Genomic DNA, 57,671 nt, shown 5'->3' on the forward strand with positions numbered 1-57,671 from the left:
ATGGCCTGATCTGCTTCATCGGCACGGTTAACGCTGTGGTTGACGATACCGACCGCGGTTTCCATATGCTGCGTGGCATCCTGGGAGGATTGCCGCATGATCTCGATGGTAGAAGTAATTTCCTGGGTAGAATTGGAGGTACGCTCAGCCAGCTTGCGTACCTCGTCCGCCACCACCGAGAACCCCCTGCCGTGCTCGCCAGCCCGGGCGGCCTCAATCGCCGCATTCAGCGCCAGCAAATTGGTCTGGTCGGCTACTTCCTTGATCACCGCCACCACATTGCTGATTTGGGTGCTCTGATTTTCCAGTTCCCGGATTTTGTTGGCGGTTTGCGTCACGGAAGCGGCAATCTGGCGGATATCCGTGATGGTGGTGGCAATGGTCTGGGAGCCATCCAGCGCCAATTGTCCGGATGACTGGGCCAACTCCAGCGTTTCCCCGGTCTGGGCCGCCACATGGTGAATGCTCGTGGTCATCTGCTCGATGGTCGCCGCCACATTGGCCGATGCCTCACTCTGGGCATTGGACGCAGAAGAGACCTGCTGTGCATTGTCCGCCATCTGGCGCGCATTCTCGGCCACCTCGTTGGCACCATGCAAAATGTGCTGCATGTTCTTTTGCATGTGCCCGATCAAGGTATTGAAAGCCGCAATGGTATCGCCAACTTCGTCGTCATGGTCCGACTTCGCACGTTGGGTAAAGTCCAGTGTCTTCACCACCCGGTCTACCGTTTCGCGAAGCGAATTCAAACCGCGGGTAATCACCCGGTACAGCTTCCAGGCAAAATAACTGGACAATAACAAGGCCACAATAATCAGCGTAACGGTCGTTAGCGTCGCCTGCTGCTGAATGGCATTCGCGTGCGTGTGCCCCTGTTTTGCCAGCGCCATGTTGTAATCCAGATGTTTGGCCAGAGCGCCCAACGCGGCCTTGATCTTGAGCGGGCCTTCCGTGGATGCCAGTTTTTGGGCACCGGCATTGTCTCCCGTATTGGAAATGGCCAACACCCTGTGCCACAGCCCGGTATATGCCTGAATAGCGGCCAGATCTTGCGCCAACAAGGTCTTGTCTGTGGCATCTACCAGCAACGTAGCCTGATACGTTGCCAGCTTGCTGGCCAGGTCCTCATTGGCGGCGATGATATCCGTTTCGTACTTCTTTTTTATTGCTGCATCTGTATTGATGACATGGTTCAGAACATTGGTCCGTATCTTGTACAAATCCGTCTGGGCCGCATTGATCATGGTCAGGCTGGGAATCAGGTTTTCAAATGAATTGTCTAGCTCCAGACTTAGCAGCCGTATCTGGGTAATGCCCGTCATGCCAACGGCCACTAGCGCCCCCAAGGTGATGATGAACGATACCGCCGTCCTTTTTGCAATATTCATGTATCTCTCTCCGTTTTTACATCTTTCTAATAGGTCTTCTTTTTTACGACTGCAAAATGTCCCGGCAGGTCACCTTCATCTACACAGACGGCTTTATGGCCAAGGATATTCCAGAGCCCACTTCCTGACACCGGATCGTTTTAGTTATTCATCACCCTTGATATATTTAATCTGCTAAATTTATTTTCTGATGCTTATTCACAGTAAGAAATGGATCAAGTCATTCTCTCGTTTCGAAAAACGAATCAGAATGCCCCCATGGTTAACATAATTTAACCTATCGTCCATTCATTTGATCAAACTTTTTGTAAAACAGACTGGCCATTCCAAAAAATATCCCGAAAAATGCTGCTCATATTTGAATCAAGTTAGCAACGAGCAGAAATCAGGATAAGCATCATTTTTATTAGCACATGAAATATTAACAGGCAAATATATATAGAACATATTTTCTGATTTTGAGAAAACAGCATCAAACACAATCTAAAATGATTGGCTATGTTATTTATTGGGTTAGAAAGTCTTGCCGCATTCTGATGAAATAAACCAGAAGCAAGAATCGAGGTACTTGTGTTCACCATGCCAGACATGCAGTTAGGGAGTGATGGGGTTCTGAGGGTAGATTATGGCTATAACCCGGTCCTAACAACCGCAGGTTTTGTCCATATTCTCGATGAGCGGGAAAAAATCGTCTCGGCACCAGTTCCTGTATTGGTAAAAATGTCGGGCCGTCCAAAAGTACAGGTAAATCAAACAGGTATCATGCACACGAGCCGCTACCTGTCTCTCACCACTGCCGTCGCGTATGTGACCAAAGAGTGGTATATCAAACACCTGATCGACAAGCACATCACACTCAATAAACCACCGTTGCCGATTTTTGTCTTCGAAACTGACCAGGAAGCCATCAATTGGTTAAAACGATATCTCCCAACAACAGAATCCTTTAAATCAGGCTTTAGCTGTCTCTAAAACTCAATACACTATTAATGACATATATATAAAAATATCAGGGGAAATCGTTTATACATTCACTATGACAGGAGATGAAACGCTTTATGCTACCGAATTGTGTATACAGCAAAGCATGCAATGCTGGCGAGGCATATGCTTTGGGAAATACCAAACAGATACTTAACGTAAGCCTATTCTGGCCAAGACAAACAAGCCGCATACCACCTTGAAACGTCAACGGAGAATGGCTTTTCCATAGAATACAATATTCATATATCCGTATCAGCACCTGATGTGTGCGGAAGAAATTCATCAGCTAATTATTTATTTTGCGATGACCGAATATGCCGATAGTGTGGCACTCAGGATGAAGACGGAATTAAAGACGAAAATTTTTTCTGGGCAGCTAATGGTCAAAGAGACCCATTTCTGAGGATTGGTGCCGGATGTGCCTGATATTACGGGCTCCCCAAATAAATTTGTCATGCAATAAAACCACAGTTTCAATCAGGTATTGAGAATGGATCATCACCTGCCAGCAAACCGCACCTGGCCTGCCAAAAACATCCATCCGGCCTGATTAGTGCCGCTGCCCACTCAATAAACAGCCAGGATTGCCAACCCCCTCATGGTCAATTGGCCATTCATCACTCCCCCAATTCAAATAAATCGCCTATATTGAACCTACAACGATAGATTTACTTGTGATATGTTGTTGCAAGCCAAACCACCTTTGGGAAACTGGCGGGCAAAAGAAGCACCGGGTCAATATCTGCTAAGGCATCAGGCATACCGCCTGAAAGCACCATCGGATGCATGCCGGATCATTGCGACAAATGTTTACACAGCCGCCCGTTTCTCTGAATGCACTGCCCCCTACACAATGCAGTTGCTTTATGATGACAAACGGCTGGTGCAAGCTTATGCACTGATGCCGAATGCGTGATCGCAGGGAACGGCCACACAAATCGCTGGGTAAAGGATAAAAGCGATGCAAACGTATTATCAGGGTTCAGAACTTCAAAAAGCGCAGATGACCACCTTATGGATCTGTCTGCCGGCGCTGGTCATTCAAATCATCGTCATGAACCTGCCATCTTTTACCCTGTTCAACGATCGGCATAGCGACCTGTTATCCGTGCATCTGCTGCTGGAAATGTTTTCGGTATCCGTGTCTATTCTGGTAGCCACGATTGCCTGGCATGTTTTAACCAATTCAGAATCCACCCATATCGCCAATCCGATCATTTTCGGGTTTACCGTGCTGGCGATGTCCGACATGATGCATGCCATCACCTATGCGGGCATGCCCGGGCTGATGACAGACAGCTCCACCCCGGAAGCCATCTTTTTCTGGCTGGTGGGCAGAACCTTTGCCGCACTGGTATTGCTGGCCATTGCACTCAATCTCAGATTACCCGGCCACAAGAGCCTGTGGCTCATCGCAGCCATTCTGTGTGGCAGCTTTATCACCTGGCTAGGCACCTATCATTTATCAGCCTTTCCAACATTGTTTGTCGCTGGACAAGGTGTCACCAAGTTCAAGGCGCATTACGAAATCGGTTTGTGTACCATTTACCTCGTCATTGCCTTCTGGCTGTTTTATAAAGGCAAGAAGCAGCAAAGACCGTTATCGCTGTGGCTAGGGACAGCCTGTTTTGTCATGGGTGTCGGCGAACTGGATTTCACCACCTACCTGACACCGTCAGATTTCCTGAATACCTTTGGGCATATCTACAAGATTGTCTCTTACGGCCTCATTTACAAAGCACTGTTCATCAGTGCCGTCAGAGCCCCGTTCCAACTGCTGAAAATGTCCGAAGACCGGTTACAGCAACACCAGACCAACCTGTTATCCATTTTGAACAAAATCCCGCACGGGGTTATCCGGCTAGACCCGCAACTGAACTGCACCTATGTAAACCAGGTGCAGGCCAAGCGGTTTGGCCATGCCGAAGCGGAGATTCAGGGCAAACCCCTTAGCCAATTTGCAACGGCCGGGGACATGGCCAATGTCAAAACCTATCTTGCAGAAGCCTTTACGGGCAATGCCGGCCAGTTAACCGGGTGGTTCTGGACGGCTCAGAACATTCCTAAATATTCCATTGTGAACTTCGTGCCAGAATTCAACGAAGCAGGCTACGTCAGTAGCGTGCTGGTGTTCCTGACCGACCAGACCGAACAGGAACAAGCCAAACAGAATCTGTTAAGTTCGCTCAAAGAAACAGAAGACCTGAAAACCGCGCTGGATGCCCACGCCATTGTAGTCAAGACCGATGCCAACGGAGTGATCACCAGCGTCAACGACAAATTCTGCGACATCTCCAAATATACGCGTGAAGAACTCGTTGGGCAGACACACCGGCTGATCAACTCTGGCCGCCATCCCAAAACTTTCTTCAAGGAACTCTGGGACACCATTTCCAGCGGCACTATCTGGAACGGTGAAATTTGCAATCGCGCCAAGGATGGCTCTCTGTATTGGGTTCAAACCACCATCGTGCCTTACATGGGGCCGGATGGAAAACCGTTGCAATACATGGCTATCCGTGCGGATATTACCGCCCGGAAAAATGCAGAGGAAGAAATCGAGCACCTGGCCTTTTATGACTACCTGACGGGCCTGCCTAACCGGCGACTGATGATTGAACGTCTGGCGCAAGCGTTACTGGATTCGGAACACACCCTTTGCAATGGTGCCCTGCTGTTCATGGATCTGGACAACTTCAAGGAAGTCAACGATACGCTTGGGCATACCCAAGGGGACCAACTACTCAAAGAAACGGCCAACCGCCTGCTGGCAGCAGTGGCGGAGCACGATACGGCAGCCCGTATTGGGGGTGACGAATTTGTCGTGATTCTGAATCATCTGGATGCCGACATGTCCGTCGCGCAAGTTCAGGCACGCGAGATTGCAGAAAACATCCGTCTGGGCCTTGGGGTAGTGGTAGACCTGAATGGTTATCAGGCGGTGTCGCCACCAAGTATCGGGGTGGTGATGTTCCAGGGGGTAGAAAAAACCGCCAGCGAGCTTTTAAAACAGGCTGACATGGCGCTTTACCGCGCCAAATCAGCAGGCAAGAATCAAGTCTGTTTCTTCGACCCGCAACTGCAGGCAGCCATCAATGCCAGGGCCAGTCTGCTGGCCGATTTGCGTCAGGCGCTGCCCCATCAGGAATTTGTCCTGCATTACCAGCCCATTATGGATGCAGAAAAAACCGTTCTCGGCTATGAAGCCCTGATCCGCTGGCAACAACCTCAGCGCGGCATGGTACCGCCGTTCCACTTTATCGATCTGGCAGAACAGACCGGGCTGATTATTCCGATTGGGCAATGGGTACTGGAAACCGCCTGCCAGCAACTGGTGGAATGGCAAAAGGATGAACAGTCAGCGCACTGGTCAATCGCGGTAAACGTCAGCGCCAAACAGTTTGGTGAAGCCGATTACCCGCAGCAAGTACTGGCAACCCTGCAGCGCACGGGGGCAAAACCGGAAAACCTTCGGCTGGAACTCACCGAAAGCATGCTGCTGGAAGACGTCAACGAAGCCATTCGCAAAATGATCGAGTTGCGCCGTCATGGCATCCGCTTCTCGCTGGATGACTTTGGCACCGGCTATTCGTCATTAAGCTACCTCAAGCGCCTGCCGTTTGACTACCTGAAGATCGATCGTTCATTTGTCACCGATATCTTTAACGACAGTAATGCCGCCGCCGTTGTGCGTACCATTATCTTGCTGGCAGTCAGCCTGGAAATGAAAGTGATCGCCGAAGGGGTGGAAACCGTGGAGCAGTACAAAGTACTGGACGATTACGGCTGCCATGGCTTCCAGGGTTATTACTTCGGACGGCCAGGCCCGCTTGCTGTCATCCCGAGCCCGCTGGAAAAAGTCTAACCCCCGCTACCTACGCATCAACAAGGCACAGATCAGCAAATGATGGTCTGTGCCTTGTCATTCTCCCTCGCCCACCCCGCCACATCGCCGCGGGCCGCCCGGCCGACTTCCCTAGGTTTTACCCTAGGATCAATCTAGCCACCCTGCATGGATAATATGTCCCTGAAAGAATGAGGGTTAATTCCGGTTATCCGGGCAACCAAGCACACCGCTCAGCGGGTTGATTTGCCTTTAGCCCCTGTGAGAATGCTTGCAGGTACGCTTATCTGGCTCATACCGGCAGCTCATTTGCACCAGATGTCATACATGCAGCCTTGAAGGTACCTGATGCAGACAAGGGACGTCTCCAGAACATTTTAGATGTGAGTTTTACCTGTGCAAAAAAAGAAAATTCTGGTGGTCGATGATGAGCGGATTAATTTGCATCTGCTGGCCAGGGTATTATCCGAACAATATGAAGTCATTACCGTGCAATCCGGACTGGATGCACTGGTCGAGGCCGAGTATTTTCTGCCAGATCTGATTCTGCTGGATGTCATGATGCCGGAGCTGGATGGTTTCCAGACATTCAGGCTGCTCAAGGCACATCCGGTACTGTCACAGAAGCCCGTTATTTTTCTCACAGGTCATACCGATATCGAAAGCCAGTACAAAGGGCTGGATCTTGGTGCCGTCGACTACATGCTCAAACCGTTCAATATCTCCCTGATCAGGCTGCGGGTCAGGAATATTCTGGAAAGAGAATCCCTGCGTGAGGTCATCAAAGTTAAACAGGCAGAACTGGAAGCCATCCTCAACACTATCCCGGATCTGATGTTCAAGCTGGACAGGCAAGGCACCTATCTGGAAATTTTTGCCAGACAGCCCGAATTACTGGCCCAACAACGCATTGATCTCCTCGGCCGACGGATCTGTGACATGCTGCCACCAGAGGCAGCCGTCCAGGCCATGACAGCCATTGCAGAAGCCCATGAAACCGGTACATCGTATGGCATGCAAATGAAGCTGCCACTGGCAGGCAAGATGCACTGGTTTGAATTAAGCGTCGCAAAAAATGAGTCCAGCAATCCGGATAACCCGCATTTTGTCATGTTGTCCCGGAACATTACCGATCGTAAACAGGCGGAAGAACACTTGAATTACCTAGCCCAACACGACAACCTCACAGGCTTGGCCAACCGCGCCCTCTTTGGAGAAATCGTTGACCGCATACTGGGACTGGCCGAACGCACCAGACTCTTGTTTGCGCTCGTCTTCATTGATCTCGACAAATTCAAACACATCAACGATACCTTTGGTCATGCCATTGGTGACTTTGTCCTGCAACAAGCGGCCAATCGCATTAGCAATACCGTCCGGACTACCGACACGGTGGGCCGCATTGGCGGGGATGAATTTGTGGTCTTGTTACCGAATATTGCCAGCAGGCAAGAAGCCATCCAGATCATGGAAAGGGTTCGAATGGTGCTGGCAGAACCCATCATTGCGCAAGGCAAAGCGTTCTCGATTTCATCCAGCATCGGGATGGCCTTCTATCCGGACCACGGTCAGACGATGATCGAGCTGACCAAGCGTGCAGATGATGCCATGTATGAAGCAAAATCCAGCGGTCGAAATCGCGTGTGCGTATTTTCCGAATCCGCCATGGATTGTGTCGTCAATGGCTAACCCCCTGTTGCACGCAAGTCTGGCCAAGCAGACACTTCCCGTTAAACTCACCAAACATGGTCTATGATTCAGGCAAAGCACCGTAAATAACGGTTTCAGCAAGACAGTAAAAAGAGAATAACAAGGCCTGAACATATCATGCAGCCGGACCCACATGCCCAAATACCCGCAGATTCACGCCGGATATATACCGTCCTGATTGCAGACGACCATTTGCTGGTACGCATCGGCATCAAATCGCTCTTGCAGCACATGGGTAATTTTCATGTCGTCGCAGAAGCAGAGAATGGCCGAACCGCCCTTGCCTGTCAGCAGCAATTCAAACCCGACATCATTCTGGTCGACATTGCCATGCCAGAATTATCCGGTATCGAAGCTGCCCAGCAAATGCGGCAGGTCGATCCGGAGGTCAAAATCCTGATCTTGTCGGCATACGATACCGAAGACATTGTTCGGCAGGCGCTAGCGGCCGGCGTACAAGGTTATCTGCTTAAAGACTTTGCACTCAATGAATTGTCCGATGCCCTGCACCAGGTCTTGCAGGGAGAAACCTACATCAGCCCCCGTCTGGCCCCTTTGCTCAGCCAGGATGTCACAACCTTACGCCTGGCCGGCAAACCCAGACTAACCGCCCGCCAGCTGGAAATCTTGAGACTGGTGGCGACTGGCGCCTCTACCAAAGAAATTGCAAAGCAATTACAGGTAAGCCCCAAAACCATCGAATACCATAGGGCACAGGTCATGCAAAGGCTGGGCTTGCACGATATCGCCAGCCTGACACTGTATGCCTCAAGGCACGGCTTGCTGCCAACCTGAGCACACGCTGCTTACTTAAGGCTAATCCAACCATGACGTCCACTCCCCTCTGCCATCTCACAGAGACCCTGCAAAGCCTGCACGGTGACAAAGAAACCTTGCATTTGCTGATTCGCGAGTTTCTGAGAACTTATCCGGAGCAGGTACTTCACATGGCGCAGGCCTACCAGACAGACGACTTAAGCGCACTCGCCAATTGCCTGCATAGCGCCAGGAGCACGGTCAGCATTTTTTGCGCCGTCGCGGTCAGAGATCAGATCATCGCGCTGGAACATGGCCTGCGAATGCAAAGTGCCCTTGCCCGACCAGCATTTTACCGCTTTCTCAATGACTATATGCGAATAGGTCTGGAGCTGGCTGAGTACCAGGGTTGACCCGTTCAACTCCCGGCCTTCAAGCCCAAACGTCGTCAAAACGTATTTAATGGTTTATCCACCGGCAACTTCACATTGGCGGCAGCATCCATGTGGACTTCGCACTCCCCGCAAATGATGTCTGTCCCCGGGCTCACCCAGGCTTTTGCACCACATTCCGGACACATCAGCTTCTCGCGAGTGGGTGGCGCTTTTGGCGGCGGCATGTAAACGGTTGGCTTGTCTTCTTCTATCTTTGGCAGCACGGCAACCGGGGGAGGAGAGCTCTCATACTCAACCCCTGCGGCTTTGAGGGCCTCTTGCTTCTGTTCCTGCACCTCTGGCGTAGACGGCAAATGACGGTCAAACCACGGCAGCTCAAAACCGCCAGCCACAAACGACTGACACGCCTGCATGAACTTGCCTTCCGGCAAGATGTAATGGCTCATGGAGCGGCCGGTTTTCTTGCCCCCCGGTAATGAGGTGTGCGAAGGCATCAGGCCAATCGCCTCCATCTGGTCTGCCCACTCCTGATTATGTGCATTGGTCGGTGTCGGTGTTCCAAAATGGTGCTGCCAGTGGTGAACCATCTCATGCACCAGCGTAGACATTACCGCCTCAATCGGCCGTAGCGTAAAAAAACCAGGGTGAAGCCCCAACTCATCCAGTTGCTGCCCGTCTTTGGAGATAAACCGGTCTGCATGATGATACCCGTACACCCGGCTGGATGACCGAAGCGTGATCAGGCAAGGCGGCAGCCTGGCATCAAACAGCGCCGTATTAAAGTAATCAAAAGCTTGCTGAAGCGCAGCATAGAACGCAAGCGTTGGCGCTTGTTGGCTGGTCATGGAGGAATCCTGTTGCTTGAATGAGTCTTGAAGGCATCCCTGCCCGTCATGAATGACAAGCCGGTGCAGGCGCAATTTTACAGGCTAGCGGCCACCAAAGCTAACCTGTGCAAAGAATTTTTAACGTATCAACAAGCTTGGCCAAGTTTCCGCAGCGCACACGACAAGTGCTCTGGACGTTTGCACATTAGCTTCTATAATGACAATGTCAAAGAAAGGAAGCACATGAAAACAGCATTTGGCATGCTTGCATGCATGCTCTTGTCCAGTGTCCCAGCCGTCCACGCAGAAATGTATAAATGCATCAATGAACAGAAAAAAATCATTTATACCGATATGCCCTGCACCAAATTCAAGGCCACGACACAAAAGATCGTATCACCCACCTTGTCACAGGGCCTGGTAGACCAGGAGGCCATCTACAAATCACAAAAATATTACAAGGCCGCCAAGCCAGCCCCTGCCAGCGTCACCAGAACCACCGTCACCGAAACAACCATCGTCAATGGTATCCCTGTCATCAGCCAGACAGGCGCGCACAATGCCATGTGCAAGTCTTACAGACAGCAGTTGGAAGCCATCGAGAATAAACTAAGACACGGATACACCGCCGCAGAAGACCAGTACCTGCATGATCAGCAAAAATACTGGCAAAAAATGGTCTTTGATAACTGCGCCACCAACGAGGGATTTTGATTGCAGACTATATTCGCGCCACTCATCATAGAGTCAAGTCAGATGCAACAAAAATGCCAATTTCAGCAACACATTTGAAAGTGAAAAATGTGTATGTTAAATCGGGGTAAAACCAGTGCCTCCAAGCATCAACCCGCCAAGTTCTTCGCAAATCGAAGCACCGAAGACTTGATTAACGAACTTTAAGTTCTCCAAATTTGGATACCTTCACTCCGGTAGAGAGCATTGTTGTGAAGGGTAAAGTGCAAGGTAGCTACATCTGCCATGTGAATCAGCCCATCGTTCCACCCGAAGGTTATCCGTACGCTCGACCATCTGATCATTGAAGGCATTACAGTCGCAGACCACAGCATGAATTAACAGGGGTTGCGGAGACAGAGTGTGCAAAACCCCACAGGGTATGCATCTGGTAACTACATGTGGTAAATTGAAAAGGCCAGAATTTCGTAACCCATTGACTGAGAAAGAAATTCTGGCCTTTATTTGTCTGGCGGAGAAGGGGGGATTCGAACCCCCGTTAGGCTATGAACCTAAACACGCTTTCCAGGCGTGCGACTTAAACCACTCATCCACCTCTCCGTGAGCCGTGCATAATACGGGTTTCCGTCTATGCTGACAAGCATTTTTTGAGTGATTTATTACTTTGGCAGCGCCATCACAGCCTGTTTGGTACGCTCGGTCAAACCTTCGCCACCATTGGCAACATATTCCAGCAATTGCTTGCGCATCTGCGGCGCCCAGAACTTGATCAGGTGCTGGCGGATTTCCTCCACCGCCAGCTCATGGTCCGGGTCTGCATCAAAGAACTGGCCAATCTGGTTGGCCATTTTTAGCAGGTTTTCAATATGCATTGTTCACTCTCTATCTACTGAACATCGCGGGTGACTACCGTCACCCGCGACTGTTAAATATGGATATCCGGGCCGTTAAACACCGCTAACGCATGTTTAGCGGGTTGGTATCTCACCAGCGTGATACCGCATGTCTTGGCAATCTGCACCGCAAGCGATGTCGGGGCGGACAGGGTAATCACGGTCTTCATGCCCATGACGGCCGCTTTCTGCACCATCTCCACGCTGGCTCTGCTGGTCAACAGCAAAAACCCCGTGGCACAGTCCCAGGCTGGTTCACGGGCAGCAAAACAGCGACCAATCAGCTTGTCTAGCGCATTATGCCGGCCAACATCTTCGCACACGGCCAGCAGGCCCTGCTCCGGTTGCCACCAGCCAGCGGCATGGGTAGCACCCGTCTGCTCAAAGAGGGGTTGCCGCTGGCGCATCTGCGCAAAGGCCTGGGCAATGTCATCCAGCAACGGAACGGCCGCGGTCGCTTGTACTGCTGTCGTTGTCGGCAATTGTCGCCAGACTTCATCCAGAGACTCAGTCCCGCACAAGCCACAGCCGGTTCTGCCAGTCATGTTTCTGCGCCGCTCTTTCAAACGGCCAAAGGCCGCAGCACTGATCTCGATGTTCACGGTGATCCCGTTATCCACCGTTTCCACCTCGATATCAAACAGCTCTGCACGCTTGTCGATGATCTGCTCTGTCAGGCTAAAGCCAATGGCCAGCTCTGCCAGATGAACTGGCGAAGCCATCAGTACCACATGACTGATACCGTTATAGACCAGTGCAACCGGTACTTCTGCTGCCAGCGTGTCGGTTTCAAGGGTCTGACCGGACGCATGACTGCGTCCGACCATCACCTCTGCTGTCAGCGAAATGCCGTTTGCCATCGGATCATGCAGTTTGGACATTCCGTGCTTTCCGTGCGGCCAACAATTCTGCCTGCTGCTCGGAGAACTCGCGGTAACGTTTCTGCCATTCTGACGGCTGGTTTACCTTGATCAGCTCGACCGCAGTCACTTTGTACTCCGGACAGTTGGTCGCCCAGTCAGAATTATCGGTGGTAATCACGTTAGCGCCAGATTCCGGGAAGTGGAACGTCGTGTAAACAATACCCGGTTGCATGCGCTCGGTCACATGTGCGCGCATGACGGTCTCCCCTGCCCGGCTGGCCACGCCCACCCAGTCGCCATCCACAATACCGCGCTCTTCTGCATCTACCGGGTGTAACTCCATCCGGTCTTCAGAATGCCAGGCATTGTTTTCTGTACGGCGGGTTTGTGCACCCACGTTGTACTGGCTCAGGATACGGCCAGTCGTCAGCAACAGCGGGAAGCGCTTGCTGGTCTTCTCGTCGGTTGGCTGGTAACGGGAGATCATGAAGCGGCCCTTGCCACGCACAAACTCATCAATGTGCATGGTAGGCGTACCTTCTGGCGCATGTTCATTACATGGCCACTGGATACTGCCCAGTTTGTCGATCTTGTCGTAAGACACGCCATGGAAAGTCGGCGTCAGACGCGCAATTTCATCCATGATTTCAGATGGATGATTGTAATGCATGTCATACCCCAGCGCTTTTGCCAACGCAATGGTAACTTCCCAATCGGCCTTGCCCCCCAGTGGCGGCATGACTTTGCGCACGCGGGAAATACGGCGCTCTGCGTTGGTAAAGGTGCCGTCTTTTTCCAGGAAAGAACTACCCGGCAAGAACACGTGTGCAAACTTGGCAGTTTCGTTGAGGAAGATATCCTGTACCACGATACACTCCATGGACGACAGCGCGGCCGTTACATGCTGGGTATTCGGGTCACTCTGGGCGATATCTTCACCTTCGCAGTACAGCCCCTTGAAGCTGCCATCCAGCGCGGCTTCAAACATGTTCGGGATCCGCAGGCCAGGCTCGGACTGCAGCGTCACCCCCCAGGCATCTTCAAACAGCTGGCGGGTAGCCAGATCGCTGACATGGCGATAGCCAGGGAACTCGTGCGGGAAGGAACCCATGTCACAAGAACCCTGCACATTGTTCTGACCACGCAGCGGGTTAACGCCCACGCCTTCACGGCCGATGTTGCCAGTTGCCATTGCCAGGTTGGCAATCGCCATCACGGTAGTGGAACCCTGACTGTGTTCGGTTACGCCCAGGCCATAGTAGATGGCACCGTTACCGGCTGTAGCGTACAAACGGGCTGCTGCACGGATGTCTTCGGCAGAAACCCCTGTCACCACTTCCATCGCCTCTGGCGAATTCTCTGGCATGGCCACAAACTCGCGCCACTTGTTGAACGACACCATATCGCAACGTTCAGTAACAAAATCTTCTGCTACCAGACCTTCGGTGACAATCACATGCGCCAGCGCATTCAGCATGGCGACGTTAGTCCCCGGACGTAGCGGCAAATGATACTGCGCACGGCCATGATGGGTATCGATCAGGTCAATCCGGCGCGGATCAATCACGATCAGTTTGGCGCCCTGGCGCAGACGACGTTTCAGGATGGATGCAAAGACCGGGTGTCCATCGGTCGGGTTGGCCCCCATCACGATCACCACATCCGCCTTCATCACAGAATCAAAGGTTTGCGTACCGGCAGATTCGCCCAGTGTCTGTTTCAGGCCATAACCGGTGGGTGAATGGCACACACGGGCACACGTATCCACGTTGTTATTGCCAAAGGCTGCACGGATCAGTTTTTGGACCAGATAGGTTTCTTCGTTGGTACAGCGGGAAGAAGTAATACCGCCAATCGAGTCCCGGCCATATTTGGCCTGAATGCGACGGAACTCAGATGCTGCATAAGACAGCGCCTCGTCCCAGCTGACTTCCTGCCATGGGTCCGTGATGTTCTTGCGAATCATCGGCTTGGTCATGCGGTCCGGATGGGTCGCATAGCCCCAGGCAAAACGGCCTTTAACACAAGAGTGGCCGTGGTTTGCCTGGCCATTCTTGCTCGGTGTCATGCGCACCAGTTCATTACCGCGCATTTCCGCCTTGAAGCCACAACCCACACCGCAGTATGCACAGGTGGTTTCAATAGCATGCTCTGCCTGACCAATCTTGATCACGCTCTTTTCGATCAGCGTCGCGGTCGGGCACGCTTCTACGCAGGCGCCACAAGACACGCATTCTGAATCCAGAAAATCCTTGCCACCGGCCGGTGCAACACGGGATGCAAACCCGCGACCATCAATGGTCAGCGCAAATGTGCCCTGGGTTTCTTCACAAGCGCGCACGCAACGGTTACAGACAATGCATTTGGCCGGATCATAACTGAAGTACGGGTTGGATTCGTCCTTCTCTGACTTGAGGTGGTTGGCACCCTCGTAGCCGTAACGGACTTCCCGCAGGCCGACTTCCCCCGCAGTATCTTGTAGTTCGCAATTACCGTTAGCAGCACAAGTCAGGCAATCCAGCGGGTGGTCAGAGATGTACAGTTCCATCACGCCACGGCGCAGATCAGCCAGTTTTGGTGATTGCGTCTTGACCTTGAGGCCGGCAGCAACCGGGGTGGTACAGGAGGCCGGATAACCGCGACGGCCTTCGATCTCTACCAGACACATACGGCAAGAACCAAACGGCTCCAGGCTGTCTGTCGCGCACAGTTTAGGGATCTTGGTGCCCATTTCCATGGCGGCACGCATGATAGAGGTACCTTCAGGCACGGTCACCAGCTCGCCATCAATTTCCAGCGTGATCATGGTCTCGCTCTCGCGCAGTGGCGTACCGCGGTCGAGATCTTCAATATGTTGGCAGCTCATGACTGACCCTCCTTGCTACCCAGACCAAAGTCCTGGGGGAAATGACGAAGTGCACTCAATACAGGGAATGGTGTCATCCCGCCCAAGGCACACAAGGAACCATGCAGCATGGTCTCGCACAGGTCTTCCAGCAAAGCCACGTTCTCGTCGCGCTGCTGGTTCAGACGGATTTTCTGGATCACCTCTACCCCGCGGGTAGAGCCGATACGGCATGGCGTACATTTGCCGCAAGACTCTTCGGCACAGAACTGCATGGCAAACTGGGCCATCTTGGCCAAGTCCACCGAATCATCTACCACCACGCAGCCGCCATGACCCAGCATGGCCTGCTTGGCGGCAAAAGCTTCGTAGTCGACTTCCATGTCAAAGTGCGCCGGTGGCACCCAGGCCCCCAGCGGCCCGCCCACCTGTACGGCACGAATCGGCTTGCCGTTTGCCGTCCCGCCGCCGTAGCCTTCCAGCAGTTCACGCAAGGTCAGGCCAAAGGCTTTTTCTACCAGCCCGCCAAACTTGATGTTACCGGCCAACTGGAACGCCATGGTGCCACGGGAGCGGCCCATGCCAAAGTTGTGATAATACGCGCCGCCTTTATCGGCAATCACCGGCACAGATGCCAGCGTCAGCACGTTATGTACCAGCGTCGGCTTGCCAAACAAGCCTTGTAGCGCAGGCAACGGCGGCTTGGCACGGACCAGACCACGATTACCTTCCAGCGATTCCAGCAGGGAGGTTTCTTCACCGCAAATATAAGCGCCCGCCCCTTTGCGGACATGCAAGTTAAATGCTTTGCCGCTGCCCGCCACATTGCTGCCCAGAAAACCAGCCGCGACGGCAGTTTTGATGGCTTGCTCCAGATGGCTGATGGCTTGCGGATATTCAGATCGAACGTAGATGTAGCCTTCCGGTGCACCAACGGTCAGGCCGGCAATTGCCATGCCTTCGATCAGCAGGAACGGATCCCCTTCCATCAACATACGGTCAGCAAAGGTACCGGAATCGCCTTCATCGGCGTTGCAGACAATGTATTTCTGGTCGGCAACGGCTTCTTTTACGGTATTCCACTTGATGCCCGCCGGAAAAGCTGCGCCACCGCGGCCGCGCAGGCCAGAAGCCTGAACCTCTGCCAGGGTTTTGTCTGCCCCAATGGCAACCGCACGTTGCAAACCGGCAAAACCACCGTTGGCCACATAGTCATCCAGAGACAGCGGATCTGTCTTGCCGGCACGGGCAAACAACAAGCGCTCCTGGGATTTCAGATAGACGTGAGCTTCAACCTCGCCAATACAGGCCGCATGCGTGGTCGCCCCGGTATGAAACCCCGCGTCAAACAGTGCAGCAACCTGAGCGACACTCACCGGACCAAAGCCGATGCGACCAGCAGATGTAGACACTTCTACCAGTGGCTCCAGCCAGAACATGCCGCGCGAGCTGTTTCTGACCACATCCACTGTGATCTGGCGTTTGGCGGCTTCTGCCACAATCGCGGCAGCCACCTGGTCGGCCCCTACAGCACGGGCAATCGAATCGCACGGAACAAAAATCTGATAGCGCATACTCATGCTGCACCTCCTGTGGTTTTATTCAGGATAGGCTGCAACACGGCATCCAGCGCTTCTTTGGTCACACGGGCATGCAACTGACCATCTACCAGCATAGCTGGGGATGTCGCACAGGCGCCCAGGCAATACACAGGACGAACCGCCAGCTGGCCATCCGCCGTCTGGCCATGCTCGTCAATGCCGGTACAGGCATGCACATGCGCAGCCAGCGCATCGCTCCCCATGGACTGGCAAGCCTCCGCCCGGCACAGGCGCAACTCATGCGCAGCAGGGGGCGACATCTTGAAGTCATGATAAAAACTGATCACGCCATGAATCTCTGCTTTGGAGCGGTTCATGGCAAAGGCGATATCCGCAATCGCGGTTTCAGGGATGTAACCCAGCTGATCCTGAATGTCGTGAAGAATGGGCAGAAGAGCGCCCGGCTCCTGCTGTCTGGCAGACAGTATGCGAGCCACTACAGCGTGCTGGTCTGGTGTCATTTTCTTTCCTCCGGGCGATGTCAGTCGCTCGTATGCGTCCGCCAGGCATGCTGGCAAACAGGCTTGTGCGTGGTGTTATTATTGTCGGCTTGGCAGATTATATATACAAGTTGTATATACATTTAATGTTACACGAAAAAAAGCGGCTTTTATATAGCCCTTAAGGGTAATAATCGCCCCGTATGCCAGACTGGCACACGAGGCGAGGCATTTCTAGCGCTGCTTGGTTTCCCATTGCGGGTGAATCCATACCGGCGCGTTGCTGGCAGGCAAAGGCTGTTTACCACGAATCTTGTCTGCCATTTTCTCGGCCATCATGATGGTCGGCGCATTCAGGTTGCCACTTACCACATCCGGCATGATCGATGCATCCACCACCCGGATACCCTGCAAGCCATAGACACGCCCTGCCCCGTCCACCACGGCCATCGGGTCATCCTTGCTACCCATGGCGCAGGTACAGGATGGATGCAACGCACTTTCGGCCTTCTCGCGGATAAATGCATCAATATCGGCATCCGACGTTGCTGCCTTGCCTGGCGCCAGCTCTTCAGCGCGGAACTCATCCATTGCTTTCTGGGCAAAAATCTCGCGGGTCAGGCGGATACCTGCGCGCATCTCTTTGCGGTCCTGCTCGGTCATCATGTAATTAAACAGGATTTTCGGTTTGTCTTTCGGACTGGCGGTACGCAACTTGACATACCCCTTGCTGGTCGGTCGCATCGGGCCCACATGGGCCTGAAAACCGTGCTCAGATGCAGCAGAGTGGCCATCATAACTCACGGCCATCGGCAAGAAGTGGTACTGCAAATCCGGATGCTTCACGCCGGCTTCGCTACGGATAAAACCGCCAGATTCAAAATGGTTGGTTGCCCCCAGCCCTGTGCCGGTCAATAGCCACTGCACGCCAATCTTCAGCATTGCCAGCGGGTTCTGGGCCGAATACAGGGTAATCGGTTTCTTGCAAGATACCTGCACATACGCCTCAATGTGATCTTGCAGGTTCTGGCCAACGCCCGGCAGATCATGCACCACCGGGATCCCCAGTTTTTTCAGGTCTTCCGCAGGGCCTACGCCTGACAGCAACAGGGTTTGTGGCGAATTAATGGCACCGCCGGACAAGATCACTTCCCTCGCGGCATTCACACGGTGCAGCTTGCCATCCTGACTGTATTCCACGCCAACTGCACGTTTGCCGTCAAACAGCACACGGGTTACCAGTGCACGAGACTCGACCTTCAGGTTAGGACGCTTCATGGCCGGACGCAGGTAAGCCATGGCAGTACTCCAGCGACGACCCTTGTGCACGGTCATGTCCATGGGCCCCAAGCCTTCCTGCTGGTAGCCGTTCATGTCTGCGGTATACGGGTAGCCTGCCTGCTTGCCAGCTTCAATGAATGCGTTGTACAGCGGGTTCTTGCAAGCGCCCGTGCTGACAAACAGCGGGCCGCTGTCACCCCGGTAGGCGTCGCCCCCTTTGTGGCGAGTTTCTGCCTTGCGGAAGTAAGGCAGGCAGTGTGCATAATCCCAGTCTTCCAGACCGGCACGCTTGGCCCAGCCATCGTAATCCAGCGCATGGCCACGGATGTACACCATCCCGTTAATCGAAGAAGACCCGCCCAATACACGGCCGCGCGGGCAATACATGCGACGGTTGTTCATGTAGGGTTCGGGTTCGGATTCGTAGTACCAGTTGTACTTGTCATCTTTTAGCGGCCAGGCAAAAGCAGACGGCATGTGAATAAAGATGCTCCAGTCGCGCGGGCCAGCTTCCAGCAGCAACACCTTGGCGTCTCCGTCTTCTGTCAGGCGGTTCGCCAAAACACATCCAGCCGATCCGGCGCCTACGATGATGTAATCAAATTCGTTAGCCATACTTACTCCCACCCCATTCAAAACAACCTGCACTTGCTGCAAATGTAAAACCCGTTTTATCAAAGGCCCGCTGCAAGTCGGGCCTCATTCACCATGCTTATTCGTACGGGCAAGCAACCTCGCCCAGTTCTACATACACGCTCTTGATCTGTGTGTAATGGTCAATGGCGGCATGACTGTTTTCAGACCCGATACCAGACTCTTTCAGACCACCAAACGGCATCTCGATCGGTGTAATGTTGTAATTGTTGATCCAGCACACCCCTGCTTGCAGCTTGGCGATGACACGGTGAGCCCGGGCCAGGTCTTTGGTAAAGATACCGCCTGCAAGTGCCAAACGGGTATTGTTGGCGCGCAGAATCACTTCTTCTTCATCACGGAAAGGCAACACGGACATCACCGGCCCAAAGATTTCTTCGCGTACAATGGTCATGGTATCTACGCAGTCGGCAAAAATGGTCGGCTGGATAAAGCTGCCAGCTTCACAACCTTTAACCGTTACCTTTTTGCCGCCATACACCAAGCGTGCACCTTCCTGCAAACCGCGCTCGATGTAAGACATCACGGTATTTGCATGGTCGTTAGAGACCATGGCACCGACCTGGGTATCCGGGTCCATCGGGTCACCAATCTTCAGCTTGGCCGTACGCTCGGCCAGCTGCGCCAGAAAAGCGTCATAAATGTCTTCATGTACGAAAACACGGGTACCGTTGGTGCAAATCTCGCCCTGGGTATAAAAGTTGGCCAGCATCGCGGCAGAAGTTGCCTGCTTCAGGTCTGCATCCGGGAAAATGATCAGCGGCGATTTCCCACCCAGCTCCATGGTCACGCGCTTCAGCGTTTTGGCAGCATCCGCCATGATCGCCTTGCCGGTTTCGGTAGAACCGGTAATGGACACTTTCGCCACATCCGGATGGGCAATCAGCTTGCGAGCCACGTCAGACGAGCCCTGCATCACGTTAAACACGCCATCCGGCACGCCGGCTTCAGAGTAAATTTCAGCCAGTTTGGCAGCCGTCATCGGCGTAATGCTGGCAGGCTTAAAAATCATGGCATTGCCACAGGCCAGTGCTGGCGCTGATTTCCAGCAAGCAATCTGGATCGGGTAATTCCAGGCGCCAATCCCCAGGCAAATCCCCAGTGGTTCACGGCGCGTATAGGCAAACGCATTTTTCAGCGGATACTGGTCACCATGAATCCCGGCGGCCAGACCGGCAAAGTATTCCACGCAATCTGCGCCAGACAACACATCCACCGCAGCCGCTTCCTGAATCGGCTTGCCGTTGTCTCGCACTTCCAGCTCTGCCAACTCCTGATTACGCTCGCGCAACAATTGCGCAGCCTTGTTCAGAATGCGGCCACGCTCGGCTCCGGTCATGGCAGACCAGATGGCAAAACCTTCCTTGGCCTTGGCAATGACCAGATCCACCTCGTCATCACCTGCCTTGTCCACCTTGCACAACACTTCACCAGTCGCCGGGTTGAAATTGTCTACCAATTCGCCACGGGTGCTTTCCACATACTGGCCGCCAATATAACTGCGCAAGATGTAATCAGACACGGTAATTCCTTTCAGATAATGCTCGCCCAACGGTGGGCAAAAATACAACTTTTGTTAGTCTGGCAATTTGACTTGAGTGGGCGCTTACGATGGTGACAGATTTCGACATGAAACATAATGGGTACGACATGCAGCCCGGACGGGCGGCAAAAAAGCCGGTTTCCAGATCAGGAAAGGCAGATCAAAGCTCTAACACCAGACCAGTTGATCAACTCTTGGCCGTTTGCTGCCCCTTTTGTACATTCACTTTGGCCATCAGGGGTAAATGATCAGACAATCGCGCCCAAAGCTTGTCCTTGCCGACGCTGGCCTGTTCAATCTTCACATGTTTGACATAGATGCGGTCCAGTGGCAGCAATGGCCACCGCGCCGGAAAACTGCGCGCCAGGTGGCCATGCAGATGCTGAAATACCTCAGTCAGTCCCAGGTCATGAGACAAGACATACGATGCCTCATTCCGCCAGTCATTAAAGTCACCCGCCATGATCAAAGGTTCACCGCTTGGAACATGATGCTGAATTTCCTCAACCAGCCTTGCCACCTGTTTTCTCCGGTCATGCGCCAGCAGATTCAAATGGACGCAAATGGCATGCAAGCGTATCTTGCTAACCGGTAATTCATACACACAGTGCAGCATACCCCGCTTTTCCAGCCGGTTTTCAGAGATATCAATATTTCTCCAGCTGATCAGCCTGAAACCGCAAATCAGGGCATTTCCGTGGTGCCCGTAAGGATAAAAAGCATTCCCGCCGTATATGCCTTCTTTGGCAAGGCATTCGGCAAGATAGGCTGCATGTCCGGCGGCAGGCCAATTCTCAAACTTGCTGGCACGGCGATGATGCAACCCTTGTACTTCCTGCAAAAACACAATATCCGAATTGTGCTGCTGCAGCATGTCCCCTAATTGATGCACCGTCAAACGACGGTTTAACGGCGTCATGCCTTTATGCATGTTCAGCGAAAGCACGCTTATATGGTCCGTCATTTGCCTTTACCCCTGTTGCAACAGTCCGCGCCTGCATCCTTTTGATGATAGATGCCAAATGGCTCAAAAGACAGTTTGCATCATCCGGATTCGCCAAAACCCGACTTAACGCAAACCTTGGGTAAAAAGTCCGGTCTTTTACTTGCAAATATGCAGCACTAAAAAGCACAGATAAATGCCAAATGATAAATGACTGTTAATAACAGTTAATCTCCCAATTTCACAAATCAATTACAAATTTAAAAATTGTGATACTATTAAATGACAAGCATAAATATAATATTCAAAGTTTTGATTACGGAAATCCAAAGGCACGCAATCAAAACCGGATTAACCAGATTACGGGAATCAACACCATGGGTATCAATCTATCTGATTTGTCATTTGATCAACTGGCTCAACTCCGCCTGGATGTTGAAAAAGAGATTCGTGCACGCAAATCTCAAGAAGCCTCTGCTTTGGCCAATCTGGTACAAGAGCGCGCACAACAACTGGATGTATCTGTAGACGAATTGCTTGCCCTGCTGGGCAAGAAAAACACCGGCAAAAAAGCACCTCTGGCTGCAAAATTTGCCAACCCAGCCAATCCGTCAGACACCTGGTCTGGCAAAGGCCGTAAACCGGGCTGGTTCCTGGCTGCTATTGCTGCGGGCAAATCCGAAGCCGATTTGCTGATCAAGTAATCGCATACGTCAGATAGCCCATTAAAAAGCCGCTTTAAGCGGCTTTTTTAATGTTCCCACGATTTGGTGCATCAAAGCACAGGCGAAGGGTGCATTGTCACATAGCAATCTGCATCCTGATGCACGCCGACGTCCTCAGGGCTGAATCTGCACCTGCCCTGACACCAGCACGCCAACCTTGCTTTCGCCTGGCGACACCTCAGCCAGCCCGTCGGCCGCTACCGACGCTCTGGCCAGTTTCTGCATATACGGTTGTGGCCCCATCGACTCACTACCCACCTGCAAAGAAACGATCCGGTATGCTTTGCCATTTGCCAGTGTATTCGTCACCAGCGATGCTTTCTGCTTAAACGCCTTTAATGCCTCTACCGTCAGGTCAGACTCCGCGCGCTCACGTTTCTTGTCTGACACAATAAAATTGATGCCGCCGATTTGCAAAGCCGGTTGCAATTTGCCAATTAGCTGACTCGCGCTGGAAAAATCCTCGCTGACAACTTTAATATCCAGTCGCCCACGCCAGCCCTGCAATTTGTTATTTGTCCCGTACACCGGATAAGTCTGCTGAGATTGCAAAGTTACTTTCACCGCAGGATACGATTTCGCGATTTGCACCGCATCTTCCAGGCGCTTGTTCAATAATACGCCCAAGCGCTGCGGGTCAGCCTGATTGTCTTCGACAAACATATTGGCGATCAGGGTATCATTCGAAACTTCTGCCATTGCATTTGCCTGCAGTTGAATTACGTCATAATTCAACGGCTCTGCAACAACACTTTCCACACTTGCCAAAGACAAGAAAAACAGCGGCCATACACACAGGCTTTGTTTCATCAGAGACTCCACTTAACGCACCAATTAATCATCATGGCGCAATCAGGATAAAAACACAGCGGGCATTCATCAGCTTTAACATATTGTCACAATGATTCAGCATATTAATGCAGATGAATTTCATTAAATTCGACATCCGGCATTAATGCCTCAACCACGTGCCCATGCCGATCAACATAGGCAGGCGTATCATAACTACCATCTTCAAGCGCAGAGAACACATCAACCGGGTAATGCACCTGGCCCAATTCCAGCTGTTTCAGTTCTTCGCTTATGACCGACATCTGGGCAGCAAGTTCCTCGCCCCATAGCGGCCAGATCAAACCGTACTGAATCCCTTCCAGGCTCTGACGGGCAAATCCGATCCGGACCTCCTCCAGTCCCTCATGCTCGAATACCGCTACCGTCGCATCCAGCTCACTCACCGGACACTCCAGCATCATCGACAAGAAGGTGGCAGCAGCCTTGATGGCAAAGGCTCGAGAGGCGATATCGGCAGCCTTCCATGCAGAGAAGAACGCATCAGGCATTAAAACGCGCGTAACGCACCCAGGCAGCGCGGCAGACAAGACCGTAGACAGGGCAGCCTCCAGCCGCGCCAGCGCCTCCTGGCGGGTTCCTTGCACGGCAGGCGTCTGCCATTGGTAAATTACCCCATTACGCGGCAATGTCACGGCCATCAGCAGATATCGGGTATCCGACAAAAAAACCTCAGGCACATCAAAATCTCCATCAGAGACATCATGCGTGTGTCGGGTTGCCGGAAACTGGCGCAGCAGTTTGTGCGCAACACCAAAGGTCTGGGGAATCTGTTCCGGAGAAAACCACTTGTTCGCAACACAAATAGCCGCATGATCAGAAAAGACTTCCGACAACAATATCTGCCGGATCTGCTCCACTTCGGATGGCTGCAACACGCGATCTGGAATATTAAAACGAGACCATGCCAACACGGGAAGGGCGATCAGTTGTGTTGTCTTCTTGGCACGAGCATGCTCAATTTTGGTCGCAGTTGCTTCAACCCATGGCAGCAAAACCTCATGCATGCCTGGCGCATCTTTCGTCAGTTTGGTCAGCACACTACCTATCAGGTCATCATCCTGACGCAACAGCACACAGGTCAGCAGCTCCGTCAACAGTACAGCCCAACCCCGTGCTTCCGTTTGAGAAGTCGCCTCAGACAGCCCCTGCACCAGGTGACAGATATGCTGCCCCTCTTCCGGCAAGTCTTCCCACATCGCGGCCAACACCATTCAAGCACCTTCCCCGTTCAGACAGGCCATCTCAGCTGCTGTCTTGTAAATAAAGACCTCATGTGCAAGCATGCCTCACCAGCACGCAGAAGTCATCGCTTCTCCGCCCGGATAATGCATGTGGCACCTCTGCATCCCGTAACTGATTGATCGCCTCATCAGGCAAGTCAACCATCAGCGCTATCATCAGCATCCCAAGGCATCTCCAATGATGAAATGACACCCCAAAAAATAAAAAAACAGGCCGCAAAAGCGGCCTGTTTTTTTATTGCATGATAATAATGCTGATCAGACAGCAGAATTATTCGCCAACAACAGCAACAGTGATGTCAGCAACAACGTCGGTATGCAACTCAACAACAATCGGGAATTCACCGATAGTTTTCAGTTGACCGTTAGGCATGCGGATTTCAGCACGTACGGTTGGGTGACCAGCAGCTGTCAATGCTTCAGCAATGTCAACGTTGGTTACAGAACCGAACAGTTTGCCGTCAACGCCAGCTTTCTGAGCGATTGTCACTGTAAAGCCTTGCAGCTTTTCAGCACGAGCTTGCGCCTCAGCCAGTTTTTCAGCTTGCACTTTTTCGAACTCAGCACGACGTGCTTCGAATTCTTTCAGGCTAGCTTCAGTTGCACGACGAGCTTTACCAGTCGGGATCAGGAAGTTACGTGCGTAACCATCTTTCACCTTGACCACGTCACCCAATTGGCCGAGGTTGGCCACTTTTTCCATCAGAATAATTTGCATGGTGGAATCGCCTCAGTCTTAGTGGTTGTCAGTATATTGCAGCAGCGCCAGGAAACGGGCACGTTTGATCGCAACAGACAGCTGACGCTGGTAGCGAGCTTTAGTACCAGTGATACGTGCTGGAATAATCTTGCCGTTTTCGCTGATGAAATCTTTCAACAGATCTACATCTTTGTAGTCAACTTGTTTGATACCTTCAGCCGTAAAGCGGCAGAATTTCTTGCGTTTGAACAGATTACGAGACATTTCTCGCTCCTTGTCAGATTCGTTTACTAAGTATTCTTATCAATCGCCAAGTCGGTTACATGCAGTACCAAACGCGGGTGCTTCAGGTTTTTCGCAGCCAGAAAACCATGTAGTTGCACAAGAGTATCTTGCGGGATGCTACCCAGTTTTTTAGCCAGCTCGCCAAGTGCAATCGCTTCAATCTCGCACATTACTTTTCTTGGCAAACCTGCTTCAGTTTCTTCTGATTGGTGTTTTAACCAGAATCTCGTTACCGCTGTGCCAGCCGGTGTATAGGCAAGAGGCTCTTGCTTGAAAATCACACCGTCAATGGCAATTTTGTTCATGTACTACAGTTTTCACCTACTCGGGGCACTTATCCAATCAGGCTTCAGCTGACTCAGCTTTGGCTTCGCCGCCTTCCAGCAGGGATTTGGATTTTTCTTCTTTCATCATTGGAGAAGCGGTCGTAACAGCTTCGTCCATTTTGACGGTCAGATGACGCAGTACCGCATCGTTGAATTTGAATGCGTGTTCCAGCTCGTCCAGGGTTTCCTGGTTAACTTCAATGTTCATCAGAACATAATGAGCTTTGTGGATTTTCTGGATTGGGTAAGCCAGTTGACGACGGCCCCAGTCTTCCAGACGGTGAATTTGACCACCGTTACCTGTAATCAAAGATTTGTAACGCGTAACCATTGCTGGCACTTGTTCGCTTTGATCAGGATGCACGATAAAAACGATTTCGTAATGGCGCATATTTGCTCCTTTTGGTTAAAGCCTGTCGTATGCGTATCGATCAGGCAAGGTTTGGTAAACGTTGGATTATAAAGGAATCATGACGAACTACGCAATAGCTGAATGGCGCAACGCCACATTTTGTATGGGCATTACGCAAGATCATCCGGGAGACTGGGTGGTTCAGGCTGTGTGCCCGTACCAGCTGATCTGGTTTCTGCCTGACTTCTTGGCCGCATACAGCGCTGCATCCGCCCGATGCAGCAGATCACTCGCACCCATCGACCGGTCCGGATGAGCACTAACGCCTCCGATACTGACGGTCAGGATGTCTGACACACCCGATTGCGCATGTGGTACGTTCAGATCCTGCACCATCTGGCAGACCTTGCTGCAAAGCTGGATCGCATTCTCTTCATGCATGCCAGGCAGAATCATGACAAATTCTTCCCCGCCATATCTCGCCACAAAACCGGAAGAAATCGGAACGGACACCCGCATGCACCGGGCCACCAGCTTCAGGACTTCATCACCCTTGCCATGACCATAGCAATCATTAAACGATTTGAAGTAATCGACATCCAGCATGGCCAGAGAAATCGGTGCCTCCCAGGTTGCGCAGCGGTGACACTCTTCCAGCAATATTTCGTCAAACCGGCGACGATTCAACACTTCCGTCAACCCGTCCAGGCTTGCCATTTTTTCCAGCAACACCCGTTGGCGTTCCATGCGCAGGATATTTGAAATACGGGCCTTGACCACGGCGAGATGAAACGGCTTGGTGATGTAATCGTAGGCACCAAGAGAAATGCCGTAGGCTTCATCGTCGGCAGAGTCCTGGCTGGTGATAAAGGCGACCGCCAGATGGCGTGTACGGGGCCCCTCTCTCAAGCGACGCTGCACTTCATAACCACTGATGTCCGGCAAAACCACGTCCAGCAAAATCAAATCGGGCAGATATTTGGCGGCCTTTAGCAAGGCCTGTTCCCCATCTTTCGCCAGAATGAGCCGGTAATCGTCTTTGAGCAGCTCGGTCAGGATGGAGCGGTCCATCCACTCATCATCCACAATCAGTATGGTTTGTTGTTCAAACACAGCCGTCACTTTATCCGTTAAAAGCACTATGCGTTGACCTGAACAGGCGAGAGCCCCAAACCGGTAAGCGTATCATATTATCCATGTACATGACTGCCGAAGAAAGCGCAGGCCGATAGAAATATCTGCACGAGATACCAGCCATGCTGACCTCCGGCAATCATCTCACCGCCAGCATGGTACCGGTCATGCCATGACACGCTGCCTTCTGCTTTCGGCCAGCACCATTCCTGTCGCTACAGAAACATTAAAACTTTCTACCTGACCAAACATCGGGATACTGACCAGTTCATCACACAGCTCACGGGTCAGACGGCGCATGCCCTGACCTTCGTTACCCAGTACCCAGGCCAGAGGACCGGTGTGCTTGAAGTGGAACAAATCAGTATCCGCATCACCCGCCGTGCCGGCAATCCAGATACCTTGCTCGCGAATCTCGCGTAGGGTTCTGGCCAGATTGGTCACGGTAAGGTACGGAATACTCTCGGCAGCACCACATGCGACCTTGGCTGCGGTTGCATTTAACCCGACGGCCTTGTCTTTAGGTGCAATCACCGCGTGAACGCCCATGCCATCTGCCGTTCTAAGGCACGCGCCCAGATTATGCGGGTCCTGAATGCCATCCAGCACCAGCAACAATGGCGGCTCGGACAATTCCGCCAGGACATCATCCAGATGCTTGGCCAGCGGTGCCATTTCAACCTTGGCAACAATCCCCTGGTGGATCACATCCCCCACCCGCTCAGCCAGCTGAGATGGGCTGGCACGGCGAACCGGCACGCCCCGCTCAGCGGCCAGCTTCAATACCGCGTGCATGCGCCCGTCGTCACGCCCTTCCTGACAGAGCAATTCAAAAAACCGGTGGCGTGACTGGCGCAATGCGGCATGCACCGCATGCAAACCGTACAAATGGCGAACTGAAGACATGTTCAATAGACTCTTTACAATGAAATTTAAAATAATGCAGCAGGAAGGCCCAATGACCTGCCCCAGATGTATGTATCCCTAAAACCTGTGCCAAACCTATCGTTTAGCTTGCCAGTTTTGAGTATTGCCCTGACAATCCGTTCATTCAGAGTGCAAACCGGTGGATAACCCAGCTTATGCAAGAAAATCAGCCTACCCCTAATGACGACATAAAACAACAGGCGGTACGACGGGTCTTGATTGCAATCGCCCTGATCATGGCGGCCATTGTCGTACTCAATGCCATTAGCCGGCTAAAAGAGAGTCAGCAAAAGGAACTGGTAGCATCAACGGCTACCGTGGCTGAAGCCGTTCCCACCGCCCCTGTGGCCCCACCGGCAAAAAAAGAAGCACCCGCCTCCATAGAACAACCGGCATCAGCGGTCAGTAGCGAGATACCGGCGTCGGCGCCGTTAGAGGCCAGTGCCAGCAGTCTTCGCCCAGCCCCACCTGTCGTGATCAACGATAATGGCGTCCATCCTGTTGCCCCGCAAAAACCTGCGCCAGTGCCGCTACGTCAAGATAACTTGCCGGGCACACCCTTGGCCGTTGCGCCAGCAACCGCTACGCCTGTGATTATTAAACCGCAGCCCGCCGTAAAACCGGCAGGGCCACTGGCACAACCGACCGCAGCCCCCGCCAGTCCCCCTGCCACCAAACCAACTGCCACGGCCCCCGCCACCCCGCAGACCGTACCGGCGACCAAAGCACCGGCGCTACAAGGCTCGGTTATCCAGTCTTACACGGTTCAAGCAGGCGTATTTGGCCAATATGACAATGCGGCCATGCTGTACCAAAAACTGCGTGACCAAGGCATCCCGGCCAAGCTGGAATCCCGGGTAATTATCGGTCCGTTCAAGGACAAAGCCGCTGCCGCAGCAGCGGTAAGAGAGTTGCAGGCATTAGGCATTAAGCCGGTTGTCATCCCGAATGTGGCCAACGGCCACTAACCCCGCCACCTAATGAGGCAGGCGGCTTCAGACGAGGCCGTCCTGCCATTCAAATACCCACCCCTCTTCATCAGCATCGGCGCGCCAGTCACTGGCATAACCCACACCGGGTATCCAGGCAAGCTGCTCACCCACATACAGCAATGGTCGCGTCTGACGTAACCAAGGGGCAACACCATGTTCCTGCCAATGCTGCTTTAGCGACTTGGAGGGGGTCTTCGGCCCGAGTTTCAGCTTTTCGCCCCCCGTCCTGGGTCGCCAGGACAATTGCGCTTGCTCGATACGGGGCGATAATCCTTCACCCGGCCGGCGAGAAAGCACATAGCGCCCGGACCAGGCATGAACTGGCGTGACACCAGGCACCAGAGAAGAGACTATCAGAACAACCTCGTTACACACCGGTAATCTGGGCATCAAGGACGCCATGTGCCGATACACCCCGATAAAGAAACGGTCTTGCGGCAAATTGATCTGGATCTCTGCATCCATCCGCACAACCGACAGTTGCATCAGCAAATTCTCAAACCATGCAGAGGACGGCGGCTGCAACCCCGAAATTCGGGTCACCCAATACCGCAACAGGTTCTTGGCCCGGTGTGCAGACAATAGCCGGAACGGCTGCAAATCCAGTGAGGCCCCCTTACCGCATTGCTGCCAGTCCAGCTGCGCCAGTTCTTCTGACAACAGCCAAGCCTCATGCGTCAGGCCTTGCGTGCGACTCACCGCCTGACGGTAAGCCGGATAACGGCTTTCAAGCATCGGCAACAGGGTCTGTCGCCAGAAGTTGCGATCAAAACGAGTGTCCTGATTACTGTCATCCTCGACCCATTGCCACCCCTGATCCAGCACCACCTCGGTCAACTCTGCGCGTGGCACATTCAGCCATGGGCGGATCCAGACATGCCCATCAGCCTGCTTCACGACGGGCATGGCAATCAGACCTGCCGGGCCGCTCCCCCGCATCAGTTGCATGAAACAGGTTTCCATCTGGTCATCCAGATGCTGAGCCAACAGAAACACATCCGTCTTGTGCGCCGCCAACGCAGCGTACCGCGCCTCTCTGGCGCATGCCTCCAGGCTTTCTCCCCCTTTGCGTTCCAGTGTCAAACGGGTTGAGGTGAAATCAACATCCAGTTGCTGGCATAGCGAGGCACAGAAATCCAGCCATGCATCGGCTTTTGGATTAAGGCCATGATGTACATGGTGCGCCGCCAGACGGACACCATGCTGACGCGCCCATTGATGTGCCACATGCAGCAGACAGACGGAATCCAGCCCCCCGGACAATGCCACTGTCACGTGAGCGGGCTTGAAAGACAAACTGGCCAGTACCTTGTCGATACTGGCCAGTAATTTTTGTAACACTGACGACATGCTAGTTTGTCCGGCGTAACATCAAGCAGCCTCGATGTTATATTTGCCGTAGCTCATCAGACGCTGGTAACGATTTTCCAGCAATTCGTCGACCGGTTTATCCTGCAATGCCTTCAGGGCATCTTGCAACGATTTTTTCATGGTCTGCATCATCAGGCGATGGTCGCGGTGCGCACCACCGACAGGCTCATTCACCACTTTATCAATCAGACCCAGTGTTTTCAGCCGGTTTGCGGTAATACCCAAGGCTTCAGCAGCATCGGATGCACGCTCTGCCGTTTTCCACAGAATTGATGCACAACCTTCCGGTGAAATTACCGAGTAGGTTGAATACTGCAGCATCATGGTGACATCGCCCACGGCAATCGCCAGCGCACCACCAGAGCCGCCTTCCCCAATCACGGTACAGATCACTGGTACTTTCAGGGTGGTCATCTCGAACAGGTTACGGCCAATCGCCTCTGACTGACCACGCTCTTCGGCACCAATACCCGGATAGGCTCCCGGTGTATCAATGAAGGTAAAGATCGGCAAGCCGAAACGCTCGGCCAGTTTCATCAGCCGCAGGGCCTTGCGGTAACCTTCCGGCTTTGGCATACCGAAGTTGCGCAGGATTTTCTCTTTGGTATCACGACCCTTTTGATGGCCGATAACCATCACGGGCTGTCCGTTAAAACGTGCCAGCCCGCCCACAATCGCCCGGTCATCCGCAAAGCTGCGGTCACCGTGCAGTTCGTGAAAGTCGGTAAAAATGCCGTCGATGTAATCCAGGGTATAAGGACGCTGAGGATGACGTGCGACCTGGGAAATCTGCCATGAAGTCATCTTGGCATAGATGGACTTGGTCAGTTCCTGGCTCTTTTTCTGAAGACGGTCAATCTCTTCGGAAATGTCTACGGCAGAGTCATCCTGAACAAAACGAAGCTCTTCGATTTTGGCTTCTAGTTCTGCGATAGGTTGTTCAAATTCTAAAAAGGTGGTTTTCATCCGCTGCGGAATCCACTACAAAATGGGCGATATCATACTACCAAGATGGCGAAACACCAACTCACCTTCTTGATTTAGTATGAATATCACCCGGTTAAAAGGGCTACGCGAAATGGTCAGATATTACGGAAAACCAGCTCACAGCTTGTTGCCTGCTTTTGCAGACCAGTCTGTTTATTCAAATTGATTAAAATGGGAAATTTTGCTTTTGGCTCTACATGACCGTCTTCCAGAGACCTGCCAAGCAGCATCAGCACCACAATCTGGTCGCCTTGTTCGTAAGAAAGCGTGGCTACTTCCTCATCGTTTAACGTCAGTTCGTAACGTACACCAAAAATGGAAGGGTCAACTACGCTGAATAATACTTCAGCCTGTTCCACCGATTGCAACCAGCGGACGAGCGGTTGTGATTTCTCGATATCATGCAATAACTTGAACTTTGTACATTGCTCAAAACCGGGCAACCCCACCGGAAAAGTCAATGTAGTTGCCGGGTCAATCTCTACCGGGCCGAACCATTCTGTCATGATTTGCATATGAAGATATCTCCGTTTTCAACCATAATAGGCGTGAGCATAAGTGGCTTGGGCCAAAAATGCCAGCGCAAACTATGTATGCGCATGAATTTAAACACCTTGAATTGATCTTTTATGGGCCAGAAAACCAGGCAGTGGGACATTTTTTGTAAGGTCGTCGATAACTTTGGCGATATTGGCGTGTGCTGGCGACTGGCCAAGCAACTAAGCCATGACGAACATCAGCAGGTGCGCTTGTGGGTTGATGACCTGCACAGTTTGCACCAGATCGAACCGGCGATTGACCCAAGCTTGCAGCAACAGCATCTGCAACAGATCAGCATTTGTCATTGGGATGCGCAGAGCACTTTTGAAACGATTGCAGAGGTGGTGGTGGAGGCGTTTGCCTGCGGCCTGCCTGATGCATACCTGGCCCGGTTGCAGCAAAGGCATGCGCCCTTTTGCTGGATAAACCTGGAATACCTGACGGCAGAAACATGGGCAGAAGACTGCCATGCCATGATATCGCCACACCCCAGGCTGGGTATCCCGCAATATTTTTACTTCCCCGGTTTTACCGATAAAACCGGAGGATTGTTCAGGGAACAGGATTTACTGGCCAGGGTACGGTTGTTCCAGTCAAACCCTGCGATGATTGATGACTTCTGGCAGCGCATCGGGGTTAACCCGCCAGCACCGGGCGAAAAGATCATCAGCCTGTTTGCCTATGAAAATGAATCGGTCATGGCGCTGGTTGATGCGCTGTCACACCAAAGCGCTCCAACCCGTCTGATGGTCACCAACAGCAAGATACGCAACAGTCTGCAAACCGGGCTTGAAACTCGGGGCTTTCCGCAAAACTGCCTACAAACGGGTCAGTCGCTACAGATCGGCGCACTGACCATTACGTTTTTACCCTTCTTGCATCAGGATGAGTACGATCAGTTATTGTGGGCTTGTGACCTGAACTTTGTCCGTGGCGAGGATTCTTTCCTGAGGGCGCAATGGGCGGGCAAACCGTTTGTCTGGCATATCTATGCGCAAGATGAAAACGCACACCTGGTAAAACTGGATGCTTTTCTGACGCGATATACACATCAGTTGCCATCCGATTTGCAACAGGTGTTGCGCAAATGCATGCACGAGTGGAATGAGCACCAGCTCGCAGCGGAAACCATCAGCACGTTGCTCGGCCGCTATGCAGAATATTTGACCCATGCGGTATTTTGGCAAAAAACACTGGAAAAACAACCGCCACTTGCCAGACAGCTGGCGCAATTTAGTGAAAACAGGTTAAAATGATACGTTTGGCGAAACTCATTTTGCCCGTATAACTCAGTTCAAACAGGATAGTTTAACAATGAAAACCGCTCAGGAACTCCGCTCTGGCAACGTGTTTATGCTTGGCAATGAGCCAATGGTTGTGCAAAAAGCTGAATACAACAAGTCTGGCCGTAACGCAGCTGTTGTAAAAATGAAAATGAAAAACTTGCTGACCGGTTCTGCCTCTGAAGCCGTTTATAAAGCGGATGAAAAATTCGATGTCGTGATTCTGGACAAGAAAGAATGTACCTATTCTTACTTTGCTGATCCAATGTATGTATTCATGGACAACGAATTCAACCAGTACGAAGTTGAAAAAGACAACATGAGCGATGTACTGCCATACCTGCAAGACGGCATGGAAGACATCTGCGAAGTGACTTTCTACAATGGCAAAGCCATTTCTGTAGAACTGCCAACCACCATCGTTCGTGAAGTTGCTTACACAGAACCAGCCGTTCGTGGCGATACCTCTGGTAAAGTCATGAAGCCAGCTACACTGACCAACGGTGGCGAAATTCAGGTTGCAGCATTCGTCGAGATCGGTGACAAGATCGAGATCGATACCCGCACCAACGAATTCAAGCGTCGCGCGTAATTTGCTTTTACCCTGTTGATTCAGGGTGTTAGCCAACAAAAAGCCAGACTTTTGAGTCTGGCTTTTTGCTTTTAGGCGATGCACATCAAGCCCGTCTTGCCGTAACAGCTGCATATGAAAAAACCCGCCAAACTGGCGGGTTTTCACTTGGCACGCACCGTACCCGGTACACCAAATTACTTCATGGTTGGCATGACAAATTCTGCACCAGCACGGATACCAGTTGGCCAGCGAGTGGTCACAGCTTTCATCTTGGTGTAGAAACGTACGCCTTCAGGGCCGTGCATATGGTGATCACCAAACAGGGAAGCTTTCCAGCCACCAAAGCTATGGAAGGCCATCGGCACAGGGATAGGCACGTTGATACCCACCATACCCACTTGCACCCGATGGGCGAAGTTGCGTGCAGCATCACCATCACGAGTAAAGATGGAGGTGCCGTTACCGAACTCGTGATCGTTGATCAGTTTCAGTGCGCTTTCAAAATCAGGCACACGGACGATTGCCAGTACTGGCCCGAAGATTTCTTCTTTGTAGATGGTCATCTCTGGTGTCACGTTATCGAACAGAGTACCACCCAGGAAGTAACCGTTTTCATAACCGGCAACTTTATGACCACGACCATCAACCACCAGTTTGGCGCCCTCTTCCACACCTTTGTTGATATAGCCCGTGACTTTTTCCAGATGCTGTTTGGTTACCAAAGGGCCCATTTCTGCATGTGGATCGGTACCGACATTGATCTTCAGGGTGCGCGCACGGTCGGCCATTTTTTCGACCAGTTTGTCAGCCACATCACCCACCGCCAACGCAACAGAGATTGCCATGCAACGCTCACCGGCTGAACCGTAAGCTGCACCGGTCAACGCGTCTACAACCTGCTCCAGATCAGCATCCGGCATCACGATCATGTGGTTCTTGGCGCCGCCCAATGCTTGAACACGTTTGCCGTGGTGTGCGCCAGTTTCATAGATGTATTTGGCGATAGGTGTTGAACCTACAAAGCTAATGGCATGCACGTCCGGATGGGTCAGCAGACCATCTACGGCCACTTTGTCACCGTGCAATACGGTAAATACGCCATCAGGCAAGCCTGCTTCTTTCAGCAAATCGGCAAGCAGCAATGCGGTAGACGGATCGCGCTCGGAAGGCTTCAGAATGAAACTGTTACCGCAAGCAATGGCCACCGGGAACATCCACATTGGCACCATGGCCGGGAAGTTAAACGGAGTAATACCTGCAACGACACCCAAGGCCTGACGAGTAGTGTATGCGTCAATACCGCTACCTACCTGCTCGGTATATTCCCCTTTCAGCAATTGTGGAATGCCACAGGCAAACTCAACCACTTCCAGACCACGGGTGACTTCACCCATTGCATCAGACACTACCTTGCCGTGTTCGCTGGAAATCAGTTCCGCGATTTTCTTCATGTTTTGCTCAAGCAGTTCTTTGAACTTGAACATCACACGTGAACGGCGTAGCGGGCTGGTGGCAGACCAGGAGGTAAACGCCGCCTTGGCAGATGCAACCGCAGCATTCACGTCGGCCTGGTCAGCCAGACGAACCTTGGCAACCGCTTCACCCAAGGCAGGATTAAAGACATCCGATGTACGGGTACCGGAACCAGCAACACGCTGGCCATCAATATAGTGCAGAATTTCAGACATTTAACTTCCCCTCGTTATGGCTAGCAGACGTCCGGGTCACCCCGTTCATCCATTCACTTACCTGATTGCTGACTTGGCATCAGGTTGTTTTTCAGACACAAACCACCTGTATTTCACTGCGGGCAGCCGGCAATAACCCTCCGGCTGCCTTGCTTGCAATTGACGGTTTATTCAACCGTCCTCAGTACATCGGCCAGCACATTGAATATCTGGTCGATGTGAGATTTCTCGATAATCAAAGGAGGCGACAAGGCAATGATGTCGCCGGTGGTGCGAATCAGCACCCCTTTGTCCCAGGCTTTCAGATAGGTTTCGAAAGCACGTTTAGCCACTTTGCCAGGCATGGACTCCAGCTCGATACCGGCAACCAGACCCATATTGCGCACGTCTTTGACGTGTGGCAGACCACGCAACGAATGCACACCCTCTTGCCAGTAGCTTTCCAGCTCGCCAGCGCGCTGGAACAGTTTTTCGTCGTTATACACATCCAGTGTGGCACTCGCTGCGGCAGCGGCAACCGGATGACCGGAGTAGGTATAGCCATGTGGCAGTTCGATAGCGCCTTCTGCACTGGCCGCCATAAAGGCATCATAAATACCGTCTTTGACAATCACGGCCCCCATCGGAATCACCCCGTTGGACAAGCCTTTGGCACAGGTGATGATGTCTGGAATCACATCAAACTTGTCTGCACCCCAAGCGGTACCCAAGCGACCGAAACCGGTAATGACTTCATCAAAAATCAACAGGATGCCGTGCTTGGTACAAATTTCGCGCAGGCGTTTCAAATAGCCTTTTGGTGGCAGAATCACGCCGGTAGAACCCGCAATCGGCTCAACGATGATGGCAGCAATCGTGGCAGGATCATGCAATGTCGTGATGCGTGCCTCTACCGCATTGGCCATCTCTTCGCCACCGTGCAGTGGTTCACCTTTGGAGAAGGCATTGCGGGACAAATCATGGGTATGACCAACGTGGTCTACACCTGTAACCGCGTTACCGAACAGTTTGCGGTTACCGGCAATGCCGCCAACAGAAATACCACCAAAGTTCACGCCATGGTAGCCGCGCTCACGGCCAATCAGTTTGGTACGCAGGGTATCGCCGCGCATGCGGTGATACGCCAGTGCAATTTTTAGTGCTGTGTCGGCAGACTCTGAGCCCGAGTTGGTAAAGAACACACGGTTCAAGCCTTCTGGCGCCATTTTGGCCAGTTTGTCTGCCGCAATAAATGCTTCAGGATGACCCATCTGGAAAGGAGGCGCATAATCCAGTGTCGCAATCTGACGCTGGACCGCTTCTGTAATCGGTTTACGGTTATGCCCTGCGTTCACGCACCACAGACCGGCCGTGCCATCCAGAATCTGGCGGCCATCGATATCGGTAAAGTGCATGTCTTGCGCGGCAACCAGCATGCGAGGCGCAGCCTTGAATTGCCGGTTGGCAGTAAATGGCATCCAGTAAGCGTCCATTGGCAGTGGACTACCGTTCCATTGAATTGTCATCTGTATCTCCTTGAGCGACGGTGGCAAGGGTTGGTGAGGGATGTGCTAACTGTATTGGCTTTACCAATACAGTCACATATACAGTTACAAAATTGTGTACACTAGCTGTATTGGAAAAAACACCTCAACGGTTATGCTGCAATGAACAAAAACACCCAGATACAGATAGAACTCGACCCCGGCTCCAGTGAATCACTGGTCACGCAGATTGTGAATGGCCTGACCCAGCGCATTACTACCAAGCAGATGAGACCGGGCAGCAAAGCCCCGTCCATCCGCCAGTTTGCCCTGGCGCATGAAGTATCGACATTTACCGTCGTCGAAGCCTATGACCGCCTGGTAGCCAAGGGTTACCTTCAGCCAAGGCGTGGCGCGGGTTTCTTCGTGGCAGACTCGCAGAGCAAAGCAGAGCCGGTGAAGCAGCGGCTGACCGAAACCGCCGTAGACAGTTACTGGTTGCTGCGCAATGTCTACGAAAATGCAGATTCAGGCATTCACGCTGGCTGTGGCTGGCTGCCTACCACCTGGCTGGATGAAGAAGCATTGCAAAAAGGACTGCGGCAGGTCGCCAAGTCACCCGACAGGATTGTGCGTTATGGCCACCCTAAAGGGTATGCACCGCTGCGCGAGACCATTGCACGACAACTCAACGAGCAGGAAATCCAGGCCAGCAGCGAACAAATCCTGCTGACACTGGGGGCCAGCCAGGCGCTCGACCTGATTACACGCAGGCTCACCGTCACGGGCGATACCGTGCTGGTAGATGACCCTGGTTATAGCAATCTGATGTCCGCGCTTCGTCTGCGGGGGCTGAATCTGGTTGGCGTCCCCATGACCCCGACCGGGCCGGATACACAAGCATTGACGCAACTGCTGGCGACACACCGTCCCAAGCTGTATTTCACCAATACCCAGCTGCAAAACCCGACTGGCGCCAGTTACAGCCCGGCCACCGCCTACCGCGTACTGCAGCTCGCGGCACAATATGACTTCAAGCTGGTAGAAGACAACGTGTCCAGTGACCTGGTCCCCGGCCGGCAACAGACACTGGCCAGCATGGACCAACTCAAACAAGTGATTTATATCGGCAGCTTTTCAAAATCCATCGCACCGGGTCTGCGGGTTGGCTATATTGCGGCGGAAAAAGGCCTGCTGGAAGAACTGGTGTATCACAAAATGGTATCCGGCATGGCCACCCCGGAACTGAACGAAACGCTGGTACATTACATCCTGACCGAAGGTCACCACCGGAAACACCTTGAACAGCTGAAAGAAAGACTGGAACGCGCCCAGGAAAAAACAGCGCGCCGGCTGGAAGAAGCCGGTTTCGACCTGTTTCACGAACCGGGTGCCGGGATGTTCTTGTGGGCTAAATGCAAGAAAACTGTCATCGATCCTCTGATACTATCGCAGCAGGCCGTCTCCAAAGACATTTTACTGGCACCCGGGTATCTGTTCCGTCCCGACCAGTCCAGCAGCCCATGGCTGCGGTTTAATGTGGCCTATTGCGACAATGACCGACTGTTCCGCTTCTTTAACGATATATTCGCGCGTGACTTTGTGATTACCTGACCACACAGTATGAAATGCGCAACACCCGCAAAGGATAAGCAACTAGCGCGACGCTAGGAGATTACCACTGACAGAATAGTTAGCATGCATACAATATCTGTCACAGGTTTCACCTAATATGGCCATCATCACCTATAATGTGACTAACCACGATTTCTAGCCTTTTGGACGCTCCATGAAACTGATTATTTCACTGACCAGCCCGTTTGCGCGTAAAGCCAGGATTGTTGCGCAGGAAAAACAGCTCACGCTCGAGAATGTGATCGACATTCCATGGAATGCAGATACCAATGTACCGAACCTGAACCCGTTGGGCAAAATTCCGGTATTGGTGCTGGATGATGGCGATACCCTGTATGATTCACGCGTCATTGTCGAATACATGGATCGCCTGTCCCCTGTTGGCAAGCTGCTGCCACAAGAAACACGTCCGCAAACACGCGTAAAACGCTGGGAAGCACTGGCAGACGGCATTTGCGACGCAGCAGTGACCATCTTTCTGGAAAAAACCAAACGCGCAGCAGACAAGCAGGATCAGGACTGGATCGCTCGCCAGCACGACAAGATCAGCCGTGCGCTACAAGCCATGTCCGAGCAACTGGCCGACAAAACCTGGTGTGTTGGTGAAGGCTTTACACTGGCCGATATTGCGACCGGGTGCGCCTTGGGCTATCTGGACCTGCGCTTTCAGGATATCGACTGGAAGACTACCTACCCCAACCTGGCCCGGCATTATGCCAAACTGTCAGAGCGTGCCAGTTTCATTGAAACCCAGCCACCCGTTTGATCTATACAGCAACGTTACCCAATAAAAAACCCGGTTGAAAAACCGGGTTTTTTATTGGGTGTTGCGGTTAGCAACAGTAAGCACTACCCTTTTGCAGCTTCAGACGGGCTATCTGCTTCCGTAACACTATCACCGAGTTCATCGATGAGGGTACGGCAATCAACCACCTTCAGGTCGTTATCCTTGGCAAAAGCCATGATAAAGGCAAATACTCTCGGGTTGATTTCTTCCAGCTGCCGATCTACCGCGACACAACGTACACCTTCGAGTGTCATCGGACGAACATATGGCGAATAAGACATCTTCTGATCCCATCCAAACGTCGATAGGATCCCGGATAAACGCTCAGCCCAGTCACTAGGACGGAACTGGCGGCCATTCGAGGTCAAGCCTTGAATGATAATTTCATAAGGGTTACAGATCATGCGGGCACGTATACTCTGAAAGTTTTTAACGTTATTCTTGTTATTGTCTTTTTATCTATTTTTTTATTATAGCGCAACCGTTCTTCCCTCAATTCACAATTGCGCAAAACAGGATTACCTTGCAGCGGTAATCACCATTTCAATTTTATAGCCGGGGTCTGCCAGTTCTGCCTTCACACAAGCACGTGACGGTGCGGAGCCTTCTGGCAGCCATGCGTCCCATAGCTCGTTCATTTCAGCGATATAGCGCATATCGGTCAGGTAGATTACAACCTGAAGCAAGCGGGATTTATCGCTGCCAAAACCTGACAAACGGCGTTCAATACTCGTCAGCACTTCGCGGGTCTGTGTCTGGATATCTGCATGCAAGGTATCTGGCACTTCGACAAAGTAGGCGGTCTGGCCATGCAATACCACGTCGGACCATCGCTTGGTGGTACCAATACGTTCAATCTGGCTCATATCACTGCTCCTGATATTAGGTCTAGTCTACAAAAACGTAACGGGCAAAAAAACGGCGTGGTCATGAACCCCGCCGTTTTTTCGTTACCCGCTACACGGCGCGAATCAATCTGCAGAACGAACCGCGCGACGACGCTCGTTTTCTGACAGATAGCGTTTACGGATACGGATGCTGACCGGGGTAATTTCTACCAGTTCATCATCATCAATAAACTCAACAGCAGATTCCAGCGTCAGTTTGATCGGGGTGGTCAAACGCACGGCTTCATCCGTACCGGAGGCACGAACGTTGGTCAGTTTTTTACCCTTGATCGGGTTAACTACCAAGTCATTGTCACGGCTATGGATACCGATGATCATGCCTTCATACAGTTTGTCGCCTGGGCTCACAAACATGCGGCCACGGTCTTCCAGGTTCCACAGCGCGTACGCCACTGCTTCGCCAGCTTCCTGAGAGATCAGTACACCATTGTGACGACCTGGCAAGTCAGCCTTGACAGGACCATAGTCATCAAACACGTGAGACATCAGGCCAGTACCACGGGTCATGGTCATGAAGTCAGACTGGAAGCCAATCAGGCCACGTGCAGGAATGTGGTATTCCAGACGGGTACGGCCCATGCCGTCAGATTCCATGTTGGTCAGCTCGCCACGGCGGCGACCGATTTCTTCCATCACGGCACCCTGGTTTGCATCTTCCAGGTCAATGGTCAGGTTTTCGTACGGTTCGCACTTCTGACCGTCGATTTCCTTGTACACCACGCGTGGCTTGGCCACGGCCATTTCAAAGCCTTCACGACGCATGCTTTCCAGCAGAATGGTCAGGTGCAATTCACCACGGCCAGACACACGGAATACGTCAGAGTCTTCGGTATCTTCAACGCGCAACGCAACGTTGGTCAGCAACTCTTTGGTCAGGCGGTCACGAATCTGACGGCTGGTCACAAACTTGCCTTCGGTACCGGCCAATGGTGAAGAGTTCACCATAAAGTCCATGGTCAGGGTTGGCTCATCCACAGCCAGCACTGGCAGACCAACAGGATTGTCTTTGTCGGCAATGGTCACACCGATACCGATGTCTTCAATACCGGAGATAATGATGATGTCGCCAGCTTCTGCACTTTCAACAGGCACACGGTCCAGACCCTGGAAGCCCAATACCTGGTTGATACGGCCTTGCGCAACCTGATCTTCATGATTCATGACCACAACAGCCTGACCAGGCTTGATGCGACCGTTCAGCACACGGCCAACCCCAAGGCGGCCGGTATAGGTAGAGTAATCCAGCGCAGCAATCTGCAACTGCAATGGTGCTTCGCTGTCGCCTGGAGGTGTTGGTACGTGCTTCAATACGGTCTCGAACAACGGACGCATATCGCTGGACTCATCAGCTAATTCCAGCTTTGCAAAACCATTCAGGCCGGATGCGTAAATGATCGGGAAGTCCAGCTGCTCGTTGGTCGCACCCAGTTTGTCAAACAGGTCGAATGTCTGGTCCACAACCCAGTCAGGACGCGCACCCGGGCGGTCAACCTTGTTGATCACCACGATCGGGCGCAGGCCCAGTGCCAGTGCTTTTTTGGTCACGAAACGGGTTTGAGGCATCGGGCCTTCAACCGCATCCACCAGCAGCAGCACGCCATCCACCATGCCCAACACGCGTTCCACTTCGCCACCAAAGTCGGCGTGGCCCGGGGTATCTACGATGTTGATGTGGGTACCTTCGTAATCGATAGCAGTGTTCTTGGCAAGAATGGTAATACCACGTTCTTTTTCCAAGTCATTGCTATCCATGACGCGTTCGTCAACCTGCTGGTTTTCACGGAAGGTGCCGCTTTGACGCAGCAATTGGTCAACCAGGGTCGTTTTGCCGTGGTCAACGTGGGCGATGATAGCAATATTGCGGAGTGCGCGAGACATGGAAATTTCCGGTGATATCAAAACCGTAGATTATAACATGTCTTTGTGTTGAATATACTACTACCGCAATATGTTGCACATAAGAAACAAAGCCAAGTCTCTGATTCCTTAGCAGTTTACGGCCAAAAAGCCTTGATTTGTCCTGTATGAGCGCCAATGACGGCCTGCCAGACAAAAAAGGTACCTCGCGGTACCTTTTTTGGATGAACTGACGAACGGCTATCAGTGTACGACTTGCACTGCATTCCAGTTACCGTCACGGAACTGCTTTACCGTCACGGCGGCCTTCAGGATATCGCCTTTGGCATCAAACGCAATCGGGCCAATGACGCCAGTGGTCTTGATCGCGGCCAGCTTTGGCAGATATTTGGCGGGATCAGATGAGTTGGCCGCCTGCATGGCCTGTGCCACGGTCATCACAGCGTCGTACACATACGGTGCATACACCTGAACGTCTTGACCAAACCGTTGTTTGAAACGCGGGAAGAATGCCTTGCCTTGTGGCATCTGGTCACGCGGAATACCAGCTTCTGTACAGTACACGTCTGGTGACATGGCTGAACCCGCCAGTTTGATCATGTTGGCAGAGCAACCACCATCAGACACCACGTATTTCGCGGTAATGCCCAGACGACGCAATTGTTGCAATTGGGGTGCAGCTGTCACGTCCATGCCGCCATACAGAACGACATCCGGCTTTTTACCCTTAATGGAGGTCAGAACCGCCATCCAGTCGGTGGTTTTATCGGTACCGTATTCGCGGGTCAGTACTTTGCCGCCATTGGCTTTTACCGATTTTTCAATCTCGTCGGCCAGACCCTGGCCATACGCAGTACGGTCATCCAGAATCACGACCGTTTTGGCTTTGAGGCTTTTTACCGCAAACGAACCCATGGCACCGCCCTGCTGGATATCATTGGCCACCATGCGGAACGTGGTCTTGAAACCTTGCTGCGTAAACTTAGGGTTGGTAGACGAAGGGGTAATTTGGGGAATACCGGCGTCCGAATACAAACGCGCTGCCGGAATGGATGTACCCGAGGTCAAGTGACCAATGACAGCAGACACTTTCATGTCTACCAGTTTTTGGGCTACAACTGTTGCCAGTTTAGGATCTCCGGCATCATCTTCAGAGACCAGTTCAAATTTGGCGACCTGGCCACCAATCTTGATTTTCTTGCTGTTCAGCTCTTCAATCGCCAGACGGGCACCGAACTCATTATCCTTGCCAAGGTGGGCAATCGGCCCGGTCAGGGCGGATGCATGGCCAATTTTGATGACAACGTCCGCATGGGCTGTAGCCATGCTGATAGAAGCTGCAATCATGGAAATCTTTAATACCGATTTTGAAACGATGGACGACATATAGGTGTTCCTTGCACGATTACAAAGTGCGCTGAGTATCACCAATGAAAAAAACATATTCGATTCAGGGTCTTGTTTGGCAAGACAAAAGGGATACAACGGCGCATGGGGCCAGAGGAAACAATTGGCATGCGACGGTAGCGCAATCAATGTCCCAGGAAGGTCTGCGAGGGTGGGCAAACGCAATATCACAGTTTTTTGCACTGCAATATTGCGTATTCTCCAACAAATTTAGCCCGCTAAGCAATTGGATTGCGTCAATTAACAGTGCTTTCAGTAGTTGTACTTAGACAAGAATGCCAGCCAGACATTTACACGCCACACGTACTTAGACCTACACCCAAAAGCTTGTTAAGACGTTGACAGCAGGTAATCCGCAGGCTTTACTGCATAGCGCCATGACAATGGCACAGCCCTGACAGAATTGCGCAACATGCCATCAGCCAGCAGGCGGGGTTTGTGTTGGCAAATATGAACCCATCACCAACCCTCCTCACCGCCCATACGGATGCAGTCAGTCCCCAATAAAGTCTGATTTGCCTACCGGGACACCGTTATGGCGTAGCAGGGCATAAGTCGTCGTGATATGGAAATAGAAGTTTGGCAGCACAAAATTGAGCAGGTAATCCTGCCCGGTAAAGTTCAACGTCCTGCCTGGCCATTTCAGCACGATTTCCTTGTTTTCACTGCCATCAATCTGTGCTGGCGAGAAGCCCGACAGGAATGCCAATGCCTTGTCTACCCTAGCCTGCAATTGCTCCAGCGTCGCTTCATCATCTGGCCAGGAGGGTGGTGTCTCACCCGCCAGCCGTGCCGCGCCGCCTTTTACCATATCAGTGGCAATCTGCACCTGCTTGGTCAAAGGATACATATTCGGATACAGACGGACATTGGGAAGCACAGATGGATCAAATTTATGGGTTTCTGCATGCTGCACGGCCAAATCCAGCAAGTGCTTGAGGTTGTTCAGCATACGGATAAACACAGGAATGGATGCCTGATACATGGAAAGTGACATGGTGACCCTCGGCAATCTGATTGATATAGAGAATCAATAGTACGCGCACATGGGCGCCGGTGGGAAGTGGCCAAACCACAAGGGCATGGGGGAACTCAAAACAAAACAGCCATGACATTCGTCATGGCTGTTTTGGGGAAAACATGGCTATAACTATCAGGCCTTGTAGCGCTCAACCCCTGCCAGGATTTCGGCTTTAGCTGCGTCGATATCTGCCCAGCCCTGCACCTTCACCCATTTGCCTTTTTCCAGATCTTTGTAATGTTCAAAGAAATGGGAAATCTGTTGCAACAGCAGTTCAGGCAGGTCAGAAGTGCTCTGAATGTTCTTGTACATCGGGCACAGTTTTTCAACCGGCACAGCGATCAGTTTGGCATCAATGCCGGATTCGTCTTCCATTTTCAGCATGCCCAGGGCACGGCAGCGAACCACTACGCCAATCTGCAGCGGGAACGGGGTAACAACCAGCACATCGACAGGATCCCCATCTTCAGACAGGGTGTTAGGAATATAACCGTAGTTACATGGGTAGAACATGGCAGTGCCCATGAAACGATCGACGAACATCGCGCCAGTGTCTTTGTCCAGCTCATACTTGATAGGCGCTGCATTGGCTGGAATTTCGATAATCACGTTGAAGTCGTTTGGTACATCTTTACCAGCTGGTACGCGATCCAGAATCATGGGGTAGTCCTCTTTTGTCGTGTAGATACGTTTAAAGATGCGCCGTGAACATTGGCTTTTTGCCTGCTTTGCCAACTGCCCCGACACATCCCCGTGCAAATAAACCGTCAGATTATAGCATGCTGCAATGCATTATATTCTTTCGGCCCACAAGTCATACTCATCTGATTCGATGATTTTTGCAGTGACTTTGTCACCGACTTGCAGTCGGGTTTCACCGTTCAGATACACCAGGCCGTCAATCTCTGGTGCATCCGCATAACTGCGGCCGATTGCGCCTTCCTCATCGACTTCATCGATCAGGATTTCAAGTGAACGCCCGACTTTGGCAGCCAGACGCCTTGCACTGATTTCTGCCTGCTTCTCCATGAAACGGGCTTTGCGCTCTTCTGCCAATTCGGCTGGTACATGATCCGGCAAGGCATTGGCTGTCGCACCTTCCACCGGCGAGTACGTAAAGCACCCTACCCGGTCCAGTTCTGCTTCATCCAGAAAGTCCAGCAATTGCTGGAAATCATCTTCGGTTTCACCAGGGAAGCCAACAATAAAGGTAGAACGGATTGCAAGATCCGGACACATGGCGCGCCAGTTCTGTACACGCTGCAAGACTTTGTCGCTATCACCCGGGCGCTTCATGGCTTTAAGGATGCGCGGACTGGCGTGCTGGAACGGGATATCCAGGTACGGCAAAATCTTGCCTTCCGCCATCAGCGGAATCACTTCGTCCACATGCGGATATGGGTATACGTAGTGCAAACGCACCCAGATATCCAGTTTGGCCAACTCGGTGGCCAACTCAGTCATGCGGGTCCGCACCGGGCGGCCGTTATAAAAGCCAGTCTTGTATTTGACATCGACACCATAGGCGCTGGTATCTTGAGAGATGACCAGCAATTCTTTGACGCCGGCCTTGGCCAAACCCTCTGCTTCTCGCAACACTTCATGCACAGGCCGGCTCACCAGATCCCCGCGCATGGATGGAATAATGCAGAAGGTACAACGGTGATTGCACCCTTCCGAAATCTTCAGATAAGCATAGTGTTTTGGCGTCAGCTTGATCCCTTGTGGCGGAATCAGGTCGATGAACGGATCATGCGGCTTAGGCAGATACTGGTGCACCGCACTGACCACATCGTCCGTCGCATGCGGTCCGGTAACGGCCAGTACTTTGGGATGGGTTTGCTGGACGATATCGCCTTTGGCACCCAGGCACCCGGTCACGATCACCTTGCCGTTTTCATGCAGGGCCTCGCCAATGGCATCCAGTGATTCTTGTACGGCACTGTCGATAAAACCACAGGTATTTACAATCACCAGATCAGCATCATTGTAAGAACCCGAAATTTCATAACCTTCGGCACGTAACTGGGTCAGAAACTGCTCCGAATCGACAAGCGCTTTCGGACATCCTAACGACACGACCCCAATTTTTTGCTGGCCGGACAACTGTTGATCACTCATGGATAGAATACTCTTATGGCGGTGCCAATCTACACCGGGGTAGTAAAACACTAAGACAAAGAGGCGAGCACATTGCCCGCCTCAAGTCAGAAATAAACTGTATAAACAATGCGTTAAGCGATTATACCCTATTCTTTGGGTTTCTCGTCAGTCCCGCCCGGAAAACCCAGGCCGGTAAACAGGTTGCGGGTGCGCTCCTGCATTTGCTGCTGCATGTCGACAAACATGTTGGTGCTTTGTTCCAGATAGCTAGACATCATGCCCTGCATGGCCGGCCCCTGAAATTTCAGGAACTCGTTCCATAGCCCGGGAGTGACTGTTGGCGTTTCACCATAAATCTGCTTGGTTTGCTCTTTAAGACGGTCTTGCATCTGGGCAAACATCTGCATGTTCTTCTCCAGATAAGAACCCATCATGCCCTGCATGGCGTTGCCATAGAAACGGATAATCTGGGTCAGCACGTCGTAGGTAAACATCGGCATGCCACCAGACTCTTCTTCCAGAATGATCTGCAGCAATACGCTGCGGGTCAGATCATCACCGGATTTCGCATCCTGAACCTGAATATCAACATTTTCCAGCACCAGCTTTTTTACATCTTCCAGCGTGATATAGCAGCTCGTTGCCGTGTCGTAGAGACGGCGGTTCGGGTATTTCTTGATGATGCGTTTATCTTGGGACATGCGGACAGTTTCCATTCGGTTATTTGGCATCGTAATACGATTTTAACACCAATTATTTCAGATTGCTCCAACTGCAGATTATTTTTGTGCAGTGCACAAAAATAATCATTGACATGCATGACCTACATAGCTAAGATGAAATTGTGCAATGCAACAAATCACCCTAGGAGGTTACATCATGTCATTGAATGAATCCATTAAAGAATACGGTCTGAAACAAGCAGAATCAGCTCTTCAACTCGCCCAGATCTCTATTGGCAGCGCAGAAAAACTGATCAAGCTGCAACTGGATACTGCAAAAGCAGTTCTGGAAGAACAAGCGCGTCAGGCTCAAACCCTGGCCTCTATCAAAAACGTACAGCAAGCTAACGAAACCCGTCAAAGCCTGGCTGAAAGCAATCTGGACAACCTGGTTGCCCTGTCACGCAGCGTGTACGAATTCGCCAACCAGACTCAGGCCGAACTGACCAAGTTTGCTGAAGCGCGTATTACCGAGCTGAACAAAGACGTCATCAGCCTGCTGGATCAAACTGCTAAACTGGCACCAGCCGGTTCCGAACCTGCTGTTGCTGCCGTTAAACAGACCGTGCAAGCTACCGTGTCTGCAGTCGACAGCCTGAGCAAAGCCGCTAAACAGGTTTCTGACTTCACAGAAACCAGCGTTAAGTCAGCAACAACCGCGACCGTGGATGCCATCAAACAAGCATCTAACAACGTCAAAGTCTGATTGACCTGACAACGTAACCTGCTTGAACAAAAAGCCCTGCCTTGGCGGGGCTTTTTGTTTTTGCTTCACGCACAAAAACAAATCAATCCGGATGGCTCCATGATCAGGAGCCATCCGTCACGACATTGATTATGCGCGCTCTACAGCCAATGCGACACCCATGCCACCACCGATACACAGTGTTGCCAGACCTTTTTTGGCATCACGGCGAATCATTTCGTGAATCAGGGAAACCAGTACACGGGCACCTGACGCACCGATAGGGTGACCCAGGGCAATCGCGCCACCGTTAACGTTGACCTTGGAGGTATCCCAGCCCAGCTCTTTGTTCACGCCAAGGGCTTGTGCTGCAAACGCTTCGTTTGCTTCCACCAGATCCAGGTCATCCAGTGTCCAGCCAGCTTTTGCCAGCGCTTTACGCGTTGCAGATACAGGCCCCAGCCCCATGACTGAAGGCTCCAGACCAGAAGAGGCATAGCCCTTGATGGTAACCAGCGGGGTCAGACCCAGTTCTTTTGCCTTGTCAGCTGTCATCAGGATCACAGCAGCAGCGCCGTCGTTCACGCCAGAGGCGTTACCAGCGGTCACGGTACCATCCTTTTTAAAGGCAGGACGCAGTTTGCCCAAACCTTCAGCAGTAGAACCCATTTTGATAAATTCATCTTTATCAAATACGACCGGGTCGCCTTTTTTCTGCGGGATAACCACCGGAATGATTTCCGCATCAAAACGACCGGCTTTCTGGGCAGCTTCTGCCTTGTTTTGCGAAGCAGCAGAAAAAGCATCTTGCTCTTCACGGGTGATGCCGTGTTTTTCTGCAATATTCTCTGCGGTAATACCCATGTGGTACTGGTTGTAAACGTCGGTCAAACCGTCGTACACCATGCTGTCGATCAGTGAGGCAGTACCCATGCGGAAACCGTCACGGCTCCCTGGCAATACATGCGGAGACTGGCTCATGTTTTCCTGACCACCGGCAATCACAATCTCGTTGTCACCAGCCAGAATGGATTGAACGGCCAGATGGGTGGTTTTCAGGCCAGAGCCACATACCTGGTTAATGGTAAGCGCTGGCACTTCCACTGGCAGGCCAGCTTTGATCAATGCCTGACGGGCCGGGTTTTGGCCCAGGCCAGCAGTCAGTACGTTACCCAAAATGACTTCACTGATTTGTTCTGGCTTGATACCGGTCTTTTCAAGTAGTGCCTTGATCACGGTAGCGCCCAGATCCGGTGCAGAAACCTTTGCCAGGCTTCCACCGAAATTACCAATAGCCGTACGGCCTGCAGCAACAATAACCACGTCTGACATTTGTGACTCCTTATGAATTTTTATGGACTACACAAGGCGATGCCCTGTTTACAGACTAGCCAGCCAAACATACCAGCCGGCCAGTCAGGGGGTTTTACTCTGCTCTGGTTTTTACATAACGTCCAGGCGCAGCTTCAATGGCTTTATAGGTACGATTGCCAGCCGATTTAGGGGCCTTGGTTTTTTCACCAGACAACTTGCCCAGCCAGTTTGAGTAATCTGGCCACCAGCTGCCAGGATTGCTCTGAGCGCCTTGCAGCCACAGGTCAGAAGACGTTGGCAGCTGATCGTTTACCCAATAATTACGCTTGTTGGTGGTCACCGGGTTGATCGTACCGGCAATATGACCTGAAGCTCCCAATACAAAGCGTTGCGGCCCGGTCAGGTACTGTGTGCTCAGGTACGCTGTTTTCCACGGTACGATATGGTCTTCCTGCGCGGCAAACAGATAGACAGGAATGTCGATCTTGCGCACATCAATCTTCACGCCACACAACTCCATCTTGCCGGGTTTGGTCAGATTGTTTTCGATATACATATTACGCAGGTAATAGGTATGCATCGGCAGCGGCAGATTGGTGCCGTCCGAGTTCCAGTACAGCAGATCAAATGGAGGTGGTGTCTTGCCTTTGAGGTAATTGTTCACCACATAGTTCCAGATCAGGTCATTGGCACGCAGGCTGGAGAATGTTGCCGCCAGCTCTTTGCCCTTGACCAGACCACCTTCTGATAGCTTGATTTCTTTCAGGCGTACCAGGTTTTCGTCCAGATACACCTTGATCGGACCCGGCTCGCTGTGATCAATCATGGAGGTCAGGTAAGTTGCAGAATTAATGCTCTTGTCGCCCTTGGCACGCAACACGGCCAGCGCGGTGGTCAGGATCGTACCGCCAATGCAGAAACCCATGGCGTTCATGTCATCTTTGCCAGTGACCGACTTGACGACTTCCATTGCCTTGAATACGCCCTTGGTCAGATAGTCTTCCCAGGTATAGTGCTTCATGTCTTCGGTCGCGCTGCGCCATGACATCAGGAAGGTGGTATAACCTTGCGACACAATGTAGCGAATCAGAGAATTCTCTGGCTGCATGTCCATCAGGTAGTACTTGTTGATGCAAGGTGGCACGATCAGCAGCGGCCGCTCGAATACTTCATCGGTTGACGGTGTGTATTGGATCAGCTGGAACAGTTCGTTTTCGAAGATCACCTGACCCGGGGTAATCGCCATGTTCTTGCCGACTTCAAACTTGGATTCGTCGGTCATGGTGATGTAGCCCTTTTGCATGTCTTCCAGCATGTTTTTCATGCCTTCAACCAGGCTTTCACCTTTGGTATCTGCTGCCAGCTTCAGGACTTCCGGGTTGGTCAACGCAAAATTGCTGGGGCTCATGGCATCCAGGAACTGCTTGGTGAAAAAGCGCATGCGCTCTTTCTGCTCGTCCTCTGCCTGGGTCTTGTCGACCATGTCCATCAGCCATTTGGAAGTACTCAGATAACTCTGGCGGACATAGTTGAAAAACGGGAACTGTTCCCACTCCGGCGCAGCAAAACGCTTGTCCTTGACCGGCATGTCGGCTGGTTGCCCCATCACGCCTTGCCATGCTTGCATCTGCTGTTGATACAACTGGTTTTGTAACTGGCTTAACTGGCTGGCATTTTGCCAGAAACCCGAAAACAGGCTGGCATATGGATTGGTTGCAGATTCCGGGGATTGTGGCGGTACGGCTTTGGCAAACTGTTCTACAAACTGCTGATTGGCCTTGGTAATTTGCTCGAAAAACTCGGCCAACCCCTGGCCAGGTTTGGATTCAGACATTCGTGAAGCTCCCTCTGCATAATCCGGTACAGCATTTGCTAACTGGATATTTCATATTAAATACGGCACTTTTATCAGGCACCATCAGCAGAACCAACAGCCGCCCTCTTTTTACCCGCTACCAGACAAAATCATCAGTCGTTAAACTGATCAAAGTAACATATTAGCTCTTTTTTGCTGCAAAGCAACATAAACTCGTCAGAATTTGAGGAAGATCGAAAAAAACCAATGCGAACACACGTATCAGGCGGGTTTCGGCCCAGAAAAATGCATATGCCGGTGCCTGTATCATCATACGAAATGACGCTTAGCACAAGATATTTTCCGGAGAATATTCAGGACGCGGCATCCACACATGCCAAGGGAGATGAGAGCTGTTAAGATGCAGCCCTGCCTGATTATGGACCAAACCTCAAGAACACCAAGATGAAACATATTATTCTCATTGCCTGGCTGTATATCGTGATACTCATGGCTGCCAGCAGCGGCAGCATTGCGCGTGCCGTGAATGTCGTGCTGTTTCTGGGCGTGATTCCTGTAGGCTTGGCGCTATGGACATCGTTGCGAAAGGTCCACATGCGCCAGCAGGCATTGAAAGAAGCACAAGCCGAGCGTCTTGCCAGCGAGGCAGCCGCAGAAGCTACGGATGCGCCGGAAGAATCTCGCTAATCCAGCCAGACCAGGCTAGCCTGCCGGCCGGTTTGCTGATCCCGTCGGTAAGAGAAAAAGCGCTGGCGGTCGGTATAGGTGCACAAGTCCCCGCCAAAAATATGCTGCCTACCCACGCCAGCCTGCTGCAAGCGCAGGCGTGCCAACTGGTAAATATCTGCCAGCCATTTACCAGGCTTGCCGGCCACAAAAGCCTGTGCCGCCGCCGGGTCAACCGCCATAAAAGCAGCCCGTACCTCATCCCCGACTTCAAATGCGTCAGGGCCAATTGCCGCCCCCAGCCAGACAACCACATCGGCCGGATCAACCGCCATGGCTGACAGGGTGGCTTCCAGTACACCATGACACAAACCACGCCAGCCTGCATGCGCGGCCCCCACCACGGTGCCGTGCACATCCGCAAACAAGACGGGTAGACAATCTGCCGTCTGAACGGCGCAAACCTGCCCTTTTCGACGACTGATCACGGCATCTGCTACCGGTACGTCTGCATGCGCACTGTCCAGATCCACCACCGCAATGCCGTGCACCTGTTGCAGCCACACCGGGCTGGCAGGCAGAAAGGCATCCAGCAAATGGCGGTTTTGTGTGACATCGTCGATCCGGTCGTTGACATGCGAACCCAGATTCAGCGCATCAAACGGCGCCTGACTAACACCGCCCAACCGGGTTGTTGCCAGCGCCTTGACACCGTTGGGTGCTTGCCATTGCGGCACAATCAGGTGCTCAGTAGTCAGCATCTGCATCTCCTAGGCTGTCAATCAGGTCTTGCATATCCTCCGGAATATCGGCCTCCCACTGCATGCGCATGCCGGTTCTCGGGTGAATCAGCCCCAGCCGCCGCGCATGCAAAGCCTGGCGCGGAAACAGCTCGGACGTTGCCCGGTGACCATACAGCGGGTCCCCCACCAGCGGGTGGCCGATATATTGCATATGCACCCGAATCTGGTGTGTTCGCCCGGTTTCCAGCCTGCACGTCACCAGGGTAAAACCAGGCCAGTTCATCTGTGGCTCAAAGTGCGTCACGGCTGGTTTACCGGCTGACAGACCCACGGGCAAAACCGCCATTTTCAGGCGATCTTTCTGATGCCTACCAATCGGTGCATCAATCGTGCCGCCCACACTGATATGCCCGCGCGCCACCGCCATGTATTCCCGTTTGACAGTTCTGGCCTGCAACTGTCTCACCAGCTCAGTCTGTGCGGGGATGTTTCTGGCCACGACCATCAAACCACTGGTGTCCTTATCCAGGCGGTGCACAATGCCGGCCCTTGGTACGCTAAACAGCTGCTCATCAAACGCCAGCAAGCCATTCAGCAGTGTGCCAGACCAGTTACCATGCCCCGGGTGAACCACCAGGCCTGCGGGCTTGTTGATCACCAGAATGTCTTCATCCGCATAAACAATGGGCAAGTCCATCGGTTCGGCACGGAAAGCCAGTTGCTCCGGCGCCATTTCCGGCAAGACATAGACCTCTTCACCACCATAAACTTTGGTTTTCTGGGTCGCCAGCTCCCCGTTCAGGAGAACGCGTTCATTTTTTATCCATTGCTGCAAACGGCTTCTGGAGTAGGCTGGCAACAGCTTTGCAAGGGCCTGATCAAGCCTTAAACCGCTGAAATCGTCAGGTAAAATCCATTCTTGCGCGTCCTCCCCGTTTTCAGATGGCATGTTTGCGCTATAATCATTGGACTCGACTTTGGATTCGGACATGAAGAAACTTCTCTATATTGCACTGGCAACCGCCCTGCTGGCTGGCTGTGGTAGTTCTGAAAAAAAGGACCCGACAACAAAATGGTCCGCAAATAAACTGTATTCTGAAGCAAAGTTTGCATTAGACGACAAGAATTATACGCAAGCTATAGAGTATTTTGAGAAACTTGAAGCGCGCTACCCCTATGGGCAGTACGCCTTGTCTGCTCAGTTGAACCAGGCATACGCAAACTATAAGGATGATGAACCCGCCGCCGCCATTGCCGCGTGTGATCGCTTCATCAAGCTACACCCAACGCATCCGAATGTCGACTACGCCTATTATTTGAAAGGCTTGGCCAGCTTTAACGAAGACACCGGCTTTTTTGCCAGTATCGCCAACCAGGACATGACCGAGCGTGACCCGAAAGCGGCACGCGAATCGTTCGAGGCATTCAAGCAACTCACCACACTGTTCCCGAAAAGCAAATACACGCCTGACGCACTGGGCAGAATGCGTTATCTGGTGAACTCGCTGGCCTCTCACGAGGTTGGTGTTGCCAAATATTACATGAAGCGCCAGGCCTATGTGGCAGCTGTTAACCGGGCCAAATACGCCATCGAGCAATACCCGCAAGCACCGGCCGTTGAAGAAGCGCTGGTGGTCTTGACGGCCGCCTATGACAAACTGGGCATGAACGACCTGCGTGATGACAGCAAACGCGTCCTGGACCGTACCTTCCCGAACAGTAAATACCTGAACGGTGAAATCCAGAAGGACAAACCTTGGTGGCAAATCTGGTAATTCGTTCGTCAGCATTTCTGCACCAAATAAAACAGCCGGTTATCCGGCTGTTTTATTTGGTGCTATCGCACTAGCAATCGAACGGATTACAGCACCAATAAACGCCTGATACTCGCCACAGCCGCATTTAGCCGGTCAGCCCCCGCCCCGCCGATACGCTCGTATCGACAGCCATATTTTTGCAACCAGCTTTCAGCATGGTCAGACCCGAACTCCCGCCGATCCGGATACTTGCGCTGATGATCCGGCACAAACGGCAAATCATCATCCAGCAGCAAATAAACCACACCTTCTTGCGTCTCCGCCATCACATGCCCGGCATCTGGCAAGGCCCCGAAATACCACGTATACCACATGATTGATGAAAGTACATTGGTATCACAGACAATCCATGGGCTCTCGGTCATACCGGCATATGCCTGATTCAATGCCTGCTGCACAAGCATGATGGTGTTGGCGTCTTGTTCATCACACTGATTGTGAAACACATCAAACCACAGGCGGACATATTCATCCAGATAAGGCACCTGAAAATGCACGGCCAATTGCTTCGCCAGCGTACTTTTGCCGACCGACTCCGGACCAAACAACACAAGCTGCTGCGCTGGGGTTGCTTCCGCCCTTGCCAAGGCATAGTTACTGGTAGTAATCGCTGGCAAAGGCAAAAACGGGAATCCCGTATTCTGGCAGTAGGCGATCGCTTCTGGACCATACGCGCACAGCAATCGTGCAGGATTATCTGTCAGCCGGGTTTGCTCATCGACGCTTAATGCAGACAGCAGTGCCAAATCCATAAAAGCCGGCTTTTCTACGCGTGGCAACACCAGCTGCAAGACACGTGTCAGAAAACGATATTCCGCCTCTGATAACCTGGATGTCAGTATCAGTGCACCAGAAAAAGAATTGCCCACCAGTTTGGCGGGCAATGCATTCATGCCTTGTAGCGGGTTACTGCTCATGCACCGTTACGGTCCAGATACTGCAATTTGTCTTTGACCGAAGACCAGTCCGCATGATCCGGCAATGGGTCTTTTTTCTCGACAATTGGCGTCCAGTTTGGATGCTTTGACAATACGGCATTCAGCTCCGTGTACACTTCCTGCCCGGCAGGGACATCGTCCTCTGCATAGATGGCCTCAACAGGGCACTCTGCCACGCACAGTGTGCAGTCAATACACTCATCCGGATCAATCACGAGAAAGTTGGGACCTTCACGGAAACAATCCACCGGGCAAACATCAACACAGTCGGTATATTTGCACTTCACACAGGCTTCGGTTACAACGTAAGTCATCTGGCGCAAACCTCAAGTTCAGGATTCTTGTAAAAGTAGACTATAATACTCTGGTATTCTAACAGATCAATATACGGTTTTTGCAGTAGTTTATGCCAGAAATACCGGCGTTTTACCGCAACCTACCCTGTTTTCTGTCTCTGGCACAATTCATGGCGAACCGCCTATTGATTTTTTCTCCATCAATCCCATCTATGAATTCTGACGGGAAAAGAACAGCAGAAATTTCAGGTAATTCACTTGCCTGACGGCTTTCTTTACGATGCTAAACAATATATTCTTTCCACTGTTAGACTTTTTTGCTGACCGGTCAGCACGTACTTTCGCACCAACAAGGACCCAATCATGAGCGAACATATTATTCATACCACTGACGATTCATTCCAGGCCGATGTACTGCAATCCGGTACGCCTGTATTGCTGGACTTCTGGGCAGAATGGTGTGGTCCTTGCAAAATGATTGCGCCAGTACTGGACGAAGTGGCCAAAGACTACGCAGGCAAACTGACCGTGGTTAAGCTGAACATTGATGAAAACCCGGGCACTCCGCCAAAATTTGGCGTGCGCGGCATCCCTACCCTGATGCTGTTTAAAGACGGTAATGTAGCCGCCACCAAAGTGGGTGCGCTTTCCAAATCCCAATTGGTTGCTTTTATTGACAGCAACCTCTGAACCAGATAGCATCGCCGGAAATTTACAAAATTTTCGCTAGTCACCTGACTCATTAAGCTGAATCAGGTGACTCTCCAAAGTCTAGTCTTCACAATTCTGTCGTCTTCACGCTTATCTTTTGTTTCCTTTTTCGTTACCGCAATCACTCGCGAATAGAACATGCATCTATCAGACCTGAAACACCTACACGTATCCGAACTGGTTGAAATGGCCGTAGCCAATGAAATCGACGGTGCTAACCGACTCCGCAAGCAAGATCTCATTTTTGCACTGCTCAAAAATCAGGCGAAAAAGGGAGAAAGCATTTACGGTGAAGGCACACTCGAAGTACTACCGGATGGCTTTGGCTTTCTTCGCAGCCCGGATACGTCCTACCTGGCAGGCCCGGATGACATCTATGTCAGCCCTAGCCAGATCCGCCGCTTTAACCTGCATACAGGTGACTCGATTGAGGGTGAAATCCGCACCCCTAAAGATGGCGAGCGCTACTTTGCCCTTGTAAAGGTTGACCGCGTTAACGGTGAATCTCCTGAAGCCGCCAAACACAAAATCCTGTTTGAAAACCTGACCCCGCTCTTCCCTACCCAGCCATTGCGCCTGGAACGGGAAATCAGTGCAGAAGAAAATGCCACAGGCCGCATGATTGACATCATCGCCCCGATTGGCAAAGGTCAGCGCGGTTTGCTGGTTGCACCGCCAAAATCAGGTAAAACCGTGATGCTGCAGCACTTGGCACACGCCATCAAGGCAAACCATCCGGATGTTATCCTGATTGTGTTGCTGATTGACGAGCGCCCGGAAGAAGTGACCGAGATGACCCGTACCGTCAAAGGCGAAGTCGTGGCATCTACCTTTGATGAGCCGGCCACCCGTCACGTACAGGTCGCCGAGATGGTCATCGAAAAAGCCAAGCGCCTGGTTGAACATAAAAAAGACGTGGTGATCCTGCTGGACTCCATCACCCGTCTGGCCCGTGCCTATAACACGGTTGTGCCGACTTCCGGCAAGGTCCTGACTGGTGGTGTGGATGCCAATGCGCTGCAACGTCCTAAACGCTTCTTTGGTGCCGCACGTAATATTGAAGAAGGCGGCTCTTTGACCATTATCGCCACGGCCCTGATTGATACCGGTAGCCGGATGGATGATGTGATTTATGAAGAATTCAA

54 protein-coding genes and 1 tRNA gene (2 of these 55 cut by a window edge) are annotated in these 57,671 nt (G+C 52.1%); 17 read left to right on the forward strand and 38 right to left on the reverse strand.

Going from position 1 to position 57,671, the window contains the following annotated elements; translation table 11 throughout:
* Positions 1-1,388, reverse strand: the 5' portion of a protein-coding gene (locus F552_RS0107055; RefSeq protein ID WP_018151030.1) for a methyl-accepting chemotaxis protein. Its footprint begins 229 nt before the window's first position; only the first 1,388 of its 1,617 coding nucleotides appear in the window; its start codon is at positions 1,386-1,388; the stop codon falls past the left edge of the window.
* Between the two features lie 579 nt (positions 1,389-1,967).
* On the opposite strand from F552_RS0107055, the gene F552_RS0107060 reads away from it, so the two are divergent.
* From F552_RS0107060 to F552_RS0107090, 5 genes are all read left to right on the forward strand, one after another.
* Positions 1,968-2,360, forward strand: coding sequence for a DUF7793 family protein (locus F552_RS0107060; protein ID WP_018151031.1), 393 nt, complete (start codon positions 1,968-1,970; stop codon positions 2,358-2,360).
* A gap of 973 nt (positions 2,361-3,333) precedes the next feature.
* On the forward strand, positions 3,334-6,237 hold the full coding sequence (locus F552_RS18705) for a bifunctional diguanylate cyclase/phosphodiesterase (RefSeq protein ID WP_018151034.1): 2,904 nt from the start codon (positions 3,334-3,336) through the stop codon (positions 6,235-6,237).
* 375 nt (positions 6,238-6,612) lie between these two features.
* On the forward strand, positions 6,613-7,905 hold the full coding sequence (locus F552_RS0107080; RefSeq protein ID WP_018151035.1) for a GGDEF domain-containing response regulator: 1,293 nt from the start codon (positions 6,613-6,615) through the stop codon (positions 7,903-7,905).
* 138 nt (positions 7,906-8,043) lie between these two features.
* Positions 8,044-8,721 (forward strand): response regulator, encoded by a 678-nt coding sequence (locus tag F552_RS0107085; RefSeq protein WP_018151036.1) that lies wholly within the window; start codon positions 8,044-8,046, stop codon positions 8,719-8,721.
* A 32-nt stretch (positions 8,722-8,753) separates the two neighbouring features.
* Positions 8,754-9,095, forward strand: coding sequence for an Hpt domain-containing protein (locus F552_RS0107090; RefSeq protein ID WP_018151037.1), 342 nt, complete (start codon positions 8,754-8,756; stop codon positions 9,093-9,095).
* 35 nt (positions 9,096-9,130) lie between these two features.
* On the opposite strand, the gene F552_RS0107095 is transcribed toward F552_RS0107090, so the two are convergent.
* Positions 9,131-9,922 carry a SprT-like domain-containing protein gene (locus F552_RS0107095; protein WP_018151038.1) on the reverse strand — a complete coding sequence of 264 codons (792 nt, stop codon included), beginning with the start codon at positions 9,920-9,922 and terminating at the stop codon, positions 9,131-9,133.
* 48 nt (positions 9,923-9,970) lie between these two features.
* On the opposite strand from F552_RS0107095, the gene F552_RS0107100 reads away from it, so the two are divergent.
* Positions 9,971-10,618 carry a DUF4124 domain-containing protein gene (locus F552_RS0107100; protein ID WP_018151039.1) on the forward strand — a complete coding sequence of 216 codons (648 nt, stop codon included), beginning with the start codon at positions 9,971-9,973 and terminating at the stop codon, positions 10,616-10,618.
* 488 nt (positions 10,619-11,106) lie between these two features.
* On the opposite strand, the gene F552_RS0107105 is transcribed toward F552_RS0107100, so the two are convergent.
* From F552_RS0107105 to F552_RS0107145, 9 genes are all read right to left on the reverse strand, one after another.
* A tRNA-Ser gene (locus F552_RS0107105) sits at positions 11,107-11,197 on the reverse strand.
* 59 nt (positions 11,198-11,256) lie between these two features.
* Positions 11,257-11,469: a formate dehydrogenase subunit delta gene (locus F552_RS0107110; protein WP_018151040.1), complete on the reverse strand. Its 213-nt coding sequence runs from the start codon at positions 11,467-11,469 to the stop codon at positions 11,257-11,259.
* A 53-nt stretch (positions 11,470-11,522) separates the two neighbouring features.
* Positions 11,523-12,371, reverse strand: coding sequence for a formate dehydrogenase accessory sulfurtransferase FdhD (gene fdhD / locus F552_RS18710; RefSeq protein ID WP_018151041.1), 849 nt, complete (start codon positions 12,369-12,371; stop codon positions 11,523-11,525).
* Positions 12,355-15,219 carry a formate dehydrogenase subunit alpha gene (fdhF, locus tag F552_RS0107120; protein WP_018151042.1) on the reverse strand — a complete coding sequence of 955 codons (2,865 nt, stop codon included), beginning with the start codon at positions 15,217-15,219 and terminating at the stop codon, positions 12,355-12,357. Before fdhF ends, fdhD begins: the two co-directional genes overlap by 17 nt.
* A complete protein-coding gene (locus F552_RS0107125; protein ID WP_018151043.1) occupies positions 15,216-16,778 on the reverse strand; it encodes a formate dehydrogenase beta subunit in 1,563 nt (520 codons plus the stop codon). The genes fdhF and F552_RS0107125 overlap by 4 nt, the downstream gene beginning before the upstream one ends.
* The gene (locus F552_RS0107130) at positions 16,775-17,260 is read right to left on the reverse strand and encodes a formate dehydrogenase subunit gamma (RefSeq protein WP_018151044.1); all 486 of its coding nucleotides are present in this window, start codon (positions 17,258-17,260) and stop codon (positions 16,775-16,777) included. The genes F552_RS0107125 and F552_RS0107130 overlap by 4 nt, the downstream gene beginning before the upstream one ends.
* Positions 17,261-17,473: 213 nt before the next feature.
* Positions 17,474-19,135: a choline dehydrogenase gene (gene betA / locus F552_RS0107135; RefSeq protein WP_018151045.1), complete on the reverse strand. Its 1,662-nt coding sequence runs from the start codon at positions 19,133-19,135 to the stop codon at positions 17,474-17,476.
* 97 nt (positions 19,136-19,232) lie between these two features.
* Positions 19,233-20,696 carry a betaine-aldehyde dehydrogenase gene (gene betB / locus F552_RS0107140; RefSeq protein WP_018151046.1) on the reverse strand — a complete coding sequence of 488 codons (1,464 nt, stop codon included), beginning with the start codon at positions 20,694-20,696 and terminating at the stop codon, positions 19,233-19,235.
* 208 nt (positions 20,697-20,904) lie between these two features.
* A complete protein-coding gene (locus F552_RS0107145) occupies positions 20,905-21,681 on the reverse strand; it encodes an endonuclease/exonuclease/phosphatase family protein (protein WP_018151047.1) in 777 nt (258 codons plus the stop codon).
* 356 nt (positions 21,682-22,037) lie between these two features.
* Between F552_RS0107145 and F552_RS0107150 the strand changes: the two genes are divergently transcribed.
* Positions 22,038-22,364 carry an H-NS histone family protein gene (locus tag F552_RS0107150; RefSeq protein WP_018151048.1) on the forward strand — a complete coding sequence of 109 codons (327 nt, stop codon included), beginning with the start codon at positions 22,038-22,040 and terminating at the stop codon, positions 22,362-22,364.
* Positions 22,365-22,499: 135 nt separating this feature from the next.
* Here the strand turns inward: F552_RS0107150 and F552_RS0107155 are convergent, their stop codons facing one another.
* The 8 genes from F552_RS0107155 to rlmB all read right to left on the reverse strand — a co-directional run bounded on the left by F552_RS0107155 (position 22,500) and on the right by rlmB (position 28,181).
* Complete coding sequence (locus F552_RS0107155) at positions 22,500-23,195, reverse strand: SIMPL domain-containing protein (RefSeq protein ID WP_018151049.1); 696 nt, start codon at positions 23,193-23,195, stop codon at positions 22,500-22,502.
* Between the two features lie 104 nt (positions 23,196-23,299).
* Entirely contained in the window at positions 23,300-24,448 is a 1,149-nt protein-coding gene (locus F552_RS0107160; RefSeq protein ID WP_018151050.1) for a DUF2863 family protein, read from the reverse strand.
* Between the two features lie 301 nt (positions 24,449-24,749).
* Positions 24,750-25,196 carry a 50S ribosomal protein L9 gene (gene rplI / locus F552_RS0107170; RefSeq protein WP_018151051.1) on the reverse strand — a complete coding sequence of 149 codons (447 nt, stop codon included), beginning with the start codon at positions 25,194-25,196 and terminating at the stop codon, positions 24,750-24,752.
* A gap of 18 nt (positions 25,197-25,214) precedes the next feature.
* Positions 25,215-25,442, reverse strand: coding sequence for a 30S ribosomal protein S18 (gene rpsR / locus F552_RS0107175; protein WP_018151052.1), 228 nt, complete (start codon positions 25,440-25,442; stop codon positions 25,215-25,217).
* A 26-nt stretch (positions 25,443-25,468) separates the two neighbouring features.
* Positions 25,469-25,768 (reverse strand): primosomal replication protein N, encoded by a 300-nt coding sequence (priB, locus tag F552_RS0107180; protein WP_018151053.1) that lies wholly within the window; start codon positions 25,766-25,768, stop codon positions 25,469-25,471.
* 37 nt (positions 25,769-25,805) lie between these two features.
* Positions 25,806-26,180, reverse strand: coding sequence for a 30S ribosomal protein S6 (rpsF, locus tag F552_RS0107185; protein ID WP_018151054.1), 375 nt, complete (start codon positions 26,178-26,180; stop codon positions 25,806-25,808).
* A gap of 162 nt (positions 26,181-26,342) precedes the next feature.
* Positions 26,343-27,254: a diguanylate cyclase gene (locus tag F552_RS0107190; RefSeq protein WP_026182480.1), complete on the reverse strand. Its 912-nt coding sequence runs from the start codon at positions 27,252-27,254 to the stop codon at positions 26,343-26,345.
* Between the two features lie 186 nt (positions 27,255-27,440).
* A complete protein-coding gene (gene rlmB, locus F552_RS0107195; RefSeq protein WP_018151056.1) occupies positions 27,441-28,181 on the reverse strand; it encodes a 23S rRNA (guanosine(2251)-2'-O)-methyltransferase RlmB in 741 nt (246 codons plus the stop codon).
* Positions 28,182-28,357: 176 nt separating this feature from the next.
* Between rlmB and F552_RS0107200 the strand changes: the two genes are divergently transcribed.
* On the forward strand, positions 28,358-29,170 hold the full coding sequence (locus F552_RS0107200) for an SPOR domain-containing protein (RefSeq protein ID WP_018151057.1): 813 nt from the start codon (positions 28,358-28,360) through the stop codon (positions 29,168-29,170).
* Positions 29,171-29,197: 27 nt separating this feature from the next.
* Here F552_RS0107200 and tilS read toward each other — a convergent pair whose 3' ends face one another.
* The 3 genes from tilS to fliW form a co-directional block, all read right to left on the reverse strand.
* Positions 29,198-30,544 carry a tRNA lysidine(34) synthetase TilS gene (gene tilS / locus F552_RS0107205; RefSeq protein ID WP_018151058.1) on the reverse strand — a complete coding sequence of 449 codons (1,347 nt, stop codon included), beginning with the start codon at positions 30,542-30,544 and terminating at the stop codon, positions 29,198-29,200.
* A 21-nt stretch (positions 30,545-30,565) separates the two neighbouring features.
* On the reverse strand, positions 30,566-31,531 hold the full coding sequence (locus F552_RS0107210; RefSeq protein WP_018151059.1) for an acetyl-CoA carboxylase carboxyltransferase subunit alpha: 966 nt from the start codon (positions 31,529-31,531) through the stop codon (positions 30,566-30,568).
* A gap of 116 nt (positions 31,532-31,647) precedes the next feature.
* The gene (gene fliW, locus F552_RS0107215; RefSeq protein ID WP_018151060.1) at positions 31,648-32,067 is read right to left on the reverse strand and encodes a flagellar assembly protein FliW; all 420 of its coding nucleotides are present in this window, start codon (positions 32,065-32,067) and stop codon (positions 31,648-31,650) included.
* 114 nt (positions 32,068-32,181) lie between these two features.
* Between fliW and earP the strand changes: the two genes are divergently transcribed.
* Positions 32,182-33,348 (forward strand): elongation factor P maturation arginine rhamnosyltransferase EarP, encoded by a 1,167-nt coding sequence (gene earP, locus F552_RS18715; RefSeq protein ID WP_018151061.1) that lies wholly within the window; start codon positions 32,182-32,184, stop codon positions 33,346-33,348.
* Between the two features lie 58 nt (positions 33,349-33,406).
* The gene (gene efp / locus F552_RS0107225; protein WP_018151062.1) at positions 33,407-33,967 is read left to right on the forward strand and encodes an elongation factor P; all 561 of its coding nucleotides are present in this window, start codon (positions 33,407-33,409) and stop codon (positions 33,965-33,967) included.
* A gap of 176 nt (positions 33,968-34,143) precedes the next feature.
* Here the strand turns inward: efp and F552_RS0107230 are convergent, their stop codons facing one another.
* The gene (locus tag F552_RS0107230; RefSeq protein WP_018151063.1) at positions 34,144-35,637 is read right to left on the reverse strand and encodes a CoA-acylating methylmalonate-semialdehyde dehydrogenase; all 1,494 of its coding nucleotides are present in this window, start codon (positions 35,635-35,637) and stop codon (positions 34,144-34,146) included.
* 167 nt (positions 35,638-35,804) lie between these two features.
* A complete protein-coding gene (gene aptA, locus F552_RS0107235) occupies positions 35,805-37,142 on the reverse strand; it encodes an omega-aminotransferase AptA (RefSeq protein ID WP_211208244.1) in 1,338 nt (445 codons plus the stop codon).
* A gap of 141 nt (positions 37,143-37,283) precedes the next feature.
* Here aptA and F552_RS0107240 point away from each other — a divergent pair, with 141 nt between their 5' ends.
* Both F552_RS0107240 and F552_RS0107245 read left to right on the forward strand, forming a co-directional pair.
* Positions 37,284-38,714 carry an aminotransferase-like domain-containing protein gene (locus F552_RS0107240; protein WP_018151065.1) on the forward strand — a complete coding sequence of 477 codons (1,431 nt, stop codon included), beginning with the start codon at positions 37,284-37,286 and terminating at the stop codon, positions 38,712-38,714.
* 175 nt (positions 38,715-38,889) lie between these two features.
* A complete protein-coding gene (locus F552_RS0107245; protein ID WP_018151066.1) occupies positions 38,890-39,501 on the forward strand; it encodes a glutathione S-transferase in 612 nt (203 codons plus the stop codon).
* Between the two features lie 83 nt (positions 39,502-39,584).
* Here F552_RS0107245 and F552_RS18720 read toward each other — a convergent pair whose 3' ends face one another.
* From F552_RS18720 to phaR, 8 genes are all read right to left on the reverse strand, one after another.
* Positions 39,585-39,926 (reverse strand): DUF3579 domain-containing protein, encoded by a 342-nt coding sequence (locus tag F552_RS18720; RefSeq protein WP_051078271.1) that lies wholly within the window; start codon positions 39,924-39,926, stop codon positions 39,585-39,587.
* 114 nt (positions 39,927-40,040) lie between these two features.
* Entirely contained in the window at positions 40,041-40,388 is a 348-nt protein-coding gene (locus F552_RS0107255; protein ID WP_018151068.1) for a RidA family protein, read from the reverse strand.
* Between the two features lie 105 nt (positions 40,389-40,493).
* Positions 40,494-42,308 carry a translational GTPase TypA gene (gene typA, locus F552_RS0107260; RefSeq protein ID WP_018151069.1) on the reverse strand — a complete coding sequence of 605 codons (1,815 nt, stop codon included), beginning with the start codon at positions 42,306-42,308 and terminating at the stop codon, positions 40,494-40,496.
* Between the two features lie 222 nt (positions 42,309-42,530).
* Positions 42,531-43,673 carry a branched-chain amino acid ABC transporter substrate-binding protein gene (locus F552_RS0107265; RefSeq protein WP_026182483.1) on the reverse strand — a complete coding sequence of 381 codons (1,143 nt, stop codon included), beginning with the start codon at positions 43,671-43,673 and terminating at the stop codon, positions 42,531-42,533.
* Between the two features lie 514 nt (positions 43,674-44,187).
* On the reverse strand, positions 44,188-44,691 hold the full coding sequence (locus F552_RS0107270) for a DUF1993 domain-containing protein (protein WP_026182484.1): 504 nt from the start codon (positions 44,689-44,691) through the stop codon (positions 44,188-44,190).
* Between the two features lie 156 nt (positions 44,692-44,847).
* Entirely contained in the window at positions 44,848-45,375 is a 528-nt protein-coding gene (gene ppa / locus F552_RS0107275) for an inorganic diphosphatase (protein ID WP_018151072.1), read from the reverse strand.
* A 132-nt stretch (positions 45,376-45,507) separates the two neighbouring features.
* On the reverse strand, positions 45,508-46,836 hold the full coding sequence (gene rimO, locus F552_RS0107280; RefSeq protein ID WP_018151073.1) for a 30S ribosomal protein S12 methylthiotransferase RimO: 1,329 nt from the start codon (positions 46,834-46,836) through the stop codon (positions 45,508-45,510).
* 128 nt (positions 46,837-46,964) lie between these two features.
* Positions 46,965-47,519, reverse strand: a complete 555-nt coding sequence (phaR, locus tag F552_RS0107285) for a polyhydroxyalkanoate synthesis repressor PhaR (RefSeq protein WP_018151074.1) — start codon at positions 47,517-47,519, stop codon at positions 46,965-46,967.
* Positions 47,520-47,697: 178 nt separating this feature from the next.
* Here phaR and F552_RS0107290 point away from each other — a divergent pair, with 178 nt between their 5' ends.
* On the forward strand, positions 47,698-48,246 hold the full coding sequence (locus tag F552_RS0107290) for a phasin family protein (protein ID WP_156802251.1): 549 nt from the start codon (positions 47,698-47,700) through the stop codon (positions 48,244-48,246).
* 129 nt (positions 48,247-48,375) lie between these two features.
* On the opposite strand, the gene F552_RS0107295 is transcribed toward F552_RS0107290, so the two are convergent.
* Both F552_RS0107295 and F552_RS0107300 read right to left on the reverse strand, forming a co-directional pair.
* The gene (locus F552_RS0107295; RefSeq protein ID WP_018151076.1) at positions 48,376-49,557 is read right to left on the reverse strand and encodes an acetyl-CoA C-acetyltransferase; all 1,182 of its coding nucleotides are present in this window, start codon (positions 49,555-49,557) and stop codon (positions 48,376-48,378) included.
* Between the two features lie 94 nt (positions 49,558-49,651).
* Positions 49,652-51,373, reverse strand: a complete 1,722-nt coding sequence (locus F552_RS0107300; RefSeq protein ID WP_018151077.1) for a PHA/PHB synthase family protein — start codon at positions 51,371-51,373, stop codon at positions 49,652-49,654.
* A gap of 426 nt (positions 51,374-51,799) precedes the next feature.
* On the opposite strand from F552_RS0107300, the gene F552_RS0107305 reads away from it, so the two are divergent.
* Positions 51,800-52,042: a hypothetical protein gene (locus tag F552_RS0107305; RefSeq protein WP_018151078.1), complete on the forward strand. Its 243-nt coding sequence runs from the start codon at positions 51,800-51,802 to the stop codon at positions 52,040-52,042.
* Here F552_RS0107305 and pgeF read toward each other — a convergent pair.
* Both pgeF and rluD read right to left on the reverse strand, forming a co-directional pair.
* Entirely contained in the window at positions 52,039-52,788 is a 750-nt protein-coding gene (gene pgeF, locus F552_RS0107310; RefSeq protein ID WP_018151079.1) for a peptidoglycan editing factor PgeF, read from the reverse strand. The genes F552_RS0107305 and pgeF overlap by 4 nt on opposite strands.
* A complete protein-coding gene (gene rluD / locus F552_RS0107315) occupies positions 52,769-53,755 on the reverse strand; it encodes a 23S rRNA pseudouridine(1911/1915/1917) synthase RluD (RefSeq protein WP_018151080.1) in 987 nt (328 codons plus the stop codon). Before rluD ends, pgeF begins: the two co-directional genes overlap by 20 nt.
* Between rluD and F552_RS0107320 the strand changes: the two genes are divergently transcribed.
* Entirely contained in the window at positions 53,754-54,539 is a 786-nt protein-coding gene (locus tag F552_RS0107320) for an outer membrane protein assembly factor BamD (protein ID WP_018151081.1), read from the forward strand. The two genes, rluD and F552_RS0107320, sit on opposite strands and share 2 nt — an antisense overlap.
* Positions 54,540-54,625: 86 nt before the next feature.
* Here the strand turns inward: F552_RS0107320 and F552_RS0107325 are convergent, their stop codons facing one another.
* Entirely contained in the window at positions 54,626-55,498 is an 873-nt protein-coding gene (locus tag F552_RS0107325) for an AAA family ATPase (RefSeq protein ID WP_018151082.1), read from the reverse strand.
* A complete protein-coding gene (gene fdxA, locus F552_RS0107330; RefSeq protein WP_018151083.1) occupies positions 55,495-55,833 on the reverse strand; it encodes a ferredoxin FdxA in 339 nt (112 codons plus the stop codon). The genes F552_RS0107325 and fdxA overlap by 4 nt, the downstream gene beginning before the upstream one ends.
* Positions 55,834-56,178: 345 nt before the next feature.
* Here fdxA and trxA point away from each other — a divergent pair, with 345 nt between their 5' ends.
* Both trxA and rho read left to right on the forward strand, forming a co-directional pair.
* On the forward strand, positions 56,179-56,505 hold the full coding sequence (gene trxA / locus F552_RS0107340; RefSeq protein ID WP_018151084.1) for a thioredoxin TrxA: 327 nt from the start codon (positions 56,179-56,181) through the stop codon (positions 56,503-56,505).
* Between the two features lie 159 nt (positions 56,506-56,664).
* Positions 56,665-57,671 carry the 5' portion of a transcription termination factor Rho gene (rho, locus tag F552_RS0107345; protein WP_018151085.1) on the forward strand. Its footprint extends 253 nt past the window's final position, so the window shows 1,007 of its 1,260 coding nt (coding positions 1-1,007); it begins with the start codon at positions 56,665-56,667; its stop codon lies beyond the right edge, outside the window.

Origin of the sequence: Leeia oryzae DSM 17879, assembly GCF_000376945.1 — a bacterium.
Lineage (GTDB): Bacteria > Pseudomonadota > Gammaproteobacteria > Burkholderiales > Leeiaceae > Leeia > Leeia oryzae.

Excerpts from the sequence above, each read along its gene's own strand:
- F552_RS0107060 (WP_018151031.1), top strand. The coding sequence starts at position 1,968 with ATGCCAGACATGCAGTTAGGGAGTGATGGGGTTCTGAGGGTAGATTAT.
- aptA (WP_211208244.1), bottom strand. The coding sequence starts at position 37,142 with ATGACAATTCAATGGAACGGTAGTCCACTGCCAATGGACGCTTACTGG.
- F552_RS0107305 (WP_018151078.1), top strand. The coding sequence starts at position 51,800 with ATGAAACATATTATTCTCATTGCCTGGCTGTATATCGTGATACTCATG.
- rpsR (WP_018151052.1), bottom strand. The coding sequence starts at position 25,442 with ATGTCTCGTAATCTGTTCAAACGCAAGAAATTCTGCCGCTTTACGGCT.
- phaR (WP_018151074.1), bottom strand. The coding sequence starts at position 47,519 with ATGTCCCAAGATAAACGCATCATCAAGAAATACCCGAACCGCCGTCTC.
- fdxA (WP_018151083.1), bottom strand. The coding sequence starts at position 55,833 with ATGACTTACGTTGTAACCGAAGCCTGTGTGAAGTGCAAATATACCGAC.
- earP (WP_018151061.1), top strand. The coding sequence starts at position 32,182 with ATGGGCCAGAAAACCAGGCAGTGGGACATTTTTTGTAAGGTCGTCGAT.
- rluD (WP_018151080.1), bottom strand. The coding sequence starts at position 53,755 with ATGTCCGAATCCAAAGTCGAGTCCAATGATTATAGCGCAAACATGCCA.
- F552_RS0107230 (WP_018151063.1), bottom strand. The coding sequence starts at position 35,637 with ATGTCTGAAATTCTGCACTATATTGATGGCCAGCGTGTTGCTGGTTCC.
- F552_RS0107145 (WP_018151047.1), bottom strand. The coding sequence starts at position 21,681 with ATGACGGACCATATAAGCGTGCTTTCGCTGAACATGCATAAAGGCATG.
- F552_RS0107270 (WP_026182484.1), bottom strand. The coding sequence starts at position 44,691 with ATGTCACTTTCCATGTATCAGGCATCCATTCCTGTGTTTATCCGTATG.
- F552_RS0107085 (WP_018151036.1), top strand. The coding sequence starts at position 8,044 with ATGCAGCCGGACCCACATGCCCAAATACCCGCAGATTCACGCCGGATA.
- F552_RS0107265 (WP_026182483.1), bottom strand. The coding sequence starts at position 43,673 with ATGTCGTCCATCGTTTCAAAATCGGTATTAAAGATTTCCATGATTGCA.
- F552_RS0107110 (WP_018151040.1), bottom strand. The coding sequence starts at position 11,469 with ATGCATATTGAAAACCTGCTAAAAATGGCCAACCAGATTGGCCAGTTC.
- F552_RS0107100 (WP_018151039.1), top strand. The coding sequence starts at position 9,971 with ATGAATGACAAGCCGGTGCAGGCGCAATTTTACAGGCTAGCGGCCACC.
- F552_RS0107240 (WP_018151065.1), top strand. The coding sequence starts at position 37,284 with ATGAACAAAAACACCCAGATACAGATAGAACTCGACCCCGGCTCCAGT.
- F552_RS0107290 (WP_156802251.1), top strand. The coding sequence starts at position 47,698 with ATGTCATTGAATGAATCCATTAAAGAATACGGTCTGAAACAAGCAGAA.
- fdhF (WP_018151042.1), bottom strand. The coding sequence starts at position 15,219 with ATGAGCTGCCAACATATTGAAGATCTCGACCGCGGTACGCCACTGCGC.
- fliW (WP_018151060.1), bottom strand. The coding sequence starts at position 32,067 with ATGCAAATCATGACAGAATGGTTCGGCCCGGTAGAGATTGACCCGGCA.
- rlmB (WP_018151056.1), bottom strand. The coding sequence starts at position 28,181 with ATGTCTTCAGTTCGCCATTTGTACGGTTTGCATGCGGTGCATGCCGCA.
- F552_RS0107160 (WP_018151050.1), bottom strand. The coding sequence starts at position 24,448 with ATGGTGTTGGCCGCGATGTGGGAAGACTTGCCGGAAGAGGGGCAGCAT.
- efp (WP_018151062.1), top strand. The coding sequence starts at position 33,407 with ATGAAAACCGCTCAGGAACTCCGCTCTGGCAACGTGTTTATGCTTGGC.
- rpsF (WP_018151054.1), bottom strand. The coding sequence starts at position 26,180 with ATGCGCCATTACGAAATCGTTTTTATCGTGCATCCTGATCAAAGCGAA.
- rplI (WP_018151051.1), bottom strand. The coding sequence starts at position 25,196 with ATGCAAATTATTCTGATGGAAAAAGTGGCCAACCTCGGCCAATTGGGT.
- rimO (WP_018151073.1), bottom strand. The coding sequence starts at position 46,836 with ATGAGTGATCAACAGTTGTCCGGCCAGCAAAAAATTGGGGTCGTGTCG.
- F552_RS0107295 (WP_018151076.1), bottom strand. The coding sequence starts at position 49,557 with ATGTCAGACGTGGTTATTGTTGCTGCAGGCCGTACGGCTATTGGTAAT.
- F552_RS0107200 (WP_018151057.1), top strand. The coding sequence starts at position 28,358 with ATGCAAGAAAATCAGCCTACCCCTAATGACGACATAAAACAACAGGCG.
- F552_RS0107245 (WP_018151066.1), top strand. The coding sequence starts at position 38,890 with ATGAAACTGATTATTTCACTGACCAGCCCGTTTGCGCGTAAAGCCAGG.
- F552_RS0107150 (WP_018151048.1), top strand. The coding sequence starts at position 22,038 with ATGGGTATCAATCTATCTGATTTGTCATTTGATCAACTGGCTCAACTC.
- F552_RS18705 (WP_018151034.1), top strand. The coding sequence starts at position 3,334 with ATGCAAACGTATTATCAGGGTTCAGAACTTCAAAAAGCGCAGATGACC.
- fdhD (WP_018151041.1), bottom strand. The coding sequence starts at position 12,371 with ATGTCCAAACTGCATGATCCGATGGCAAACGGCATTTCGCTGACAGCA.
- F552_RS18720 (WP_051078271.1), bottom strand. The coding sequence starts at position 39,926 with ATGATCTGTAACCCTTATGAAATTATCATTCAAGGCTTGACCTCGAAT.
- F552_RS0107155 (WP_018151049.1), bottom strand. The coding sequence starts at position 23,195 with ATGAAACAAAGCCTGTGTGTATGGCCGCTGTTTTTCTTGTCTTTGGCA.
- priB (WP_018151053.1), bottom strand. The coding sequence starts at position 25,768 with ATGAACAAAATTGCCATTGACGGTGTGATTTTCAAGCAAGAGCCTCTT.
- F552_RS0107320 (WP_018151081.1), top strand. The coding sequence starts at position 53,754 with ATGAAGAAACTTCTCTATATTGCACTGGCAACCGCCCTGCTGGCTGGC.
- betA (WP_018151045.1), bottom strand. The coding sequence starts at position 19,135 with ATGGCTAACGAATTTGATTACATCATCGTAGGCGCCGGATCGGCTGGA.
- typA (WP_018151069.1), bottom strand. The coding sequence starts at position 42,308 with ATGTCTCGCGCACTCCGCAATATTGCTATCATCGCCCACGTTGACCAC.
- tilS (WP_018151058.1), bottom strand. The coding sequence starts at position 30,544 with ATGTCGTCAGTGTTACAAAAATTACTGGCCAGTATCGACAAGGTACTG.
- pgeF (WP_018151079.1), bottom strand. The coding sequence starts at position 52,788 with ATGCAGATGCTGACTACTGAGCACCTGATTGTGCCGCAATGGCAAGCA.
- F552_RS0107125 (WP_018151043.1), bottom strand. The coding sequence starts at position 16,778 with ATGAGTATGCGCTATCAGATTTTTGTTCCGTGCGATTCGATTGCCCGT.
- F552_RS0107300 (WP_018151077.1), bottom strand. The coding sequence starts at position 51,373 with ATGTCTGAATCCAAACCTGGCCAGGGGTTGGCCGAGTTTTTCGAGCAA.
- ppa (WP_018151072.1), bottom strand. The coding sequence starts at position 45,375 with ATGATTCTGGATCGCGTACCAGCTGGTAAAGATGTACCAAACGACTTC.
- F552_RS0107090 (WP_018151037.1), top strand. The coding sequence starts at position 8,754 with ATGACGTCCACTCCCCTCTGCCATCTCACAGAGACCCTGCAAAGCCTG.
- F552_RS0107325 (WP_018151082.1), bottom strand. The coding sequence starts at position 55,498 with ATGAGCAGTAACCCGCTACAAGGCATGAATGCATTGCCCGCCAAACTG.
- F552_RS0107095 (WP_018151038.1), bottom strand. The coding sequence starts at position 9,922 with ATGACCAGCCAACAAGCGCCAACGCTTGCGTTCTATGCTGCGCTTCAG.
- F552_RS0107210 (WP_018151059.1), bottom strand. The coding sequence starts at position 31,531 with ATGAAAACCACCTTTTTAGAATTTGAACAACCTATCGCAGAACTAGAA.
- trxA (WP_018151084.1), top strand. The coding sequence starts at position 56,179 with ATGAGCGAACATATTATTCATACCACTGACGATTCATTCCAGGCCGAT.
- F552_RS0107255 (WP_018151068.1), bottom strand. The coding sequence starts at position 40,388 with ATGAGCCAGATTGAACGTATTGGTACCACCAAGCGATGGTCCGACGTG.
- F552_RS0107130 (WP_018151044.1), bottom strand. The coding sequence starts at position 17,260 with ATGACACCAGACCAGCACGCTGTAGTGGCTCGCATACTGTCTGCCAGA.